General features: G+C 71.0%; 49 protein-coding genes and 1 tRNA gene (1 of these 50 running past the window's edge). 31 read left to right on the forward strand and 19 right to left on the reverse strand.

Annotated features, from left to right (window positions below; all coding sequences use genetic code 11):
- Together NDW01_RS40215 and qcrB are read left to right on the forward strand one after the other, a co-directional pair.
- A partial coding sequence (locus tag NDW01_RS40215) for a hypothetical protein (protein ID WP_252829795.1) occupies positions 1-551 on the forward strand: 551 nt, incomplete at its 5' end.
- Positions 552-1,623: 1,072 nt separating this feature from the next.
- Positions 1,624-3,234, forward strand: coding sequence for a cytochrome bc1 complex cytochrome b subunit (gene qcrB, locus NDW01_RS40220; protein WP_252829796.1), 1,611 nt, complete (start codon positions 1,624-1,626; stop codon positions 3,232-3,234).
- A gap of 12 nt (positions 3,235-3,246) precedes the next feature.
- Here qcrB and ctaD read toward each other — a convergent pair whose 3' ends face one another.
- On the reverse strand, positions 3,247-4,932 hold the full coding sequence (gene ctaD, locus NDW01_RS40225; protein WP_252829797.1) for an aa3-type cytochrome oxidase subunit I: 1,686 nt from the start codon (positions 4,930-4,932) through the stop codon (positions 3,247-3,249).
- Positions 4,933-5,056: 124 nt separating this feature from the next.
- The gene (locus tag NDW01_RS40230; protein WP_252829798.1) at positions 5,057-5,953 is read right to left on the reverse strand and encodes a haloalkane dehalogenase; all 897 of its coding nucleotides are present in this window, start codon (positions 5,951-5,953) and stop codon (positions 5,057-5,059) included.
- Positions 5,954-6,078: 125 nt separating this feature from the next.
- Here NDW01_RS40230 and NDW01_RS40235 point away from each other — a divergent pair, with 125 nt between their 5' ends.
- Positions 6,079-6,432 carry a PRC-barrel domain-containing protein gene (locus NDW01_RS40235; RefSeq protein WP_252829799.1) on the forward strand — a complete coding sequence of 118 codons (354 nt, stop codon included), beginning with the start codon at positions 6,079-6,081 and terminating at the stop codon, positions 6,430-6,432.
- Here the strand turns inward: NDW01_RS40235 and NDW01_RS40240 are convergent.
- On the reverse strand, positions 6,393-6,950 hold the full coding sequence (locus tag NDW01_RS40240; protein WP_252829800.1) for a sigma factor: 558 nt from the start codon (positions 6,948-6,950) through the stop codon (positions 6,393-6,395). The genes NDW01_RS40235 and NDW01_RS40240 overlap by 40 nt on opposite strands.
- On the reverse strand, positions 6,947-7,300 hold the full coding sequence (locus NDW01_RS40245; protein ID WP_252829801.1) for a YciI family protein: 354 nt from the start codon (positions 7,298-7,300) through the stop codon (positions 6,947-6,949). Before NDW01_RS40245 ends, NDW01_RS40240 begins: the two co-directional genes overlap by 4 nt.
- 1,465 nt (positions 7,301-8,765) lie before the next feature.
- Here NDW01_RS40245 and NDW01_RS40250 point away from each other — a divergent pair.
- Positions 8,766-9,125 carry a tyrosine-type recombinase/integrase gene (locus tag NDW01_RS40250; RefSeq protein WP_252829802.1) on the forward strand — a complete coding sequence of 120 codons (360 nt, stop codon included), beginning with the start codon at positions 8,766-8,768 and terminating at the stop codon, positions 9,123-9,125.
- A 192-nt stretch (positions 9,126-9,317) separates the two neighbouring features.
- Positions 9,318-10,790: a hypothetical protein gene (locus NDW01_RS40255; RefSeq protein ID WP_252829803.1), complete on the forward strand. Its 1,473-nt coding sequence runs from the start codon at positions 9,318-9,320 to the stop codon at positions 10,788-10,790.
- Positions 10,791-10,998: 208 nt separating this feature from the next.
- On the opposite strand, the gene NDW01_RS40260 is transcribed toward NDW01_RS40255, so the two are convergent.
- The 5 genes from NDW01_RS40260 to NDW01_RS40280 form a co-directional block, all read right to left on the reverse strand.
- Positions 10,999-11,071, reverse strand: a tRNA-Arg gene (locus NDW01_RS40260).
- Between the two features lie 186 nt (positions 11,072-11,257).
- On the reverse strand, positions 11,258-11,890 hold the full coding sequence (locus tag NDW01_RS40265; protein WP_252829804.1) for a tyrosine-type recombinase/integrase: 633 nt from the start codon (positions 11,888-11,890) through the stop codon (positions 11,258-11,260).
- Positions 11,891-11,996: 106 nt separating this feature from the next.
- Positions 11,997-12,392 carry a RidA family protein gene (locus tag NDW01_RS40270; RefSeq protein WP_252829805.1) on the reverse strand — a complete coding sequence of 132 codons (396 nt, stop codon included), beginning with the start codon at positions 12,390-12,392 and terminating at the stop codon, positions 11,997-11,999.
- 756 nt (positions 12,393-13,148) lie between these two features.
- A complete protein-coding gene (locus NDW01_RS40275; protein WP_252829806.1) occupies positions 13,149-14,687 on the reverse strand; it encodes a GMC family oxidoreductase in 1,539 nt (512 codons plus the stop codon).
- A 46-nt stretch (positions 14,688-14,733) separates the two neighbouring features.
- The gene (locus NDW01_RS40280) at positions 14,734-15,666 is read right to left on the reverse strand and encodes an aldo/keto reductase (protein WP_252829807.1); all 933 of its coding nucleotides are present in this window, start codon (positions 15,664-15,666) and stop codon (positions 14,734-14,736) included.
- Positions 15,667-15,924: 258 nt separating this feature from the next.
- Here NDW01_RS40280 and NDW01_RS40285 point away from each other — a divergent pair, with 258 nt between their 5' ends.
- The 4 genes from NDW01_RS40285 (at position 15,925) to NDW01_RS40300 (ending at position 21,733) form a co-directional block, all read left to right on the forward strand.
- Positions 15,925-17,901 (forward strand): ATP-binding protein, encoded by a 1,977-nt coding sequence (locus NDW01_RS40285; RefSeq protein ID WP_252829845.1) that lies wholly within the window; start codon positions 15,925-15,927, stop codon positions 17,899-17,901.
- Positions 17,902-19,009: 1,108 nt separating this feature from the next.
- Entirely contained in the window at positions 19,010-19,672 is a 663-nt protein-coding gene (locus NDW01_RS40290) for a hypothetical protein (protein WP_252829808.1), read from the forward strand.
- A gap of 340 nt (positions 19,673-20,012) precedes the next feature.
- Positions 20,013-20,996 (forward strand): GNAT family N-acetyltransferase, encoded by a 984-nt coding sequence (locus NDW01_RS40295; RefSeq protein WP_252829809.1) that lies wholly within the window; start codon positions 20,013-20,015, stop codon positions 20,994-20,996.
- A gap of 62 nt (positions 20,997-21,058) precedes the next feature.
- The gene (locus NDW01_RS40300) at positions 21,059-21,733 is read left to right on the forward strand and encodes a lysophospholipid acyltransferase family protein (RefSeq protein ID WP_252829810.1); all 675 of its coding nucleotides are present in this window, start codon (positions 21,059-21,061) and stop codon (positions 21,731-21,733) included.
- 24 nt (positions 21,734-21,757) lie between these two features.
- Here the strand turns inward: NDW01_RS40300 and NDW01_RS40305 are convergent, their stop codons facing one another.
- On the reverse strand, positions 21,758-24,244 hold the full coding sequence (locus tag NDW01_RS40305; protein WP_252829811.1) for an ATP-binding SpoIIE family protein phosphatase: 2,487 nt from the start codon (positions 24,242-24,244) through the stop codon (positions 21,758-21,760).
- 839 nt (positions 24,245-25,083) lie between these two features.
- Between NDW01_RS40305 and NDW01_RS40310 the strand changes: the two genes are divergently transcribed.
- Positions 25,084-25,671, forward strand: a complete 588-nt coding sequence (locus tag NDW01_RS40310) for a sigma-70 family RNA polymerase sigma factor (protein ID WP_305883859.1) — start codon at positions 25,084-25,086, stop codon at positions 25,669-25,671.
- Positions 25,672-25,964: 293 nt separating this feature from the next.
- Here the strand turns inward: NDW01_RS40310 and NDW01_RS40315 are convergent, their stop codons facing one another.
- From NDW01_RS40315 to NDW01_RS44145, 3 genes are all read right to left on the reverse strand, one after another.
- Positions 25,965-26,918: a DUF6177 family protein gene (locus NDW01_RS40315; RefSeq protein ID WP_252829813.1), complete on the reverse strand. Its 954-nt coding sequence runs from the start codon at positions 26,916-26,918 to the stop codon at positions 25,965-25,967.
- Positions 26,919-27,050: 132 nt separating this feature from the next.
- Complete coding sequence (locus NDW01_RS40320) at positions 27,051-27,431, reverse strand: hypothetical protein (protein ID WP_252829814.1); 381 nt, start codon at positions 27,429-27,431, stop codon at positions 27,051-27,053.
- Positions 27,432-27,478: 47 nt separating this feature from the next.
- A complete protein-coding gene (locus NDW01_RS44145; protein ID WP_308211874.1) occupies positions 27,479-29,977 on the reverse strand; it encodes a hypothetical protein in 2,499 nt (832 codons plus the stop codon).
- A gap of 178 nt (positions 29,978-30,155) precedes the next feature.
- Here NDW01_RS44145 and NDW01_RS40330 point away from each other — a divergent pair, with 178 nt between their 5' ends.
- The 6 genes from NDW01_RS40330 (at position 30,156) to NDW01_RS40355 (ending at position 36,398) form a co-directional block, all read left to right on the forward strand.
- Complete coding sequence (locus NDW01_RS40330) at positions 30,156-30,794, forward strand: SSI family serine proteinase inhibitor (RefSeq protein ID WP_252829815.1); 639 nt, start codon at positions 30,156-30,158, stop codon at positions 30,792-30,794.
- A 125-nt stretch (positions 30,795-30,919) separates the two neighbouring features.
- Positions 30,920-31,336, forward strand: coding sequence for a CBS domain-containing protein (locus tag NDW01_RS40335; RefSeq protein WP_252829816.1), 417 nt, complete (start codon positions 30,920-30,922; stop codon positions 31,334-31,336).
- A gap of 20 nt (positions 31,337-31,356) precedes the next feature.
- Positions 31,357-32,112, forward strand: coding sequence for an ANTAR domain-containing protein (locus NDW01_RS40340; protein ID WP_252829817.1), 756 nt, complete (start codon positions 31,357-31,359; stop codon positions 32,110-32,112).
- A gap of 59 nt (positions 32,113-32,171) precedes the next feature.
- Positions 32,172-34,082, forward strand: a complete 1,911-nt coding sequence (locus NDW01_RS40345) for a SpoIIE family protein phosphatase (RefSeq protein ID WP_252829818.1) — start codon at positions 32,172-32,174, stop codon at positions 34,080-34,082.
- Between the two features lie 324 nt (positions 34,083-34,406).
- A complete protein-coding gene (locus NDW01_RS40350; protein WP_252829819.1) occupies positions 34,407-35,645 on the forward strand; it encodes a glycosyltransferase in 1,239 nt (412 codons plus the stop codon).
- Between the two features lie 9 nt (positions 35,646-35,654).
- The gene (locus tag NDW01_RS40355; RefSeq protein WP_252829820.1) at positions 35,655-36,398 is read left to right on the forward strand and encodes a DUF6328 family protein; all 744 of its coding nucleotides are present in this window, start codon (positions 35,655-35,657) and stop codon (positions 36,396-36,398) included.
- A 113-nt stretch (positions 36,399-36,511) separates the two neighbouring features.
- On the opposite strand, the gene proS is transcribed toward NDW01_RS40355, so the two are convergent.
- Positions 36,512-37,948, reverse strand: a complete 1,437-nt coding sequence (gene proS / locus NDW01_RS40360) for a proline--tRNA ligase (protein ID WP_252777963.1) — start codon at positions 37,946-37,948, stop codon at positions 36,512-36,514.
- Positions 37,949-38,210: 262 nt separating this feature from the next.
- Here proS and lepB point away from each other — a divergent pair, with 262 nt between their 5' ends.
- Together lepB and NDW01_RS40370 are read left to right on the forward strand one after the other, a co-directional pair.
- A complete protein-coding gene (lepB, locus tag NDW01_RS40365; RefSeq protein ID WP_252829821.1) occupies positions 38,211-38,900 on the forward strand; it encodes a signal peptidase I in 690 nt (229 codons plus the stop codon).
- 215 nt (positions 38,901-39,115) lie between these two features.
- A complete protein-coding gene (locus tag NDW01_RS40370) occupies positions 39,116-40,723 on the forward strand; it encodes an ABC-F family ATP-binding cassette domain-containing protein (RefSeq protein ID WP_252829822.1) in 1,608 nt (535 codons plus the stop codon).
- Between the two features lie 15 nt (positions 40,724-40,738).
- On the opposite strand, the gene NDW01_RS40375 is transcribed toward NDW01_RS40370, so the two are convergent.
- The 3 genes from NDW01_RS40375 to NDW01_RS40385 form a co-directional block, all read right to left on the reverse strand.
- Positions 40,739-41,293 carry a YceI family protein gene (locus NDW01_RS40375; protein WP_252829823.1) on the reverse strand — a complete coding sequence of 185 codons (555 nt, stop codon included), beginning with the start codon at positions 41,291-41,293 and terminating at the stop codon, positions 40,739-40,741.
- A gap of 167 nt (positions 41,294-41,460) precedes the next feature.
- Positions 41,461-41,826, reverse strand: a complete 366-nt coding sequence (locus NDW01_RS40380; RefSeq protein ID WP_252829824.1) for a DUF2795 domain-containing protein — start codon at positions 41,824-41,826, stop codon at positions 41,461-41,463.
- 317 nt (positions 41,827-42,143) lie between these two features.
- A complete protein-coding gene (locus tag NDW01_RS40385) occupies positions 42,144-43,691 on the reverse strand; it encodes a bifunctional phosphatase PAP2/diacylglycerol kinase family protein (protein WP_252829825.1) in 1,548 nt (515 codons plus the stop codon).
- Positions 43,692-43,800: 109 nt separating this feature from the next.
- On the opposite strand from NDW01_RS40385, the gene NDW01_RS40390 reads away from it, so the two are divergent.
- Both NDW01_RS40390 and NDW01_RS40395 read left to right on the forward strand, forming a co-directional pair.
- Complete coding sequence (locus NDW01_RS40390; RefSeq protein ID WP_252829826.1) at positions 43,801-44,850, forward strand: ABC transporter permease; 1,050 nt, start codon at positions 43,801-43,803, stop codon at positions 44,848-44,850.
- Positions 44,843-45,670, forward strand: coding sequence for an ABC transporter ATP-binding protein (locus NDW01_RS40395; protein WP_406567805.1), 828 nt, complete (start codon positions 44,843-44,845; stop codon positions 45,668-45,670). Before NDW01_RS40390 ends, NDW01_RS40395 begins: the two co-directional genes overlap by 8 nt.
- A gap of 67 nt (positions 45,671-45,737) precedes the next feature.
- Here the strand turns inward: NDW01_RS40395 and NDW01_RS40400 are convergent, their stop codons facing one another.
- A complete protein-coding gene (locus NDW01_RS40400; RefSeq protein ID WP_252829827.1) occupies positions 45,738-47,021 on the reverse strand; it encodes a phospholipase D-like domain-containing protein in 1,284 nt (427 codons plus the stop codon).
- 302 nt (positions 47,022-47,323) lie between these two features.
- Between NDW01_RS40400 and NDW01_RS40405 the strand changes: the two genes are divergently transcribed.
- The 4 genes from NDW01_RS40405 (at position 47,324) to NDW01_RS40420 (ending at position 50,786) form a co-directional block, all read left to right on the forward strand.
- Positions 47,324-48,373: an ABC transporter ATP-binding protein gene (locus NDW01_RS40405; RefSeq protein ID WP_252829828.1), complete on the forward strand. Its 1,050-nt coding sequence runs from the start codon at positions 47,324-47,326 to the stop codon at positions 48,371-48,373.
- Complete coding sequence (locus tag NDW01_RS44150; RefSeq protein ID WP_252829829.1) at positions 48,370-49,278, forward strand: carbohydrate ABC transporter permease; 909 nt, start codon at positions 48,370-48,372, stop codon at positions 49,276-49,278. Before NDW01_RS40405 ends, NDW01_RS44150 begins: the two co-directional genes overlap by 4 nt.
- A gap of 102 nt (positions 49,279-49,380) precedes the next feature.
- Entirely contained in the window at positions 49,381-50,220 is an 840-nt protein-coding gene (locus tag NDW01_RS40415) for an ABC transporter permease subunit (RefSeq protein WP_252829830.1), read from the forward strand.
- A gap of 32 nt (positions 50,221-50,252) precedes the next feature.
- Positions 50,253-50,786 (forward strand): YbhB/YbcL family Raf kinase inhibitor-like protein, encoded by a 534-nt coding sequence (locus tag NDW01_RS40420; protein WP_252829831.1) that lies wholly within the window; start codon positions 50,253-50,255, stop codon positions 50,784-50,786.
- A gap of 101 nt (positions 50,787-50,887) precedes the next feature.
- Here NDW01_RS40420 and NDW01_RS40425 read toward each other — a convergent pair whose 3' ends face one another.
- Entirely contained in the window at positions 50,888-52,264 is a 1,377-nt protein-coding gene (locus tag NDW01_RS40425; RefSeq protein ID WP_252829832.1) for a KamA family radical SAM protein, read from the reverse strand.
- 397 nt (positions 52,265-52,661) lie between these two features.
- On the opposite strand from NDW01_RS40425, the gene NDW01_RS40430 reads away from it, so the two are divergent.
- The 7 genes from NDW01_RS40430 to NDW01_RS40460 form a co-directional block, all read left to right on the forward strand.
- Complete coding sequence (locus NDW01_RS40430; RefSeq protein ID WP_252829833.1) at positions 52,662-53,804, forward strand: glycoside hydrolase family 18 protein; 1,143 nt, start codon at positions 52,662-52,664, stop codon at positions 53,802-53,804.
- A gap of 79 nt (positions 53,805-53,883) precedes the next feature.
- Entirely contained in the window at positions 53,884-54,645 is a 762-nt protein-coding gene (locus tag NDW01_RS40435; RefSeq protein ID WP_252829834.1) for a DUF998 domain-containing protein, read from the forward strand.
- The gene (locus NDW01_RS40440; RefSeq protein WP_252829835.1) at positions 54,642-55,490 is read left to right on the forward strand and encodes an alpha/beta fold hydrolase; all 849 of its coding nucleotides are present in this window, start codon (positions 54,642-54,644) and stop codon (positions 55,488-55,490) included. The genes NDW01_RS40435 and NDW01_RS40440 overlap by 4 nt, the downstream gene beginning before the upstream one ends.
- Positions 55,487-55,849, forward strand: a complete 363-nt coding sequence (locus NDW01_RS40445) for a hypothetical protein (protein ID WP_252829836.1) — start codon at positions 55,487-55,489, stop codon at positions 55,847-55,849. Before NDW01_RS40440 ends, NDW01_RS40445 begins: the two co-directional genes overlap by 4 nt.
- A gap of 89 nt (positions 55,850-55,938) precedes the next feature.
- The gene (gene plsX, locus NDW01_RS40450) at positions 55,939-56,991 is read left to right on the forward strand and encodes a phosphate acyltransferase PlsX (protein ID WP_308211876.1); all 1,053 of its coding nucleotides are present in this window, start codon (positions 55,939-55,941) and stop codon (positions 56,989-56,991) included.
- A gap of 57 nt (positions 56,992-57,048) precedes the next feature.
- On the forward strand, positions 57,049-57,285 hold the full coding sequence (locus NDW01_RS40455; protein WP_252777980.1) for a hypothetical protein: 237 nt from the start codon (positions 57,049-57,051) through the stop codon (positions 57,283-57,285).
- On the forward strand, positions 57,282-57,671 hold the 5' portion of the coding sequence (locus NDW01_RS40460; RefSeq protein WP_252829837.1) for a type II toxin-antitoxin system VapC family toxin. Its footprint extends 3 nt past the window's final position; 390 of the gene's 393 nt are visible here — the first part of the coding sequence; the start codon lies at positions 57,282-57,284; its stop codon lies off the right edge, out of view. The genes NDW01_RS40455 and NDW01_RS40460 overlap by 4 nt, the downstream gene beginning before the upstream one ends.

The raw sequence follows: 57,671 nt of genomic DNA on the forward strand, positions 1-57,671 counted from the left end.
CGATCGATTACCTCTTCCCCAGCCTCCGTGGAGTGGGAGACGACGAGCTCATCGCCCAGCTCGGCCCCGACTACGCAATAGAAAACAGGCACGGGCTTCTGTGGTTCCTCTACCGGCCAACGCGAGCACAGACGCAGCGGCCTCCCGGGGGCACCGGGCCACACGTTTACAGGGCTCTTACCGGTGGCGGGATGGTTACCGGGCTTCGCGAGACGATAGCGGATCGCCAGGCTCAGATCGCTGCTGAGCTGCGCGAGCGATCGGGTGGGGCGGTCGATCCGGTCGCGTTGCGGGCCGCCTACGACCGTGACCCCCAGCTACAGTCGCTGCGAGATGCTTTGGCTTCGTGGACCACCGATCCACACAGCACCGACACCCCGACCATCCTGACTCGCACCGGTACCGAGGACCGCGCCCCGGCTGCGTATATCGACCTCGATCCCAACACCGGCATCTCCTGGGCTTCCAGCACCCTCTGTGCCCTCACGCCTGACGGCGAGCGATCCTGTGTCAGCGTCGCTGTCATCACATCAGGATCGAAATGCCGATAGTCCTTCCGGCCGCCGTGAGCATGACGAACGCGCCACCAGGCGCCATCGGTGGAGTTCGCAGTCTCCACCCCGCGCAGCCGTCCAAAGCGCAACACGACGCGACGCGGTCTGGGCGCGGGTCGACCGGGCCGGCGGCCTGTGCCCGTGCACTGGTCGCCGGGATTCGACCAACCCGACGTGATCATTCTCAGCAGCAACGGCTGCCCGCCGGTACAAAACCGGTCTCCGGAGCGCTCACCCCGCCCTGGTAGCGCTCCAGACCGGCCCCGGACGAGCTACCGGAACAACACATTCACCGTCCGCCGGACCAGCACTCGACCTGTCCACCACGCAGCACTCACTGACCGTCTACCAGCACAAACCCTGGCCACCAGCCGGCACTTTCGCGACCACCCACCGACGCTCGCAGATGTCCGCCAGCAGGCCATATGGGCGGCGGACGCCGAATGTCGGCGTCGTCGCCACAACCGCGACCACTCGTCATGCGGTTTCCAGCCCAGGTGAGGCAGGATGGTCCGGAGAACCACTTGGCGAGGGTGGGGCCGATTCTCGTTCGTCGAACACTCGTCCAAGATCGCGGGCGCTCGTCGCGGAGCGGGAGGCCGGGTAGCCCGGCTGAACGAGCCGAGTGTGATCAACGAGGCGGGAAGACCGTCACGGAGATCAGTCTGGAAGATCTGATCGTTGGCATCGCGGCGTTTACCGTCGCTGTGCGGCGCAGTGACGCCGCTGGCGAGGGCGTGGTTCGGGTGTAGGGCGGCGGCGATCCGGGCCGGATCGCTGCGGCCCGTGAGCACGGCGCGGTCTCGTTGGCCGACGTCGACCACATCGGCGCCGAGCTGACTCGCCTGGATGGAGGCCATGGCCAAAGCGACCCGGCTCGCCAACTCGGCGCTCATACTCACTAAACGCGGCAAGACTCCGTCAATACGCCGGTGACCTGCGTTTTTCCCGACAGTGCCCGGGTACGGGTGACGGCACCTCACCGGCCGGCGCGCCGGTGTACCGGCCGTGGCCCGGGCCGCGGAGGCCCACGGCGGCCGGATCCCTGACGGCGGACGGAGTCGGCGTCGTGGCGGACAAGAGCAATCTGATCTTCCGGGCGGAACGCGCGGTGGACGAACGGGTGGGCAGCGCCTCCTTCCTGCGGCGCAACATCCGGAAGGTCTTCCCCGAGCAGTGGTCCTTCCTGCTCGGCGAGATCGCGCTCTACTCGTTCGTCACGCTCGTTCTGACCGGCGTCTTCCTGACGATGTTCTTCAAGCCGTCGGAGACCGAGGTCGTCTACACCGGGAACTACCCGCAGCTGCGCGGCACCACGATGAGCGAGGCGTACGCCTCGACGGTGCACCTGTCCTTCGACATCCGCGGCGGGCTGCTCGTACGGCAGATCCACCACTGGGCGGCGCTGTTGTTCCTCGCCGCGATCTGCGTCCACCTGATGCGGATCTTCTTCACCGGAGCGTTCCGCAAGCCCCGGGAGATCAACTGGGTGATCGGGACGACCCTGTTCGCGCTGGCCGTCGCGGAGGGGTTCGGCGGCTACTCTCTGCCGGACGACCTGCTGTCCGGGACCGGCCTGCGCATCTTCCAGGGCATCCTGCTGTCCGTGCCGGTGGTGGGGACGTACCTCAGCTTCTTCGTCTTCGGCGGGGAGTTCCCCGGTGATCAGTTCATCCCACGCCTGTTCACGATCCACGTCCTGCTGATCCCCGGCATCCTGATCGCACTCATCGGCGCGCACCTGATGCTCATCTGGCACCAGAAGCACACGCAGTGGCCCGGGCCGAAGAGGACCGAGCACAACGTCGTCGGATCCCCGACCTTCCCGCAGTTCATGTCGCACACGATCGCGTTCTTCCTGTACGTCCTGGGCGCGCTCGCGCTGCTCGGCGGATGGGCGCAGATCAACCCGATCTGGCTGTACGGCCCGTACCGGCCCGACATCGTGTCCACCGGCTCGCAACCGGACTGGTACGTCGGATTCCTCGAGGGGTCCTTGCGGATCATGCCGCGGCTCGCGTTCAGCTTTGCCGGACACAGCGTCGCCCTGAACGTCCTGGTGCCCGCGGTGATCCTCCCCCTGGTGTTCTTCACGCTGATCGGGCTGTACCCGTTCTTCGAGCGCTGGGTGACCGGTGACTCGCGGCCGCACCACCTGTGCGACCGGCCGCGCAACGTCCCCACCCGTACGGCCCTCGGCGTGGCGGCCATCGCCTGGTACGGGAACCTGTGGGCGGCCGGCGGCGACGACGTCATCTCCAAGGTCTTCAAGATCCCGCTGGAGTACACCACGTGGTTCTTCCGCGTGGGCTTCTTCGTCTTCCCCGTGGTCGCGTTCGTCGTCACGCGGCGCATGTGCCTGTGGCTCCAGCGCTCCGACGCCGAAGTGCTCGACGAGGGCGTCGAGAGCGGGACCCTCAAGCGCCTGCCCAGCGGCGCGTACGTCGAGGTCCACGACCGCCCGGAGCCCGAGCAGGCGCTGATCACACGGACCGTTCACCCCGGCGAGCTCGTCAAGCCGATCCCCGACCACCTCATCCCGCTGCCGACGCCGGGCCGCGTCCTCGCGCAACTCCGCGCCCGCCTCAACCACGCGTACGTGGACTACACCGCCGAGATGCCCACCCCGGACGAGCGCCGTGAACTGGAGAGACGGCAGGACGGGGACGGCAGGACCTAGCCCGCCCCGTCGTCAGTGCGGCTGTTCGATGCCCTTGATCTCCTCCTGGCCCTCGTGGCCCAGGAGCGGGTAGTGCAGGTCGACGGCCGGCCGGTCGGAGCGGATCTTGGCGATGGCGCGGAAGTTGTGGCGAGGCGGGGGGCAGGAGGTCGCCCACTCCAGCGAGCCGCCGAAGCCCCAGGGGTCGTCGACGGTGACGCGCGGCGCCGAGCGGTGGGTCAGGTAGACGTTCCACAGGAACGCCAGGGTGGAGGCACCCAGAATGAACGCGCCGATCGAGGAGACCATGTTGAGCGCGGCGAAGCGGTGGGGGTAGTCGGCGTAGCGGCGGGCCATGCCCTCGGCCCCGAGCCAGTGCTGGACGAGGAACGTCATTTGGAAACCGACGAACAACGTCCAGAAGTGGATTTTGCCCCAGGTCTCGTTGAGCATCTTGCCGGTCATCTTCGGCCACCAGAAGTAGAACCCGGCGAAGGTCGCGAACACCACCGTCCCGAACAGGACGTAGTGCATGTGGCCGACGACGAAGTAGGAGTCGGTGAGGTGGAAGTCCAGGGCCGGGGAGGCCAGGATGACCCCGGTCAGCCCGCCGAACAGGAACGTCACTAGGAACCCGATGGCGAACAGCATCGGGGTGTCCAGGTGCAGGTGCCCCTTCCACATGGTCCCGATCCAGTTGAAGAACTTGATGCCGGTCGGAATGGCGATGAGGAAGGACATGAAGGAGAAGAACGGCAGGAGCACCTGGCCGGTGGCGAACATGTGGTGCGCCCAGACCGTCATCGACAGGCCGGTGATCGCGATCGTCGCCCCGACCATCCCGATGTAGCCGAAGACCGGTTTGCGGGAGAAGACGGGGATCACCTCGGTGATGATCCCGAAGAACGGCAACGCGACGATGTAGACCTCCGGATGGCCGAAGAACCAGAACAGGTGCTGCCAGAGCATCGCCCCGTTGTGGGCGGGGTCGTACACGTGCGCGCCCAGGCGGCGGTCGGCCTCGACGGCGAACAGGGCGGCGGTCAGGACGGGGAAGGCCATCAGGACCAGGATGCTGGTGAACAGGCTGTTCCAGGTGAAGATCGGCATCCGGAACATCGTCATGCCCGGTGCCCGCATGCAGATGATCGTGGTGATCAGGTTGACGCTGGTCAGGATCGTGCCCATGCCCGACAGGATCAGCCCCATCGCCCACAGGTCACCGCCGACGCCCGGCGAGCGGACCTGGCCCGCGAGAGGCTGGTAGGCGAACCAGCCGAACGCCGCGGCCCCGTCGGGCGCCAGGAACCCGGCGATCACCATCAGCCCGCCGAACGCGAACAGGTAGTAGCTGAGCGCGTTGAGGCGGGGGAAGGCGACGTCGGGCGCGCCGATCTGCAACGGCACCAGGACGTTGGCGAACCCGGCGAAGGTGGGCGTGGCGAACAGCAGCAGCATCACCGTGCCGTGGATCGTGAACAGCTGGTTGTACATGTGGCGACGCATGATCTGCAGGCCCGGCTGGAGCAGCTCCGCCCGCATCATCATCGCCATCAGCCCGCCGGCCAGGAAGAACGCGAACGACGTCACCAGATAGAGGTAGCCGACCATCTTGTGATCGGTGGTGCCGAGCACGTCCCCGATCCGCCGGCCGAGCGAGTGCCGGGCCAGCACCTCGCCGGTCGGAGTACGGACCTGTGGTTCCTCGACCGTGGCCATGCCACCCTCCCCCTGGGCGTGAACGGCTAAATCGGTCACTGTTGGCCTATCCACCCCAGAGAACCCGAAAACCGTACTGGAACCGGGCATTTCCGCAGGTCGCCCGCCCATGGCTGCCGGGCTGTCAGGTGCGCGCGATGAAGTCGGCGACGACCCGTGCCAGCCCCTCCCCCTTGTCCTCCTGGACGAAGTGGCCGCCGCCCGCGATCGTCACGTGCGGCTGCCCCTCGGTGCCGGGGACCCGGCCGAGGAACTGCCGCTCGGTCCCACGCGTGATCGGGTCGCCGTCGCCGAACGCGCACAGGAACGGCCGGTCGTACCGCAGCAGTGCCTCCCAGGCGCGGGTGTTCGCCTCGTTGGACGGGTCGTCGGGGGACGTCGGCACCAGCGACGGCAGGGTCCGCGCACCGGCCTTGTACGAGTCGTCCGGGAAGGGCGCGTCGTACGCGGCGGTCACCTCGTCGGACAGCCGGTCGACGCAGCCGCCGGAGACGATCCTGCCGATCTGGAAGTCCGGCGCCGTCTGGGAGAACCGCTGCCAGGCCATGAACGCCTCACCGAGCGGCTGGTCGCCCGTCGGCAACCCCGTGTTGGACACGACGACCCGCGCGAATCGCTCGGGTCGCGCCGCCACCAGCCGGAGGCCGACCAGACCACCCCAGTCCTGGCAGAAAAGGGTGATGTCCCGCAGGTCCAACCGATCGAAGACGACCTCGCTCATCCAGTCCACCAGCCGCTGGTAGCTGTAGTCGGCCGGGTCGGCGGGCTTGTCGGAGCGGCCGAACCCCACGAGATCCGGCGCGACGCACCGGTGACCGGCGGCCGTGAGCCCCGGGATCATCTTCCGGTACAGGTAGGACCACGTCGGCTCGCCGTGCAGCAGGAGCACCGGCGCCGTACCGGCCGGCCCCTCGTCGAGATAGTGGACCCGGAGCCCGTCGGACGTCTCCGCGTAGTGCGGCTCGAACGGGAATCCGGGAAGCGAGGCGAACCTCTCGTCCGGAGTGCGCAGGATCTTCATGCCGGACCTCCAGGAGCACGACTTGGCCAAACCATTGCACGGCGCGCGACTGGAACACCACCCAGGGGGCAGGCCCGTCGTAGACGTACCTCCGGTAGATCCGTCCACCAGGGAGGAGCGGCAGGATGCTGGAAGCACAGGACATCCGCGAATGGCGCGGCCACGACGTGGTGGATGCGAACCGCAAGAAGATCGGCAAATTGGAGGCCGTGTACGTCGACACCCGCACCGATCAGCCGTCATTCGCGACGGTTCAGGTGGGCCTGCCCACCCGTCACCGGCTGGTGTTCGTGCCCTTGGCCGATGCCACGGTCGGCCCCGACTATCTCCGTGTCGCCTGCACGCGCGACCGGATCAAGGACGCTCCGTCGATCGGCACCGACGGAGAACTGCTCGCCCAGGACGAAGAGGCCGTCTTCACCCACTACGACCTGCCCTATCAGGCGGAGCCGACCGAGCGATGGCTGGCTCGGCGATAGGCCCGTGACGGAGGCCCATCACCGACCGGTGAGTTCGTCCAGCCTTCGCTCGAACGTCGCGCGCTCCGGCCGGTCGCCGACGAGGTCGAGGGCGGCCCGGTAGGCGGCGGCCGCCTGCGCAGCATCAGCCCGGTCTGCGACTCCAGGGACAGCGCCGGGTGGCAGCAGGTGAAGAACAGTCGCAGCCGCTCGTCGGGGATGTCGTCGAAGCCGGACTCCGCGGGCGCCGCGGCGGCCCGGTCGCTCTCCACCTGCAGTTCGGCCAGGCGTGCCGCGTACGTGCGGTCGCGCCGGATCCGGTCGAGCGCCTTGCGGCGGGCCGTGGTCAGCAGCCACGCCAGTGGCCTGCCGGGCACCCCGTCGACCGGCCACCGCTCCAACGCGACCTCGATCGCCTCGGAGATGACCTCCTCGGCGAGATCGAGGTCCCCGAACCGGGCGGCGAGCAGGGCGAGCAGCCGGCTCCGGTCCTCGCGGAACACCGCCTCCACGGAGTCGGCCGCTCGCTGCTCCTTCACGCCTGATCCGGCTCCCAGACCGTACGGACCTCGACGGTGCCGTGCCGCGCCCCGGGACAGCGAGCCGCCCAGTCCAGCGCGGCGTCGAGGTCGGGGACATCGATCAGGTAGTACCCGCCGACGATCTCCCGCGTCTCGGCGAACGGCCCGTCGGTCACGACGCGCTCGCCGTTCGCCCGCACCCGTACGGTCGTCGCGGTCGAGATGTCCAGGGCCTCGCTGCCGAGCTTGACCCCCGCATCGGTGACGGCCTTCTCGAACGCCAGGTACTCCTCCACGGTCGGCCCCTCGGCCGGCCGTTCCTCGGTCGACTCCGGCGACGGCGTGTTGATCAGCAACAGGTACTTCACTGTGCGCTCCTCGTGAATCGGGTCAGGTCGCGCAGATATGACGAACGACCGTACCGAGAATCGACACCACGCCCAGAGAAAGTTCACCAGGTCGCATGCCCGGTGCAGCGTGCCCGGTGCGGCCAAGCGAGGCAGGCCTGAGCAGCCGGCTGCTTAATTGGGCACGGCCGGAGCGCACCCGACTTGTAGTGTTCGGTCATGGGTTCGGGCCGTCGCAGGAGACCATTGACCGTCGCCCTTCTCGTCTTGTCCGGGCTGCTGGTCGCTGCATCGGCGACTGCGCTCGCCCTGAGCGGCACGAAGCGGTCAAGCGCTTGGCACCAGGGGTACTCGGCTGGACGGAGCGCTGGTGCGCGAATCGGCCGGACAATGCCTCGCGGGAACTCCGGTGACGCTTCGCAAGGAATCACGATGGGTTGCATAATGGCGTCGTCTTCGCTGGGCGCACCGCCTGACCCTGGACCAGACGGCGGCTCCTACCCACCGCTCCCGCACGGCATCAGGAGCAGCACCGCAAAGACCAAGGACTACCGAGCCGGCTGGGCGAAGGGATGCGAGTATTCGCTGCACCATCGTTGACCAGTCCACTGAGCCGTGCGCGTCTTGGCGGCCTGGCCCCTGCCACCCCGGGAGCCGAGATATCCGACGAGACGGGTACTCCCGCACCGTCAGGGCCGTTGCCCCCGAGCTTCAAACGGGTCAGCGACGGGACGGAAATGGTGAGCTCCGTGCTGCCCGGCGACTGGAAGCCCGTGAACAAGGGGGATCTGCCGGGCAAGCTTGTCGCTGCGCCGTCGCCTTCTACGACTTCGGCGTCGAAGCCACGGTCGTCGGCCGGCTTCGTAACGAACGCATCGTTACGTGGGGCCATCCTGGGTAAATCCCGCGTGGTCGATGGCCGCTCGGACGGCGGATCGTAGCTTCGCTCACACACCGGCCTATGCCTACACCGTCCTGAAGCGAGGCGGCGGCTTCCTCATTTCCTCAGAGAAGCGGCCCATCCGGTGAGGGGTACTCGCCGATTTTCTTGGACTACAGCATGATCACCGTGTCCGGTGTAACGCGGCGGCCCGCCGGCGGGGTCCGCCGGACGACGACCCAGTGCCGGTCCCAGATCAGCAGGCGACCCTGACCGTCGCGTCTTCCTCGCGCAGGTTGTAGAGCCCGGCAGCCTGCATCGTGTCCTGCGCGAGCTGATGATTCTTCCCGACGACAGCAGGGATCTTGATGAGCTTGCCGTGTGCCTGCGTTGGCGTGGATGCTGTCGAGGCCTTCGGCGTCGCGGAAGCGGCAGGGGCCGTGACCGTTACCGTCGCCGCCGGCGGGGGGACCGCCGGAGTCGAGGCCGCTTCGCTTCTACGGCGAGGGTGAGGGCAGCTGCGGCGGTGATGAGAGCGCGGATGCGCATGGTGTTGGTTCCCCGTTCATGCGTGGTTGCCTAGGAGGAGACGCGCGCCGGGGTTACGTGGACGCCCAGGGGAGGATCCTCCGCGAACATCTCGAGGAGTTCGGGGCGGCCGAGGATGGCCGGCTGTTCCGTACCTCGACCGGTGGCACGGTGTCCGCATCGATCGTTTGGCGCGTCTGCCAGGATGCCCGAACCATCGGCCTGTCCCCCGAGCAAGTGGTCACGCCGCTGGCCGATCGGCCGTATGACCTTCGGCACGCGTGCGCGACGCTGCTCCTCAACGCCGGCGTCCCGCCCAAGGAGGTCGCCCGGCGGCTGGGCCACAGTGTCGAGGTCCTGTGGAAGGTCTACGCGGGATGCCTCGACGGCGACGAGGAACGGATCAACCGCATGATCGAAAAGGCGCTCGCCGCGTGAGGGGCGCTGCGGTGACAGGGCTCCGGGTCTTCCCGGAGCCCTTGGCTCGCCATCCACTTCAGCCGTATGCATATTGCGATCACCACGGGACGTCTACCGCAGTTCTTCTTAGGGCGGCGGCGGGACTCTGTCCATTGTCGATCGCACTCGAAGCGGGCGAAACTGTCACCGATCCGTGGGACGCTGGCAACTGTGAAGCAGGCTGATCTCCGAGTCGGAGACGAGTACGCACTTCCGACTTACAAGCCGTACGACGCCGCTCCTCTGGCGGCACGCGTTCGCATCCTGTCCATCGACGGCGGCGGCAAGGTGACCGTGCAGGTGGTGAACCCAGGAACGAACCCCCCGAAGAATGCATGGGACGCCCGACCGGTAAAGCGAAACGAACAGCGGCAGGTCGCTACACGCGACATCGTCTGTCCCTGGGCGGAGTGGGCCGACCGAGCTGCGTCCATCGGTGCGGAGCGTGAAGCTAAGGCCGCGGAACGGCGGGCGTGGCACGACGAATACAAACGACGCCGTACCGATCGCTTGTTTGTTGACCCCGAACGCGCTCTGCCAGAGGAGTATGACGAGGAAGACTTCGACGTGGAGAGGGATATCGAGGAGCGCGCCGCGCTTTGTGAGGCGTACATCAAGGCGCGCGGGCTTGGTCCGTATGCAACCGTCGACGAGTTGAAGCCGCTGTTGGTAGATCTCCCTGTCCCGGTTCTGCGAGACATCCTCGCCACTGAGGCGCATCAGCCTGGGGCACCTGGCACTGTCGCTTCCACCTTCGTGCGTGCTGCGAAGCTTCTCGAAGTTGCTCGTATCGCATCGCGGGATCGGCAGGGTCGCCCGCCCCGTGCGCTCCCCCAGCCCGGCGATCTGCTCGGCGAGTCTGATATCGCGTTCGTCAACGCAGTCCGCGACAGCGTCACGGCCTCCGGGGGCGAACTTCTGCTACCACCGGTGCCCGCTCTGCCAGAGTGGGTTGATGAGGAAGACCGAGCCGTGGCTCCCCTGCTCGGCTGGCTCCGCCTGGCCGTGGGCGACACCAGTGGCGAGCGATTGCACTCACCCGGCTGCTATTCCGTGCAATCCCGCCCGGTGTTGCTGACCGAGCACATGCCGTGGTGGCTGGTGATGCTTGAGGGCTGGCGGCGCCTATGCGGCCGATGCGGTGGGCCGAGTGTACGGGACCTTCTTCCCTTGGCGGGATTCGTCGCTGCGGTCGATGTATGGCGGGACCGTGGACGGAACCGGATCGAACGCTGGCAGCAAGCAGCGTTCCAACGCCTGCTCGTCGCGAGCGCCGCAGCCCGGGCGCAGATGATGGAGCCGGACATTACCCTGGCCTGGCGAATCGTCGCAGCCCTGATCGAGAACGCCCCTGCTGAGGAGGGCTGGGCGGCGTACACCGTAGTGACGGCGACGGACTGGAACTACAAACGCAAGGAACTTGAAAAGCTAACGCCACAGCAGCGGGAGGCAGCGCGCGCTCTCGTACGCGACCGGCTGAGCACGCTGGAGAGTGCGCTGCCGCCGTCACAGCGGCCGCTCCCGTTGCCGCAGGCCGTCGACGCCAAGGTCTTGGGCCAGCGCTACAGGCACCTACACAAACTTCTCGAGGACTCGGTGCCGCAACTGGACCGGCTCTTGTTCACCCTGCCGGGCGCGGTCTGACCACCGTCACGGCGACATGGGCTCCGGTTCATCCCGGGGCCCTTCGCTTTTCTGGGGCTGACCTGGGCTGATGCCTCCAGTTTCATCCCGCGTATATCCCGCAACCACCGGCTGAGGGGTGCTTTCGGTGGCATACGGCTGCACACATGCGAAACCCCGGCGACCTGTGTTGGTGCTGGTCAGCCGGGGTTTTCCTTGATCAGGTGGGTGCCCCCGGCAGGATTCGAACCTGCGGCACACGGTTTAGGAAACCGTTGCTCTATCCCCTGAGCTACGAGGGCTTGACCTGCGACGAAGCTTAGTCCTCCGGAGACGCTGACCGCTGCTGGCCCGCGTATGGCCCGCGATCTCCGGTTGGTCCGTGCTGGCCCGCGAGACAGACTAGCGCGCCGGAGGCTCCCGCACCCAACGAGAACGGCCCCTGACTTGATCGTCAGGGGCCGAGACCTACGCGGCGAGCGCATGATTCATCCGTTGGTTGGCTGTTCGCTCGTCGCCGTCGATGCAACTGGCGTAGATCTTGAGCAGGACATCAACGCCGTGGCCAGCCGGTCTGGCGACCTCGGTGGCAGGGCCCCGGCATTGAGCCAGAGTGAAACTCCCGCGTGTCGGAGATCGTACGGGCGGCCGGCGATCGGCGACTCGGCCCGCGACGGTGGCAAGCCGAGCTTGCGCGCCTGCTCCCACACCAGCCAGTACGCCGAGGAGCCGACCGGCCCACCGCTGGAGGTACGGAAGAGACGGCCGCCCGGACCAACGCCGTATGTCTCGATGCGCGCGCGAAGCATGGTGACCGATTCCGGCGGGATCGGCACCACGCGGATCTCATTCCTGGCCCGCCACTTCAAGCCTCGCTCCTGGCGGTAACGCCCGTCATCGGTCCATGCCTTGCCCGCTTGCGGCTCCGACGCAGACAAGATCAGCTTGCCCCATCCGTCCTCAGGCAGTTCGCAGTCCTGCTCACACAGGGCCACCGCCTCAGACGGCCGCAGCGCGGCGAAGTACAGCAGGGCGAAGAAGGCCGCCGGGTGAAGCCCGCGTGTCCGGCCGACGTAGCTGACGGCGGTCAGCAGCTCCCGGACCTGGTCGACGCGGTGCACGGTAGTCAGTGGTTGAGGTGGAAGCCGGGTCATCCCCTCTGCCGACGCCCAGGCGAAGCCAAGCAGACCAGGGGCGAGGGGATGACCCGGCAAGGGAGCCGAACGCTCAGCTCCGCCTCACCGCCACCGCTTCCAACTCAACAAGTTGATCGGGGTAACCGAGCACGGCGACGCCGAGAAGGGTGCTCGGCGCATCGTGTTCGCCGAACGCTGCACTGATCTCTTCCCATGCAGCTACAAGATCGGTGCGTGCGGAGGATGCCACATAGATCGTCGTTTTGAGCACGTCGGTGATGCTGGACCCGCTAGCGGTCAGGGCTTCGCGGAGGTTGAGGATGCATTGCTGCGCCTGAAGCCTGATGTCCCCGACCCCTACGGTCGCCCCGTCCTTATCCAGCGGGCATGCACCAGCGGCGTACACCAGCGAGTCGGGCGAAGCAACGGACGCGTACGCATACGGCGCATCGCAAAGACCGGCGACGCGGATAAGTTCAACACTCATGATCCGAGGATGGCGGGGCCTCAGGCATACCGTCGAGCGGTTATCGAGCCCACGGCGCGCGTCAGTTGATCGCGCAGATCAGCCGCGCCTGAGGAGCACACCGGAACGGTGCATCTGGCCCGCGTATGGCCCGCGAACGGTGGCACACGGCTGCATACGATGATCGCCCATGACACTCGACAGCACAGCGTTGCCGTATCTCCTGAGCTACGAGGGCTTGACGCTGGTCAGAGCCCCGCGGAGCCGCTGGGTCGTCCGCTGCACCGGGCCGCCTTCGATCCCGCATAGAAGGGCTGCACGGAGCCCGGTGGCCTGAGTCGATGCCAGTCGCGGTCGGCGAAGTCAGGCTGCGGTGCGTGGCCCGTCGTCGGCCTGGTCGCGGAGGCTCCGCAGCCGCCATGGCACCACGTATCCCGGACGTCGACGTTGACGACGTCGGAGGCGGGCGATCGAGGGCAGGGCGATATCTGTGTAATGATCGCGGCAGCGGGCCGCGCGCGCCGTCGACTCGGCACCCGGCCTGCGACTCCCGCTGGCGCTTCCGCTCCGGCCGGGCTGGTAAACCGGTCGGCCGGCGCGGATCACAGCGCATCCCCCGGGCCGCCGAGTCGTCAGACGGTCAACAAGGGATGGCGCTGTTCGCGGTGTGACGGCTGAGTCAGGCGGGTGGGCGCCTCCGTCGGGGGCGCTCCCGCTCCGGGATGGCCGCAGCACGGGCTTGGCCAGGTCGGGGTCGGCGCGGCGCTGACCGCTTGTTCACCGCCCGTGCCCGTGAGCCAGCCGTATCAGTTCCGCGGCCCGCTCGGCGATGGCGTAGACCGTGGCGTTGGTGTTGGCCGAGACGATGGACGGCATCACGGACGCGTCGGCGACCCGCAGCCCGCTGACGCCGTGCACCCGCAGTTCGGGATCGACCACCGCCATGTCGTCGGTCCCGATCCGGCAGGTGCCCACCGGGTGATTGCAGGACACGACCGCCGCGGTGGCGTAGGCGCGCAGCGCCGCGTCATCCCCGGCGTCGAGGCCCGGTGCGATTTCCTGCGCGAGCCAGGGCTTCAGGGCTCTGGCCTGCGGGATGTCCCGGGCTATCCGCAGGCCCCTGATGATGGCGTCGAGGTCGCGGGGGTCGGCCAGGTAGCGCGGGGATACCACGGGCGCCGCGTCCGGGCTAGCGCTGGCCAGCCGGACCGTTCCCCGGCTGAACGGCTGCATCAGCGAGGTGAGGAGCACGAGGAGCGCCTGCGGCCCGCTATTGCCGGGCGAAGGCACCGGAACTTCGGAGAATGCGATCTGCAGGTCGGGGTAGCCCACATCCGGACCGCTGCGCAGCAGGCCCAGTACCTCAGCGCGGTTGAACCTTCCCGCCGGCAGCGGCCGGCCAGGGGCGTAGACCATGCTGACGCCCGGATGATCCTGCAGGTTCTCACCGACACCCTGCAGGTCCGCGACCACCTCGATGCCGTGCGGGCGGAGCGCTGCAGCAGGGCCGATCCCCGAGCGCAGCAGCAGCTGAGCCGACCCGATGGCGCCCGCGGCGAGCACCACCTCTCCCGTACACCCGGCCCGGACCAGCTCGCCGCCCGCGCTGTACTCGACGCCGGCACAGCGATCCCGGTTCACCAGGACACGGTGGACGAGCGCCCCGGTCACGACACGGAGGTTGCCGCGACTCGTGGCCGGCGCCAGGTACGCATCGACGGCGCTCTGGCGGCGGCCCGCGACGATGTTCAGGTCCGGCAGGCCGAAGCCCTCCTCCAGCCCGCCGCTGATGTCGTCCGCCCGAGGATGCCCCGCTTCCACGGCCCCTTCGAGCCATGCCTCGAATTCCGGGCCCGGCGGGTCCGCCGGGGCAACGGTCAGCGGTCCGGACGTGCCGCGGACCGCGGGATCACGGTCCGCAGCGGTCTCGGTGCGCCTGAAGTACGGCAGCAGGTCAGCGAAGCCCCACCCCGTGGCGCCCGATTCAGCCCACCGGTCGTAACTGGACCGGTGGCCGCGCACGAAGATCATGGTGTTGATCGCCGACGAGCCGCCCAGCACCCGGCCGCGCCGGATCGGATCGGTGGAGCCGGCGATCGGCTGGCCCGGCGGGACCCCGCCGGTGATGGCCGGGGATCGCCACAGAGACATCCACGCCTGCGGATCGCCCGCGTTCGCGGGGGGCGCGGCCGCTCCTTCCTCCAGCAAGAGCACCGACGCCCGGGGGTCCTCGGAAAGACGGGCTGCCAGTACGCAGCCGGCCGTCCCGCCGCCTACGACCACGAAATCGAAACTGTCCACCTCGGACTCCTCCATCCGCAAATGTGAATACCATACGGAAATGCCGGTAAAAGAGGGCGGATCACGTGCTGGGGACACGGGCGGACACGTCGTCGAGCGCGGAGCGCTGGCCGGCGGCCAGCTCAAAGCGGGTGAAGGCCGTCATCGAAGTGAGCTGGCCGACCGTGCGAGCGCTGGCGATCGGGGCCACCACGCCCGGGCGTCCGCACAGCCAGGCAAGCGCAACGGCCGCCGGGGTCGTGCCGTGCTCGCGGGCGATGTCCTCAAGAACACCGACGACGGTGAGCCCGGCTTCGCTGTAGAAGCCATGCGCCATGTACTGGCGGATGCCGCCGGCCACGTCGGGCTCGGCTCGGTACTTGCCGGTGAGGAAGCCGCCGGCCAGAGCCTGGTAGGGCAGAACCGCGAGATTCTCGGCGGCGACGACCGGGGCGATGTCCCGCTCGTAGGGGTCGCGCTTGACCAGGTTGTACAGCGGCTGCACCGCTACGGGCACCGCGTAGCCCTCCCGGTGGGCAATGGTGATCCATTCCCGGATGCGCTCGCCGCTGTAGTTGGACACGCCGATCGCGCGGACCTTACCGGCCCGGACCAGCGCGTCGAATGCCTCGGCGGTCTCTTGCAGCGGCACATCAGGATCGTCGTAGTGAGCCCAGTACAGGTCGATGTAGTCGGTCCCTAGCCGCTTCAGTGAGGCATCCGCGGCAGCCTCGACATTGGCGGCGGACAGGCCGGCGAACTCCGGGTGCTGGCTGACCTTGGTGCCGATAACGACCCGGCCGCGGTTGCGGCGGGCGGCCATCCACGCACCGATGATGGTTTCGGACTCGCCGCCGGAATTGCCCGGCACGAAGGCCGAATAACTGTCGGAGGTGTCGATGAGGTTGCCGCCGGCATCGAGGAAGCCGTCCAGGACCCGCCGGGAGGTGATCTCGTCACTGGTCCAGCCGAACGTGCTTCCGCCCAGTGCGAGCGGGTACACGTCGATGCCCAATCCTCTGATGGTCACTTTCGCCCTTTCAAGCGGTCAGCGGCGCCGGGATACAGGACCTCGCCGGCTCGGTCACCTACGGCATCACTGTCGTCAAGACGGCCGGCAGCAGACAGCCCATGGGGTGCCCATCCGCTGCCCATCCGATCGGTGGCCGACCCGCCCGCGGCCGGAGCCGTTCCACCGGAGCGCACGAGGCCGCTCACCGTCAGTGCGGCAGGCGCCAGCGTTGATTCCGCTGGATAATGTTGGTCGGTGACCATGCTTGGCGAACGGCTCCAGTGCCTGCGACGGCGCTCATTCGTCGGGCGTGACCGTGAGGTCGCGCTGTTCCGGTCCGCGCTGGCTGATTCCGGCCTGTTGTTCGTGCACGGACCGGGCGGGGTGGGCAAGAGTGCCCTGCTCGACATGTTCGCGGACGTCGCGGCGGACGCCGGCCGTTCCGTGGTTCGCGTGGATGCCCGGCATCTGCGGCTCGGTCCGGACGTCTTGCCGGCGCTCGCCGAAGGCGAGGTCCTGCTCCTCGATACGTACGAGTTGCTGGAGCCGCTCGATGACTGGGTCCGGGAGCAGTATCTGCCGTCATTGCCCGGTGACGCGCTGGTGGTGATCGCCGGGCGCCGGGCGCCAGGCGCACGGTGGTACGCGGACCCCGCGTGGCGGGACCTGATGCACGAGATCGCCCTCGGGAACCTGCCTCCCCACGACGGGCGAACGTACCTGACCGCTCAAGGGGTGCCCGAGAAGCTGCGCGACCGGCTGCTGGCCATCAGCCACGGCCATCCCCTCCTGTTGTCGATGCTGGTCGACGCGGTGAACAAGGGGGCCGAACCGTACCGGATCGGCGATGTTCCCTCCGTCGTCGGCGCGCTGCTCGCGCAGACCATCGACCAGGCGCCGAGCCCGCTGCACAGGGCGGCGCTTGAGCTGTGCGCGCACGCGCCCGTCACCACCGAGGACTTGCTGCGCGCGGTGCTCGGCGAAGAAGCCGGAGAACTGTTCGCGTGGCTGCGCACGCTGCCGTTCGTCGACGACGGCCCGGAGGGGCTGTATCCGCACGACGTGGCCCGTGACGCTCTCGACGCGGATCTGCGCTGGCGCGACGCTGACCGCTATGCCGGACTGCAACGCCAGGTCTCCGCCGCGCTGCGAGCCAGGATCCTTGCCACAGTGGACGAGCGGGAGCAGATCCAGCTGCTGGCAGACATAATCGCGGTGGACGGCGCGCGGTCCAAGGTGGCGACGTGCTCGAATCCGCCGGCGACGATGCAGGCATACGCCGACACCCTGCAGGACGGCGACCGTGCGCTGATCATCGCCATGACCGTCGCGTGGCAGGGGAAAGAGCAGGCCGAGCTGGCTGCCTACTGGCTGGACCGCCGTCCTGAGGCGTTCCGCGTCTTCCGCACCGCGTCAGGCGAGCCGCGCGGCTACGTCGCGTGCCTGGAACTGGCCGAAACGGACCTGGGCGCGGATCCAGGAGCGGACGCGATGTGGCGATACGCGCATGCACACGGCGCGCCCCGGGCCGGGGAGCGGGTACGAGCCTGGCGTTTCTTCCTTGACCGTGACTACGGCCAGCTCGCGTCGCCCTCGGTGACCCTCTTCGCCGCCTGCCAGGTCCTCGACGCCCTGATCCGCCACGACACGGCATGGACGCTGGTGGGTGCGTACGCCGACCCCACACTGTGGGCACCTACCATGCACAACCTCGGCTTTGAACCCGCCGAGGGCGCCGAATACACAATCGGCGGCACACGGTTCCCGGTCTTCGCGCACGACTGGCGCCGTACCGATGTCGAGGAATGGCTGGAGATCCTCCACGCCCGTCATGCGGGCGCGCCGGCCTCAGCAGCCGACGGCGCCGACAATACGGTGCTCTCGGAGCCGCAATTCGCCGGGGCGGTCCGGTCCGCCCTGCGGGACCTGCACACGCCGGACCTGCTACACGAGAACCCCCTGCTGCGCTCGCGCGTCGTGCGGCAGAGCCGGCGTGACGGGATGACTCCCGCCGAAACCTTGGGAGAACTGCTCCAGACGGCGGTCAGCGTGCTGCCGGCCGACTTGAGGGCCCTGGCGGATCGTACGTTCCTGCACCCGGTCACCACCCAGGAACGCATCGCCCAGGATCTGTACCTGTCATTCAACACCTACCGGCGTCATCGGGACCGGGCGGTCACGAAGATAACCGAGTGGCTGTGGGCGGGAGAGACCGGGCATCGCACGAGCACACGATGACCTTCCCAGGCCCAGCGTCCGTTCTCGGCGAACAGGTCGCTTGCATCTAGAAGCCATCACCGAAGCCGTCCAGATCCGCCGGCGACTCGCCAAAGCCCACCCCGACGCCTATCAAAAGCAGCTAGAACGATCTGAGCGGGTGCAGGAACGGCCAGTGCCGCGTGGTGCTGGACACCTACTCCCGCCGCGTGGTCGGCTGGCCGATCGAGTCCGCGCCGCCACAGCGCTCTGGGGAAGCTCACCCCGATCGAATACGAGATGCTCTACCTGAACACCCACCCGGTATGAAAGCCAACCAACACGGCTCTACAAAATCCGGGGCACATCAGGAACACCTGGCGGTCACCGGGCCGGCCGGAAAAGGGGCCTGATCTCGGGCGGGGTGATCGCGTGCGGTCGCATCAGATAGGTGGTTGCCATCGCTCCCCGGGCGTTCTCTCGTCGACCTGAGGGGTTCGGTCAGCGGTCTCGGTGGATGGCTCAGCCGACCTGGTTGCCGATGGGTCGGGCTTCTTGCGGTCGTCCGCTCTCGTCCTGCGGATGCGTCGCCATAGGGTGAGCACAAGACCGCCGATCGCGCTGGCGCCGATCAGTGTGGTGGAAGCCTTCACCCAGTCTGCGACACGATTGAGCTGGTATGACGGCGTTGCGGTATCGAGTACGCCGTTCGTCAGTGCGCCACGATCGGCGGCGAGCCGAACCCGGTACCTCTCCTGAGAGCTTCCAGGTTCGGTTCCGCCGCAGGATGCCAGTAACAGAAGACCTGCGAGAAGCACGCCGGATAGCGCTGACGCTCGCCGCTTGCCTGCCCTTGTCATGCTGCGCCCCGATCGACCGGCCGGTTCGGGATTACCAAGTTCCCGCCGCGACTTCAGATATACGCCGGATCGCCGGTGCTCTACCAGGCGGCCGGCGTGGACCGGCCTGACCGGTTGGGCCTGGGCACTCCGGCGCAGGACGTGCGGTTTTGTTCGATTGATCGGGCTTTGATCGGCAGCCCTGACCGTCCCTGGGAATGACGTGGACGCGGTCTGAGAATCGAGCCGACGGCCGGCCGCCGCGCGGCGGCGCACCGCCCACGCTCGTTCTCTCTCCGGAAGAAGATCCGATGACGCACGCCCTTGTTTGTCCACGATGCGCCCAGCTCGACCAGGTGCAGAACGCTCAGAGCGTCTATGCCGCGCAGAGCGGTGTGACCCACTCCACCGGTGTCGCCGCCGGCGGGGTGATCGGAGCCGGGCCGATGGCCATGGCGGTGACCTCGCACGGAACACAGACCAGCCAGCTGGCGATGCGGCTGGCCCCTCCCCCGCCGCCACGCCGCCGGTCCTCGTGGAACTGCGGGGTCGTCCTGCTCTTCGCCATCTTCACCGGTATCGGCCTGATCGCCGTGTCCCAACTCTCGGTGAGCGGCCGTACGGAGCAGGCGGGCGACCACTGGGGCTATTTGGTGACCTCGGTCATCGGCTTCGGCCTGGCGATGGCCGTGTACGTCATGGCCTTCGTTCAGGGACGCAGGCTCAAGCGGGGATATGAGGCGTATGCCGCCGTGTGGCCGGCGATGATGCACACCTGGCAGAACGCCATGGTCTGCCTTCGCTGCCACGGAGCCTTCTTCCCACCCGGCGTCCTGCACTCCTCCCTCGGCCCGAGTCGGCTGATCCCCATCGACGCCTTCCATGCCGCCGTGACCGACATCGGGGCGCACATGGCCGTGGCTCCGCCCGTCGCTCCGGACCGGAGTATCCCGTCGGCGCCGGAAGCCGACTGATCGGCGACGGCTGCGACACCGGCCCTAAGCAGCCTCGTCCGGGACCGCCGACACTTCGAAGTTCCACTCTGCCGCAGTCGTACGGCCGCGGCGGTACAAATTCCGGCCCGCGAATCGGTGAAGCCCGGGGGCGGGCGGCCGTGCGTGGGAATGCCTCGGGTGGTGCGACATTCTCGACATCACGCCCATACTGGGCGGAGGTAGAACGCCAGGTCAGGGGGGTGGGGAGTCCCGGCCGGTACCGGTTCCGGGCGGCTGTTCGGAATCAGAGACGCGGTCGGGCCGGGGCGCGTACGGTCCTTTGTTTGGGAAGAAGCGAGCCAACGATCGAGGAGCGTCCTTGGACAAGGTTCAGCGACTGCGCGACGTCTCCGACGCCGACGTCGCCGCGTGGCACGAGGTGGTCGCGGCTGCGGTCGCGCACGATTTCCCCGGTGAGCCGGCGCCGACGCTCGACCAGGTGCACGGCCATCTGGCCACACCCGGCCTGGGCAGCCGCCACCTGCTGTGGGTCGCCAGGACGGAGGGCACCGTGACCGGTGTGGCCCGGCTGCGGCTGTTCGAGGGGGCGGGCCGGCGTCATCTCGGGGAGCTCACGCTGCACGTCCATCCCGCGCACCGCCGCCGTGGCGTCGGGACGGCGCTGCTGCGCACGGTGGCGCGGGCGGCGCGGGACGAGCAGCGCCGCACGCTGGTCGTCGAGGCGTCCTCGCAGACGCCGGGCACGTCCTTCCTCGAGGCGAACGGCTTCATCTGCGCGCTGTCCCTCAGTCTGCTGCTGCTCGACGTCGCGGCGGCTCCCGGCGTCGAGGAGATCGTCGGGACCGAGCACCCGGGGTACCGCCTGACCCGCTGGCTCGGGGTCGTGCCGGACGAGCTGGCGGAGGCGTTCGCCGAGGCCAAGAACGCGATGGGCGACATGCCGACGGGGAAGAGGGACTTCGGCACGACGACCTGGGACACCGACCGCGTACGGGACATGGCCGAGGTCGTCGAGAAGCGCGGTGACACGCTGCTGACGGTGGCCGCGCTGAACGGGGACAGGGTCGCGGGGTTCACGGAGCTGGTGATCCCGGTCGGTGACGGCACCCGGGCGATCCAGTACGACACCGCCGTCGTGTCGGCGCATCGCGGCCGGGGGCTGGGGTTGTGGGTGAAGGCGGCCATGCTCGAATGGCTGCGCGCCGAGTGGCCCGCGGTACGAGAGATCGAGACCGACAACGCCGAGGACAACGCGCACATGCTCGCGGTCAACGAACGGCTGGGGTTCCGGCCGCTGCGACAGACCAGGCAGTACCAGTGCGACCCGAGGATGATCCACTAGGCGCGTCCGTCGGCCTCCCGGTTCCGGCGGGTCTACAGTGACGGAGAGTCGAGGAGGCACAGTTGCTCTACTGGTTCATGTACCGGGTGGTCCGCCCGCTGCTCCGGATCGTGTTCCGGCCGGTGGTCGTGGGGCTGGAGAACGTCCCGGAGGATGGCGCGGTCATCCTCGCCAGCAACCACCTGTCGTTCGTGGACAGCGTGCTGATCCCCCTCGTCGTGCCGCGCCGGGTCACGTTCATCGCCAAGGCCGAGTACTTCGAGGGCAAGGGCGTGGCGCGGATCCTGGGCTCGTTCCTGAGCGCGATGGGCCACATCCCCGTGCCGCGTACGGAGCAGCGCGCCGCCGTGGCCGCGCTGGACATCGCGCTCGGCGTCCTGAACAACGGCAACGCCTTCGCGATCTACCCGGAGGGCACGCGGTCCGAGGACGGCCGGCTGTACCGCGGTCACACGGGCGTGGGCTGGCTCGCGCTGAACGCCGGCGCGAGCGTGGTGCCGGTGGCGGTGAAGGGCACCGAGAAGATCATGCCGGTCGGGGCGAAGGTCCCGATTCCGCGCCTGCACCGGCCCGGGGTGAAGTTCGGCAAGCCGATCGACTACACGGCGTTCGCGGACATGCCGCCGGCCAAGGGCCGCCGGGCGATGGTGGACGAGATCATGAAGGAGATCCAGAAGCTGTCGCGCCAGGAGTACGCCGGCGTGTACAACGAGCGGTCCAAGCAGACGCAGGCCTGACCGCCGGGATGCCCCGAGCCGCCCTCACAGCGGGTGCTCGAACCACACGACCTTGCCCGTCGGGGTGCGCTGGGTGCCCCAGTGCTCGGCGAGCGCGCTGACGAGCTGCAGGCCCCGGCCGTTCTCGTCGGTGGTCTCGGCGCGGCGCAGGTGCGGCAGGTCGTAGCCGTCGTCGCGGACCTCGCAGAGGAGGGCGTTCGCGCGGATCAGACGGAGCCCGAGGTCACCCGCGCCGTGGACGACGGCGTTGGTGACCAGCTCACTGACCAGCAGCTCGACGGTGGGCACGAGGGCGTGCAGGCCCCACGTCTCCAGGGCCCGGCGGGCGAGGCGGCGGGTCTCGCGGACGACCGCCGGCTCCGCCCTGAGGGTGCAGGCGAAGACGTCCGCCTTGGGGATTCCCTCGAACCGTACGGCCAGCAGCGCGATGTCGTCGTCGTGCCGGCCCGCCGTGCTGAACCCCTCGATGAGGGTCTCGCAGACGTCCTCCAGCGGCCGGGGCGGACCGGAGAGGAACTCCCGCATCGCGGTGAGCCCGACGTCGAGGGGCCGCCCGCGGCGTTCGACCAGGCCGTCGGTGCACAGGACGAACTGGCTGCCGTCCTCGACGTCGAAGCTCACCGTCTCGAACGCGACGCCGCCCACGCCGATCGGGGCGCCGGGCGGGACCTCCAGCAGCCAGGACTCCCCGGACGGTGAGACCAGAACGGGAGGCAGGTGCCCGGCGTTGGCGATCTCGCAGCGCCGGGCCACCGGGTCGTACACGGCGTAGATGCAGGTCGCGAGGCACTCGTCGCCGAGGCGACGAGCGAGGTCGTCGAGCTGGCGGAGCAGTTGGTCGGGCGGCAGATCCTGCGGGGCGAGGGTGCGTACGGCGGTGCGGAGCTGGCCCATGATGGCGGCGGACGTCAGGCCGTGGCCCATGACGTCGCCGACGACGAGGGCGAGTCTGCTGCCGGGCAGCGGGATCGCGTCGAACCAGTCGCCGCCGACCCGTACGGCCTCGTCGGCGGGGACGTAGCGGTAGCAGATCCGCGCGCCGGCGACGACAGGTGGGGCGTCGGGCAGCATGCTGTGCTGCAACTGCGCCGCGACGCGCGCCTCGCGGCGGTACAGGCGCCCGTTGTCGACGCACACCGCGGCCCGGCGGCCCAGCTCCTCCGCCACGGCGACCTCCGGTTCGCCGAACGGCGGCCGGTCGCGCCGGCGGAGCAGGAAGATCGTGCCTAAGACCTTGCCGCGCGCGATGAGCGGGGTGACCAGCAGCGCCCGGCCGCGCAGCAGGGGCCGCAGGTCGCGCCCGCCGACGTGGGAGGAGATGCGGCGGCTGACGCGGTCGCTGATCCGGGCGACGTTGATGCTCTGCCCCGTGGTCAGGTCGCCGGCGAGCGATGTCCGGGAGGGCATCCGGATCAGCTCGCCGAGCGGGACGAGGTCGTCCCAGTGGCCGTCCTCCTCGTCGTAGCGCATGGCGACGCGGACGAGGCTGGGCGAGGCGTCCGCCTCGGCCGGGGGCAGCTCCTGGTCGGAGACGATCGACTCCAGCAGCTGAACGCCCGCGAAGTCGGCGAACGAGGGCACCAGCGCGTCGCACAGGACCTGGGCGGTCTGCACCGGATCGAGGGTGTCGGCGAGGCGGGCGCCGACGTGGTTGAGGAAGTCCAGGCGCTCCTGGGCCGCCAGGTGCTCCAGGGCCTCGGCGGGCGACGGATCGTACGGCGCGTACGGCGCGTACGGCGCGACACCGGCGTCCGCCGGGCTGGTCGGCGCCGGAACGATCTGCGCGGGGGCGATCGGCGACGGCGCGGTCGACCGGACGCGTCTCGCCCTCGGCGCGGTGCCGCGGTGACCGGCGAACGGCAGGCGCACGGTGACGCTGACGTTCACGGCCGGATAGCCGCGGGCGAGGACCTGGTCGGCGATCTGCGGGCGGTCGAGGTCCGGCGGCAGCAGTTCCGCGAGGCGGCGCCGGAGCAGCGCGGAGTCGACGGTCGACGACTGTACGAGGGTGGGCTCGACGCGCAGGATGCGGACGCCGCTCGTGGCGGTGAGCGGGGTGGGCGGCGGGGGCGTGACGACGACGTCGCCGAGCGCGAGGCCGTGGCCGTTCTCCCTGATGCGCTGGGCGTCGGCGGCCACGGCCAGTCCGCGGGCGTCGCCCTGGCCGGTCAGCGGGTAGACCCACCAGGCGATCTCCCGTAGGGCGCCGTCGTCCAGGCGCGAGACAAGGCACACCCCGGTCCAGACGTGGCGCAGTTGCCGATCGCCGAACTCGAACGCGGACCGGTGCTCCTGCGGCAGGTGCAGCAGCGTGCGCAGCGGGCGGCCGGCCACCGCGTCGTACGGGGCGCCGAAGACGTCCTCGGCCGCCGGGTTCCAGCGGAGCACCCGGCCGAGCCCGTCGAGCAGCACGACGGCCATCGGGGCGATCCCGAGCAGGTGCCGGTCCAGCAGCCGGGGCGGCAGCCCGGCGGCCGCGAGGCGCGTGGCGGGGCGTTGCCGAGTGACCACGGATGACCCCCTCGTCAGCGAGGATGCAAGACGCACGGCCCCCCGACCCGCGATGCGATCGACGTTACAACCGCCCGCGCGAACGCGCTGCGTTTCCCCCCGATTACGTCGCTCAGCGAGGTCGCCGACACGTCAGGTGACCACATGAGGCCGTCCGGCGGCGCCGTTCACGACGGAGCGCGGCACGATCGGCCACCGCCACGGGCGTGGTCGCCCCGCCGCGGGGCACGCGGTCATGAGTCCCGTGGCCACGCGTCGCGCGGCCACAGGACTCGCGGACACGGGACCCGCGGACACGGGACCCGCGGACACGGGACCCGCGGACACGGGACCCGCGGACACGGGACTCGCCGACACGGGACTCGCCGACACGGGACTCGCCGACACGGGACTCGCCGACATGGGACTCGCGGCCACGCCCTGTGGTTTCGCGCACGCCGCGCACGCCGCACGTTGTGTCCGCCGAAAAAGGGGTAACGACCCTATTCGACCAGCCAAGGACCCGTCGGCACCGTCGGCGAGCGACGAAGGGAAGCACCCCATGCGGACACGGAGTGTGACGAAGCTCATTTCGCAGCGTGTCGAACTTGCGTTAGACTGACGACTCCGGTAGGCGCCCGCGTGAGAGGCGCCGAGCCTTCTCGCCGGTCGGGCCGACACAGACGTCGGTGGCGCATCGGCGATCAGGTCCGTCACTCCCCTGACGGGCACACATAGCCGACAAGCTGCACGGGAATCTCCGTGTCCGGCGCCTCGAAACCGGCCCCGCACCGTAGCGGGGAGCTCCCCCCGACCAGAGACGGTGATCCGTCCGGGTCAGTACCCCTATGGAGCAGCAAATGACGACTGTGGCGAGCGATGCACGCCGCCAGGACGTCGAGCGATATGAGCGCGACGTCACGCCGCTCATCGACCCGTTGTACGCCAGCGCGGTGCGGATGACGCGCAACCCGGCCGACGCCGAAGATCTCGTCCAGGAGACCCTCGCGAAAGCCTACGTGAACTTCCACCAGTTCAAAGAGGGCACGAACCTCAAGGCGTGGATGCACCGCATCCTCACCAACAACTTCATCAACACGTACCGCAAGAAGCAGCGCGAGCCGCAGCGCGCCGCGACCGAGGAGATCGAGGACTGGCAGCTCGCCCGCGCCGAGTCGCACACGTCCAGCGGCCTGCGCTCGGCCGAGCACGAGGCGCTCGACCATCTGCCCGACTCCGACGTGATCAAGGCGCTGCGCGACCTGCCCGTCGAGTTCCGTACGGCGGTGTACCTCGCCGACGTCGAGGGTTACCCCTACAAGGAGATCGCCGAGATGATGGGCACCCCCATCGGCACGGTGATGTCCCGCCTGCACCGCGGCCGCCGTCAGCTCCGCGAACAGCTCAAGGAGTACGCGCCGCGCGTCGCCGTGGTCCGCGCCGCCTGAACGCGCCGCCCGGAGCTGCCACCGGGCACCCGGCACCCGTCATCCGGAGCGGGCGCGTCCGAGCGGCGGACGCGCTCGCGACCAGGCCGCGTCCGGACCTCGTCGGAGCCGTGACGGGGTCGCATCAGGGCCGCGTCACGGTCACACCGGGCCGCGACGAGATCGCATCGAGGCCGCGCCCTGGTCGCAGCGGAGCCCCCACGAGGTCCCATCGGGCCGCATCGCGGCCGCATCGCGGTCGCATCGCGGTCGCATCGCGGTCGCATCGAACCGCGGTCGCGCGGGCCCGTCGCTCAGAAGCCGCCCTGCAGATGCCGGGTCAGCTGCTCGTACCGCTGCCAGCCCTCCTGCTGCCGGCCGTCCCCCAGCATGTACCAGACCGCCGGCGACCGGGCGTCCCCGATCCGTTGCGCCGGGATGCCCGGCGCCTCCGAGACCGCTCCGCCCACGGCCATGCCGATCGGCCCGGGCGGCCCGAGCCAGCGCGGAACCGTCGTCAGGTCCGCGCGCCCGTTGCCCAGCTGCGTGAACAGCGAGATCAGGTGCCGCCCGGCGGCGATGCCTCCGAGGAGGCCGGGCAGTTCGGCGACCGGCACGTCCCGTGGATCGGCGTACCCGACGACGATCGTCACCGCCTCCTCCACCACCTCACCCGTCTTCGAGACGAGCAGCGTGCCGACGGCCGGCGTCGCGCCCGCGCCGACGATCGTCAGCCACGTCGCCTCCGCGCCCCGTGACCAGAACAGCTCGCTGAGCCGCTCACGCCGCCACACGTCGGTGGCGGGCTCCGCCGTTCCCCAGCCGGCGGGCGGGCCGCCGGTCAGCGCGGTGCAGATCTCCTCGGTGGCGGTGCCGATCCCGGTCTCCGAGGTGTACCGCACCCGGAACGTCACCGTCAGCTGCGCGCCGACCGGCTCCGACGGGGCGGTCGTGTACGCGGGCGCGTACGTCCGGGCCTGCGGATCCGTGACGAAGCCCGCGCCGTCCCACACGAGCGGCACCCCGGACAGGCCGTCGTAGTAGCCGCCGTCCGCGCGGACCACCCAGTGGCTGTTCGGGCTGGTGAGCACCAGCCGCAGCGGCACCGTGATCCGGGAGTCCGGCCCGGTGACGATCTGCAGTCCGCGCCGCGTCTCGCTGCAGAGCCGCAGCCCGTCGGCCAGCCACTTCGTGAATCCCACGACCGGACGGTCCTGCAGGACCACCATGGCGCTCGGAGTCAGCGCGTCCGCCGCCGGCCCGGTCACGGGCCCTCCTTCGTCGGGGGAGCGACCGGACGCACTGCGCTCATGGCTCGCTCGCTCCGCTCACTCACGGGCCCTCCTTCGCCGGAAGAGCGACCGGACGCACCGCGCCCACGGGTCGCTCGCTCCGCTCACTCATGGGCTCTCCTTCACCGGAGGAGTGGCGCTCTCCGGCCACACGGTGCCGCCCTGCCAGTGGACCAGGTCGTCCGCGAACCTCCGGGCGATCCGCATCGCCTCCGGAACGCCCGCCGCCGCGCGCACCTCGACCCACCAGACCGGCACCCGTACGCGGCCCGCCAACTCCGGGCCCAGCAGCCGCTCGACCTCACCGCGGACCTCGACGAGCTGCGGGCTCTCGATGGAGACGGCCAGCCGCCCGCCGGCGTCGTAGAGATGGAAGGCCCCGTCACCGGCGTCGTACGGCTCCAGCGACTCGCCGAACGCGATCAGGCCGTCGATGACGGTCGAGATCTCGGGCCGGTGCCGGACCAACGCGACGAAGTCGCTGGTCAAGAACCTCACCTCCTATCGGGCAGTGTCGCGACTGTCAGGGGTCGTCGTCACGCGGCGATCGCCCGCGCGAACGCCTCGACCGCGATCCGGATGACCGCAGCCCGGGTCTCGTGGCCGATCCGGGCGGACTCGACCGCCGTTCCGGCGGCCAGATGCCGGTCGTACGGGATGTGCACCACCGGCAGCCCGCCCGAGCTGAGCATCTGCGCGGCCCGCGTCAGGTCGGCGTCCACGTGCGGGGTGTGCGTCACGAACGCGATCACGGTATGGGGCAGGAGGTGCTCGTAGCCGTTGTTCGCCTGCCACTCCAGGGCGCCGTGCGCGCTGAGCGCCCCGTCGACCGTGCCGGGCGTCACCATGACCTGGGCGTGGGCCTCGGCCATGATGCCGCGCTGCAGCTCCGCCAGCAGCCCGGCGCCGCAGTCGATCACCGACGCGGCGAAGTAACGGCTCATCGCGCCCGCGGCCGTACGGAAGGTGGCGAGGTCGAGCTCTCCGGCGATCCGCCCTCCGGCCGTCGCGGACAGCACCCACAGACCGTCCGTGGTCTGGGCGAGGTACCGGGACGCCTCCTCGAACGACCTCGGCTGCGGCGACGACGTCAGGTCGTGCAGCGACAGCCGCGGGCCCACGCCCATCCGCAACGGGAGCGAGCCGAGCCCGGAGTCGGCGTCCACGGCCAGCACACGGTCCTGCCGGTACTGCGCGATCACGGTCGCGGTCAGCCCCGCCACGGTCGTCTTGCCCGCGCCGCCCCGGATGCTGGTGACCACGATCTGCCGGCAGGACGGGACGGGACGGCTCAGCACGGCCGCCACGTCCGTGGCCTTGCGGACGTCGTTCGCGGCGGCTGCCCCCATGGCCCGGCGCACCCCACGGGACATCCGGCGCACCAGAGGATCGCCGTACGCGGAGCGGCGCACGAGATCCCGAGGGGCGATCGGCCCGCCGGTCACGGGCGGCCCGAGCTGCGCGGGACCGGACGCGGGCGGTGGACCGGACGCGGGTGAGCCCTGCGCCGATCGCCCCGGCGCGGCGCCGGGGTCCTGCTGCCAGGCGTCGGAGCCGGCCGGCCAGGCCTCCTGCGACGCCGACGGCTGAGCCCCCCAGGACGAGTGGACGGCCTGGTCCCATCCCGCCTGCTGCTGTGGCGAGTCCCACGGCGACGGGCCCGGCCCGCCCTCCGCCGGGAGATCGGGCCATGCCGCGGCGGGGGCGTCCTGGTCCCCCTGCCGTCCGGTGTTCCGCACCCACGCGGGTGGCTGCTCCCGTTCCGCCTGCGGCGGTGTCTCCGGGTCCCCCCACTGTGGCTGCGCGGGCCGGTCCCACGCCGACGGCTGCTCCGGCGGCGTCTGCCCCCACTGCGCCGGCGGCGCCTGCTCCGTCCGCGGAGGGAACTGCGCCCACTGCGCGGGCGGTGCCTGCGGCACCCCCGGGTCCGGGTCCGGCGGCGCCTGCTCGGCCGGCGGAGGGAACTGCGCCAACGGCACCGGCGGGGCCTGCTCCGCCTGCGGCGATCCTTGGTCCCATTGCGCCGGCGGGGCCTGCTCCGCCTGCGGTGCCCCCTGGCTCCATTGCGCCGGCGGGGCCGGTTCGACCGGCGGTGCGCCCTGACTCCACTGCGGCGATGAGGCCTGCTCCGCCCGCGGCGCTCCCTGACCCCACTCCGGCGGCGAGGCCTGCTCCGCCCGCGGCGCTCCCTGACCCCACTCCGGCGGCGAGGCCTGCTCCGCCCGCGGCGCTCCCTGACCCCACTCCGGCGGCGAGGCCTGCTCCGCCCGCGGCGCTCCCTGCGCCCACTCCGGCGGCGGGGGCTGTTCGGGCTGCGGAGGGAACTGCGCCCACTGCGCGGGCGGCGCCTGCTCCCCCGGTGACGGCGACCGCCCCCACTGCGCGGGTGGTTCCGGTTCCGCCTGCGGCGGCGTCTGCTCCCATTGGGGCGGGGCCACCTGACCCCACGCGGGCTCTGGCCCCAGGTCCGCCTGCGGGCCTCGCTCCGCCTGCGTCTCCGGCTCGGGCCGCGGCTCCCGTTCCCGCTGCGGTGAGACGACCGGTGCCGTCGAGTCGCCGGTCGATTCACCGGTGGAGCCGCCGAACGAGACGGCCCGGTCGTCGTCGACGGTTCCGCCGATCACCACCGGGCCCGCGGGGTGGGGCCGGTCACCGGCCGGGAGCTCGCCCTCGTCCGGGTCGGCGACGGTGCGCTCGACCGGCGCCACCGGCGCCTCCTGCACCACCGGCGCTTCCGGCGATCCGGCCACCGGTGCTCCGCCGGCCGGAACTTCGACGGCCAGGGCTTCGACGGCCGGGGCTTCGACGGCCGGGGCTTCGACGGCCGGGGGGACGTCCTCGGGCGGGCGCGGATCGTCCTGCCGGGCGGCCGCGGCGGACCGCGGCGCGGGCGGGGCCTCGGAGACGCCGCCGGCCGCGGCCTGGCCGTCGGCCGCATGGGGGACGGGACGGCCGCTCGGGTCGGAGACCATGAGCCCGGACAGGGGGATACCGAGCTCGGCGAGCACGGTGACCTGCCAGGCATGCTCGGACACCGGTCTCCTCTCGGCGTGAACCGGGCGTATGGGTGCGGAAACGCTATTGATCCTATCGGCGCGGACCCCTTACGGGCGTCGGCTACGGACATGCGGCCCGATTACGGAATGGGATCAGTGCGCTACAGTGAGCGATTGAGCTCCGCTGATCAGGCGGACTTTTCGGGGGGAAAGACAAATGCGAATCATTCTGGCGTTTTCCATCGCCGCCGCCATTCCGGTCGTGTTCTCGGTCTCGGCCGCCGGAGCGCAGGCGAGACCGGCGCCTCCGACCGCTGGAAGCGGGACGGGGGCCGCCCGGCCCCATGCGGGAAGGCATGTCCGGCCCGCACCGCCCGGCGCGGTCGTCCGTGACCTGGACACCTCCGCGAGCGGCCGGTCGCCGTTCAACGAGCGGATGCCGCCCGCGGCGGGCATCGGGGCTCCGGGATCCGCCGCGACGCAGCCGCAGGGCGGTGCGGCCGACCCGGCGGCACCGTCGGCGGACCCGGCCACCGGGCAGTCCGTGGCGGGCCCGACGCTGCTCACGCTGCGGAGCGCGATGGGCTCGGGCACCCCGCGCACCGTGACGCTGCAGTGCGACCCGGTCGGGGGCACCCACCCGAAGGCCGCCCAGGCGTGCGCGGACCTCGACAAGGCGGGGAACGACCTCACGATCGCCCCCGACCGTAAGAATCCTCGGGCCTGCTTCATGATCTATTCGCCGGTCACGGTGAGCGCGGAAGGGCAGTGGCGCGGCCGGCCCGTCAAGCTCACCGGGCAGTACCCCAACACGTGCGTGCTGCGTGACAAGACCGCCTCGATCTTCGACTTCTGACGATCGAAATAGGGCGAACACCCTCGAACTTCCTTCAGCGCTCATCTTCCGCACCGCGCCCCGGTCCGGAATAAGACCCGCCTCTGGGGGTAGTCGGCGCATGACGGGCGAAGGGAGTGTTCGCAATGGCGCAGAAGGTACGCGACGTGATGACGCCCGAGCCGGTCGCCCTTCCTCTCGACGCGCCGCTCACCGAGGCGGCCCGGCTGATGCGCGACCAAGGCGTCGGCGGGGTGCTCGTCACGCAGGCGGGCCGGTTGTGCGGACTGCTCACCGACCGCGACATCGTCGTACGCGCCGTAGCGGAGGGACGCGACCTGTACGGCACCCGGCTCGATCAGATCTGCAGCGCCGGTGTGGTGACGATCGGGCCCGACGACGAGACCGAGGTCGCCGTGCGCCTCATGCGCGAGCGAGGCGTACGGCGGCTTCCCGTCGTCGAGGAGGGCAGGGCGGTGGGCATCGTCTCACTCCGGGACGTCGTGACCGGCGACGATCCGGGCGCCCCTGCCGCCCATGGCGGCGAACACCGGGTCGGCTAGGGGGAGCTACCGTGGACGGCGTGGGACCGCAGATCAGCAGTGAACTGGCCGTCGAGATCGCCCGTCTGGGCCTCATCCACGAGGCCTCGGAGACGGCGGCGCTGCGGCGCGTGACCGAGCTCGCGGTCCGTACGGTCCGGGGATGCGCGGGGGCGACCGGGATCCGGTGGGCCGCGGGAGAGGACCCCGAGCCCCGCGACGTCACCAGCACGCACCCCGACCTGGCCTACCTCGTCGACGTTCAGAGCACTCGCCGGGACGGCCCGATCTTCGACGTGGCGCGCACCGAGACCTCGATCTTCTGCGCCGACACGCTCGTCGAGACCCGTTGGCCCGCCTTCACCCCCATCGCGCTGCAACGGGGGGTCCGGTGCTTCGCCACGACCGTGCACCGCACCGGCCCGATCCTCATGACGCTGATGATGTACGGCGTGGTGCCCGGCGCGCTCGACCGGCGGGAGCTGGGGATCGGCGCCCTGCTGGCCGCGCAGGGCGGCGCGGCCGTGTCCAACACGCGGCACTACGAGGACGCCCACCGTACGGCGGTGCAGTTGCAGCAGGCCGTGGAGGCGCGGGCCGTCGTGGACCAGGCGAAGGGTGTGCTCATGCACGCGATGGGCTGTGACGCCGAGACCGCGTTCAACGAGCTCAAGCGCATCTCCCAGACCCGGCACGTCAAGCTGACGGCGCTGGCGCGGCGTATCGTCGAAGGCAATGGCCCCGATGGCGGCGGCACCGGGCGGTCCGGCCTCGCTGGGGCCACGGGCGGCCGTTAGAGTAACGAGCAGCCGTCCGATTTGGTCGCGGGCAGCGATCACGCCACGCTGGGAGGGACATGTCCGACCAGCAAGAGACCCAGTCCCTCATCCAGGACACCGCCAAGCTCAAGATCCGGCTGAGCGAGCTCCGCAGTGCCGCGGCCCTGCCCGACGCCGACTCGGGCCCCCTCCTGGAGGCGGCCCTCGTCGAGCTCGAGCTCGCCGTGGCGGCGCTCGGTGCCACCGGTGACGGCCGGGCGTCGGCGGAGGCGCGCTCCGAGGCCGCCGAGAGCGAGCGCCGGATGCTGCGCACGGTGTTCCAGGACGCCCCCGTCCCGCTCTTCCTGCTCGAACGCGATGGCACGGTCCGCCGGGTGAACCGCCAGGCGGGCGCGCTGCTCGGCTCGTCCGCCGGCTACCTCACCGGCAAGCCGTTCCCGGTGTTCTGCGACATGGCGACCCGGGCGGCGGTGGGCTCGCACATCGCCGGGGTGTTCCACTCGGGGCAGCGGCGGCGCACGCGGGTGCGCTTCCTGTCCAAGCACGGCCCCGTGTTCGCCGACGTGACGCTCGCCCGGATCTGGGTGAGCGGGGAGCCCGAGCCGCTGGTCGTCGCCGCGACCGCCCCGGCGACGAAGGAACCGGACGCACAGGAGGCCGCGCCCGAGGTGTCGGCCACGGACGACGCCGTCGCCACGGTCGTCCACCGGATGGACGTCCTCGCCACCGCGACCGGGATGCTGCTGGAGGACGACTCGCTGACCGAGTCGGTGGCCGTACGCCGCTCGGCGCGGCTGCTCGCCGCCGAGCTCGCCGACTGGGTCATCGTCGACGTGGAGCGGAACGGCACGCTGCGGCGCCAGGTCGTCATGGGCCCGGATGACGAGCGCCGCACCCAGATCGCCCGCATGCTGGAGAACGTCCATCCGGGCCCCGGCTCGCTGCCCTCCCTGGTCTACGACAGCGGCCAGTCGGTCCTGCAGGCCCACATCGACGATCTGCGGACGCTCGGCACCACGGAGGGCGACCTGCCCGTGTGCGGGCTCATGGAGGCGTCCTCGCTGATCTGCGTGCCGCTGGACGACGGCGAGCGCACCCTCGGCACTCTCACGCTGACCGTCTCGGGCGAACAGGGACCGTTCGACCTGATGGACCTCGGGCTGGTCGAGCGGCTGGCCCGCAACCTCGCGCTGGTGATCCGGACGGGGCGGCGCTACCGGCGCCGTACGGAGGTCACCGAACGGCTGCGCGCCGGCCTGCTGCCCCGCGAGCTGCCGGCCATCCCCGGCACCGAGGTGTCCGCGCGGTACGTCGTGGCGACGCGGGACGGCGGGTTCGGCGGCGACTTCTACGACGTGTTCCCGACCGCGGCGGGCTGGGGCGTGGCCCTCGGCGACGTCTGCGGCAAGGGCGAGGACGCCACGGCGGTGAACGCCGGCGCGCGGCACGGCATCCGGATCCTCGGCCGGTGGAACGCCAAGCCCGACGAGGTCCTGTCGATGGTCAACGAGACGCTGCTCGACCACGAGGGCCGGTTCGTCACCGCCGTGATGGCCTGCGTCGAACCACGCGACGACGGCCTCTCCGTCATGATCGGCAGTGCCGGGCACCCGCCCGCGGTGCTGATCCGGCGCGACGGCCTGATCCGTACGCTGAGCGGCGGCGGGATCCCGCTCGGCCTGTTCCCCGCCGACGACTTCGAGGTCGGCGTCGAGTCGCTCGACCTGGAGCCCGGGGACACGCTGTTCCTGTACTCCGACGGCGTCGTGGAGAGCTCCGACGCGATGCGGAACCGCTTCGGGCACGAGCGCCTGGTCGAGATCCTCGCCGCGCACGCCGACGGTCCGGTCGCCGACATGCCGCTGGCGGTCGAGCACGCTTTGATCGAGTTCTGCGGCGGTGAGCTGCGCGATGACGTGTCGATGTTGGCCCTGCGCGTCACCGCGGACACCGGCGGCCGGATCGCGGTTTCCGGGTCGGCTGTTTAATCGCCGCGACATGAGGTAATAATTGGGTCCAGGAACTCGTGCCTAAGACGCAGGCACACCACCGGAGGGCGGCATACCCGCCCTCGATCTCCGGAGGGTGTGCATGCGTACATACAGTTCAGGCCCGCTCGGCGGCCTGACGTCGGCGGTTTCCTCTCTTTCCCCCACGGTCCCAGGCAACGTCCCTGGCCGTGAGTGCACGCGCGCAAACCCCACCCCCGATCACTCCCTCGGTTCCCGTCCCGTACTCCCGGGAGCCGTACGGGCCGAGATCGTCGCGGACACCGACGCGCCCGGTCGCTTGAACTTCCTGGAGGTTGCTCGATGATGAACATCGCCATGGTCTCGGTCCAGGACAGCCCCCTCGGCGCCGCCAAAGGCCTTGACGAAGGACTGGGCGTCCACGTCGCCGAACTCGCCCGTGAGCTCGGGCGGCAGGGCCACCGTGTGACCGTCTTCACCCGGCAGGACGGCGGGGACCCGCGGGAGAAGGTGCGGTTCGCTCCCGGGGTCACCGTGGAGCAGCTGGCCGTTGGGCCCGTCCGCCCGCTGGCCGAGGACGAGCTGCTGCCCTACCTCGCCGACTTCGGCGCGGAGCTCGCGCGGCGGTGGCACGGCAAGCGCCCGGACGTCGTCCACGCCCACCACTGGGTGAGCGGCCTGGCCGCGATCGCCGGCGCGAACGGCCTCGACATCCCGGTCGTCCAGTCCTTCCACACCCTGGGGGCGGCGCTGAGCCGGTCCGGGCAGCCCTGCTCGCCGACGCGAGTCCGCCTGGAGAAGGCCATCGGCCGCAGTGTCCGCTCGGTCGTCGCCATGACCGAGAGCGAGCGCACCGAGCTCGTACGGCTGGGCATCTCGCGCCGCCAGATCACGCTGGTGCCCTCCGGCATCGACGTCGAGAAGTTCTCCCCGAGCGGTCCGTCCATGCCGCGCGGTGACGCGCCGCGCCTCGTCACGATGATGAAGGTCGGCCGGCACCAGGGCGTCGTCTCCGTCATCCAGGCGCTGGCCCGGATCCCGGACGCCGAGCTCGTGGTGGCCGGCGGCCCCGCGCGCGAGGACCTGGAGACCGACGAGACCGTCCACCAGCTGCGGATCAAGGCGAAGGAGGCCGGGGTCGCCGACCGCGTCACGTTCATCGGCCGCGTCTCGGCGAACGACGCTCCGAAGCTGCTGCGCTCCGCCGACCTGACGATCAGCGTCCCCGCGTACGAGACCGTCGGGCGGGTGCCGCTGGAGTCGATGGCCTGCGGTACCCCCGTCGTCGCCTCTCCCGTCGGCGGCCACCTCGACTCGGTGATCGAGAACGTCACGGGCATCCACGTCCCGGCCGACCGGCCGATGGAGATCGCCCGGCGCGTCCGCACGCTGCTGGCCGACCCGACGATGCGCACGGCCCTCAGCATCGGCGCCGTCGACCGGGTCCGGTCGCGGTTCGCCTGGGAGCGCGTCGCGCACGAGACCGTCAAGGTGTACGAGTCCCTGCAGCCGGTGCCCGAGCCCGAGCCCGTTCTCGCGGGGGTCGGGGCCGGCGCCGCCGACGAGGACGAGGACTTCTGACGGCGTTCGATGGGCACGAGCGACACGAGGGACACGAGCAAGACCGGGGAACCGGATCCGCGTCGGGACGAGACACCACGGGAGCGGTTCGACCGCGAACTCGTGGAGATGCTGCAGGGCCTGCGGGTCATCGTGGCCGGGGTGCAGTTCCTGTTCGCGTTCCTGCTCACCCTGCCGTTCTCGAACGGGTTCAAGCGGGTCGGGCACACCGGGCAGTGGGTGTTCTACCTGTCGCTGATCACGGCGGCGTGCGCGTCCATCTGCCTGATGGCCCCCGCCGCCCAGCACCGGATGCTGTTCCGGTCCGGCCGTAAGGACCTGCTGGTCAACCGGTCGAACCGGTACGGCATCGCCGGGACGCTGGCGCTCACCGTGTCCATGGCCAGCGCCGTGGCCGTCGCCGCGAAGGGGTTCTTCTCCTCCGGGCTGGCGGCCGGGACGGCGGCGGGATTCGTCCTGATCGCGGGGTGGGCCTGGTTCGTGCAGCCGATGGTGACCCGCCGCCGGATCTACGCCGCGCGCGAGGCCGACGCCGAGAAGTACGACGCCGAGCGCACGGAGGCCGACCGCCGCGAACTTCGGCGCGAGGAGGCGGAGCGGCACCGCGCCGAACGCGACCGGAGCGAGCGGGACCGGAGCGGACGGGACCGCGGGGACCGGGGCGCCGAGGACGAGGGCCGTGACGCTGCGGGCGAGGGCCGTGAGGCGCCCCCGCGCGACGGTTCACCCGCCGGGCGTACGGTCATCGACTGATGACGACGAGCAACGGCCCCTGTGTGAGACACGGGGGCCGTTGCTCGTGCGTTCACGGTCAGCCTGCGCGGACGCGGTCAGCCCGGCTGTTCGCGGTCAGCCTGCGCGTTCGGTCAGTACGAGCGGCCGAAGATGACCCGCTTGCCGTACGCCGACGGCTGCCCGCAGCGGAAGCAGACGCCCGTCTCCTCCGGCGCCTGCGCCGGGATCACACGCGGCGTCGCGGCCGTGTCCGCCTTGATCTCGTCCTCGCACTCCGTACGGCCGCAGTGCAGGACGCGCGCCCAGCCGCCGCTCACCTGCGACCGGAAGGACTCCCAGTCGTCGATCTCGGCGGTGTGCTCGTCGCGGAAGCGCTCCGCGCGGTCGTACAGGAACGCCTGGAAGTCGTCCAGGATGCCGGGCAGCACCTCGGGCACGCGGTCGAGCGGGATCTGCTCCTTGCCCTGGTCGCCGAGGCGGCGGGCCAGCGTCACGACCCCGGCGTCGAGGTCGCGGGGGCCGAGCTCCAGCCGGATCGGGACGCCGCGCATCTCCCAGTCGTTGTACTTGAAGCCCGGACGCAGCTGGGTGCGCTCGTCGACGTGCACGCGCACGCCGGCCTGCTTCAGCCGGGCCGCGAGCTCGCTCGCCGCCGCGAGCGTGCGCTCGGCCAGCTCGTCCCGGCCGATCGGCACGATCACGACCTGGTACGTCGCCATGCGCGGCGGCAGCACGAGCCCCTTGTCGTCGCCGTGCGTCATGATCACGCCGCCGAGCATGCGGGTGCTCATGCCCCAGGACGTGGTGTGGGCGTGGACCAGCTCGCCCTGGGCGTCCTGGTACTGAATGTCGAAGACCTTGGCGAAGTTGGTGCCGAGGTAGTGCGAGGTGCCGGCCTGCAGGGCCCGCCCGTCGCGCATCATGCCCTCGATCGAGTAGGTCCGTACCGCTCCGGCGAACCGCTCGCTCGGCGTCTTCTCGCCCTCGACGACCGGCATCGCGGCGAGCTCGCGGGCGACGCCCGCGTAGGCGTCCAGCGCCCACATGGTCTCGCGCATCGCGTCGTCCTCGTCCGCGTGCGCCGTGTGACCCTCCTGCCACAGGAACTCCGTGGTGCGCAGGAACATGCGCGGACGCAGCTCCCAGCGCACGACGTTGGCCCATTGGTTCAGGAGGAGCGGCAGGTCGCGGTGGGAGTCGATCCACTTGGCCATGTACTCGCCGATGACGGTCTCGGAGGTGGGCCGCACGACCAGCGGCTCCTCCAGCTCCTTGCCACCGGCGACCGTGACCACGGCCAGCTCGGGCGAGAAACCCTCGACGTGCTCGGCCTCGCGCTTGAAGTACGACTCCGGGATGAACATCGGGAAGCAGGCGTTGCCGTGCCCGGCCTCCTTGATGCGGCCGTCGAGGTCCGCCTGCAGCAGCTCCCACATGCGGTAGCCGTACGGCCGGATGACCATCGTGCCGCGGACCGGGCCGCGGTCGACCAGCTCGGCCTGGACGACGACCTCGTTGTACCAGGCGGAGAAGTCTTCGGACTGAGGAGTGACACCTTCCCGACTCACGCAGCCGAGCGTACCGGCCCCCGAACGCTCGCGTGGACAACCAGGGGGTACGGCCGGGACAAGACGGTCCCGGCGCTCCCGTTCCCGGGGGCGGCCGCGTCCAGCGGTGGCCATCACGAGATTCGCGCCAGAGCCCTCGTACGCCCGCGGGGCCCGGTGCACTGCGCCCGGGGCACGGTGCGCGTGCGCTGGCGGGGCCGGGTGGGCGTGCGTCGGTGGGGCCTTACGCTGATCACATCGCCGCTCGGTTTACCGTACAGGCGTGTCTGACGAGACTCCGCCCGAGGCGGACCAGAAGAAACCCGCCAAAAAACGGTCGTTCCTCCGCGAGCTACCCATCCTGATCGGCATCGCGCTCGTACTCTCGCTGCTGATCAAGACGTTCCTGGTGCAGGCGTTCTTCATTCCCTCCGAGTCGATGGAACGGACCCTGCACGGCTGCGCGGGCTGCACGGGCGACCGGATCCTCGTCTACAAGGCCGGATACCGGTTCCACGATCCGAGGCAGAAGGACATCGTGGTCTTCCGCGCGCCCGCCGCCTGGGAGCCGGAGACGCAGATCGCCAAGCCGAGCAACCCGTTCCAGCGCGGGCTGAGCTGGGTGGGCGGCCTGTTCGGCATGCCGCAGGCGAACGAGAAGGACCTCGTCAAACGCGTCATCGCGGTCGGCGGTCAGACGGTCCAGTGCTGTGACGCGCAGGGCCGGGTGCTGGTCGACGGCAAGCCGCTGGACGAACCGTACGTCTACCAGGACGACCACAAGAGCTTCGGCCCGATCAAGGTGCCGGCCGGCCGCCTCTGGGTGATGGGCGACCACCGGTCCGACTCCGCCGACTCCCGCTTCCACATCGAGGACGGTTACCAGGGGACCATCCCGGTGAGCAGTGTCATCGGCCGCGCCTTCGTGATCGTCTGGCCGCCCTCCCGCTGGAACACCCTCGGTAAGGGCTGACCGCGCCGGCATCAACGCCGAGGGTTCTTGCTCCTCCAGGCTCGAGGATCCTCGGCGCTGATGCCGGCAGCGGCCCGGCACTCCCGGTGAAGGAAGCCCGGAGGTCGGTCGGGGGCGGTTCGTCCCCGCCGCCGTGCCCGTTCGCCGGGCGTTCCGCACGGCCGCGGCGGAAAATCCGTTGGCGTCCCCGGTGGGATGGCGGAGACTGGCCGATCGTGGGTCACGTCGAAGTCGCGCATCTCGGCCATGTCCTGCCCGACGGGCGCGTCCTGCTGGACGACGCGTCGTTCCGGGTCGCGGACGGCGCGGTCGCCGCGCTGGTCGGGCCGAACGGCGCGGGCAAGACCACGCTGCTGCGGCTCGTCGCCGGCGACCTCGAACCGCAGAGCGGCACGATCACCCGCAGCGGCGGGCTCGGCGTGATGCGGCAGTTCATCGGCAACATCCGCGACGAGTCGACCGTCCACGACCTGCTCGTGACCACGGCCGTGCCGCGCGTGCGCGACGCCGCGCAGGCCCTCGAACAGGCCGAGCTCGCCATGATGGAGCGCGACGACGAGCCCACCCAGATGCGCTACGCACGGGCGCTCGCCGAGTGGGGCGACGCGGGCGGCTATGAGGCCGAGGTGCTGTGGGACGCCTGTTGCGTCGCCGCGCTCGGGGTCCCGTACGACCGGGCTCGATGGCGGGACGTGAAGACGCTGTCCGGCGGCGAGCAGAAGCGCCTCGTCCTTGAGGCGCTGTTCCGCGGGCCCGACGAGGTACTCCTGCTGGACGAGCCCGACAACTACCTCGACGTGCCCGGCAAGCTGTGGCTGGAGGACCGGCTGCGCGAGACGTCCAAGACGGTGCTGCTGGTGTCGCACGACCGCGAGCTGCTGGCCCGCGCCGCCCGGCAGATCATCACGGTCGAGGCCGGGAACGTCTGGGTCCACGGCGGCGGCTTCGGCACGTACGCGCAGGCGCGCCGCGACCGCAACGAACGCCTGGAGGAGCTGCGCCGCCGCTGGGACGAGGAGCACGCCAAGCTGAAGGCGCTCGTGCGCATGTTCAAGCAGAAGGCGGCGTACAACTCCGACATGGCCTCGCGGTACCAGGCCGCGCAGACGCGGCTGCGGCGGTTCGAGGAGGCCGGACCGCCGGAGATCCCGCCCCGCGACCAGAACATCAAGGTCCGCCTGCGCGGCGGCCGGACCGGCAAGCGCGCCGTGATCTGCGAGGGCCTGGAGCTGACCGGCCTGATGCGGCCGTTCGACCTGGAGGTCTGGTACGGCGAGCGCGTCGCGGTGCTCGGGTCGAACGGCTCGGGTAAAAGCCACTTCCTGCGGCTGCTGGCCGGGGAGGACGTCGCCCACACGGGTGACGAGCGTCTCGGCGCACGGGTGGTCCCCGGCCTGTTCGCCCAGACCCACGCCCGGCCCGACCTGCGCGGCCGTACGCCGGCCGAGATCCTGATGACCGAGCACGCGCGGCTGCGCGACGAGGCGATGGCCGCGCTCGCCCGGTACGAGCTGCAGTACTGCGGAGACCAGCCGTTCGAGACGCTGTCGGGCGGCCAGCAGGCCCGCCTGCAGATCCTGCTCCTGGAACTGAGCGGCTGCACGCTGCTGCTGCTCGACGAGCCCACCGACAACCTCGACCTGGCCAGCGCCGAGGCGCTGCAGGAGGGCCTTGAGGCGTACGCCGGAACGGTCCTGGCCGTCACCCACGACCGCTGGTTCGCCCGGTCGTTCGACCGGTTCGTGGTCTTCGGGGCCGACGGATCGGTGTACGAGGCCGCCGAGCCCGTATGGGACGAGACGCGGGTGGCCCGCCCCCGCTGACCGGCGGGGCGCGGGTCAGTCGGCCGTGGTGAGGGCCAGGTCGAACTCGACCTCGACCTCGTCGGCGAGCTTGAGGGCGCCGAGCAGCGCGGAGTACGGCTTGATCCCCCACTGGGTCTGGACGACGGTCGCCCGGCCGCGTACCCGGTCGTCCTCCATGCCTCCGCTCACGGTGAGGGGATGCGTCCGGCCCATGATGGTCAGTTCGCCGGTGAGCGTGAACGACTCCGGGGTGCCCTGAGCCCCGGTCGAACGAAAGCTGATCAGAGGGTGGTCGCCGGCGCGGAGGATCTTCTGGCGGGCGTTCTTCTCGATCTCCGCCCGGTCGGAGTCGGTCAGCGGCTTGACCCCTCCGACGCCCTCCCGCACGCGCAGGGAGTCGGCCTGCGCGTCGACGTTCACGGACAGGCTCGCGGGGTCGGCCGGGTCGACCACCGCCTCACCGGACCAACGGGTCACCTCGATCGTCAGGTCATGCCCCACCTTGCGCCCGACACCGCTGCGGGACGTCCGGAGCAGGAGCCGTCCCGATTCGGGTCCCAGCGCGTAGGTGCCCGTCCTCAGCGCCATGTCTCCAGGGTACGCCCGGCCGCCCGCCTCGCCGGGCCGCCGACGCCCCGGCCGCCAGGGGCGCCGACGCTCCGCCCGCCGGGGACGCCGAGGCTCTGGCCGTCAGGGAGGAGGCGCCCGGCCGGGCGCCTCCGGTTCGACATGCTCGGGTTCACCGATCGGGCATCTCAGTGGCGCGCGGGCAGGCCGATCTCACGGACGATGTCCCCGATCGTGTGGAATTCCTTGTCCTCGGGCAATCCCGAGATGGCCTCGACCAGCGAGTCGGGCGCGCCCTTGCTCCTCAGGTGGGCGAGTAGACGCCGCCGGTCGGCGGGGAACTCGCTGGGCGGCAGGTGTCGGCTGAGCTCGGCCCGGCGGGCGACCTCCGCGGGCGACATGCCCCGGGCCGGTCGTGCGGGGCGTGCCGTGGCGTCTCCGCCTGCGTCACCGTGGTCGGCCCGTGTCGTCCCGCTCCCCTTGATGAGGTTCTTCGTCTCCTTCCGGAGGTGCTCGTCCTGGGCCGTACCCTGCTTGTCGCTCTCGCGCTGCATGGATGACCTCACCTTTCGCGTAGCCCCCTCTCGGACGCTCCCCCGGGCATACAGGCGTTCCGGTCCGACCCCCCGGCAGGGGAACGCCCGAGATCCTCGACTGGAATCAGGCGGTCGCTCTGCGTGACCACCCTCCAGCCGCCCTACCCGACCAGAGCCGTCGTGAACCCTGACCGAGCCCCGGCGGGACGCCGGAGGGAGCCACCGGCGCGGGCCTCGGCGCAGGTCGGCGGGGTGTCGGCGATCGGCCGGCCGTCGCCTCCGCCGGAACCGGCGCGCCGAGGGGAGGCCGGCGTCGCTCTCCTGGAGGACGGCGGTCAGTGGAGGCGGCCGGTCGTCGTCTGGGCGGATGCGGCCGCCGTCGCGGAGGGCACGAAGACGGCGAGCGCGGCGGGGGCCTTGGTCACGGTCACCGTGCCCTCCTCCGCGTCCCCGACCTCTCCGTCCCGGGTCAGCCGCAGCGCGCCGTGGGCGCCCTCCAGTTCGAGCTTGCCCGCCGACCAGGTGCTGTAGTCCGGCACCAGCCGCAGGTGCCCGATCAGCAGGGCGGCGACCGCGCGGGTCCGGCTGATGTGGCGTTTGGCGCCGATGAGCCGGACGTCGAGCACTCCGTCGTCCAGCCGTCCGCGCCAGGTCGGGGTCACTCCTCGCGCGCCGTACCGGCAGTTGCCGATGAACGCGAACCACACGCGCCGCCGGCGGCCGTCGACGTAGACGTCCGCCGGTTCGGAGTGCCGGAGCACGCGGACGGCGGCCACGGCGAGGGCCGGCCACTTGCCCAGCCGGCCCTCCAGCCGCTCCCGCCGCTGGACGAGTTCGGTGTAGGCGCCGAAGCTCGCGGTGTTGAGAAAGATCTCGTCACCGGCCCGGCCGACGTCGACCCGTGCGATGCAGCCCGAGCGGTACGCGGCGATCGCCTGCGCGGCCGTCTCGATGCCCAGCGCGCGGGCGAAGTGGTTGAGCGTGCCGCCGGGGATCACCAGCAGGGGGACGCGCTGGTCGAGGGCCGCGGCCGCCGCCGCCCGGATCGTGCCGTCGCCGCCGCAGGCACCGAGCACCGCCGCGCGGCCGGCGGCGTCCTTCAGCGTCGTCTCGAGGTCGCCGTCCGCCTCGATGATCTCCGCGGCCGGGAGGCGTTCCTTGAGGACGCGGGTCACGTCCCTGCCACCGGAGTTCGCGCCGGCGCCCGGGTTCACGACCACGACGACGCCCTCGCCGTCCTCCGAGAGCCCGCGGACCGCCTCCACCGGCTTGGTCCAGCGGGAGCTCGCGGGGCCGGGCATGGTGGGCCACAGCAGGCGCGTGCCGAGGCCGGCCACGGTGCCCAGCGCGATCCCGGCGAGCACGTCGCCCGGGTAGTGCGCGCCGGTGTAGATCCGGGAGAAGGCCACCGTGGCGGCGGTGACCCCGACGGGGACCGCCACGGCCGCCGGGGCCTCCATCGCGACCGCCGTGGCGAACGCCGCGGCCGACGCCGAGTGGCCCGACGGGAAGGACGGGGACGTCGGCAGTCGCCACGGCGAGCGGATCGAGGGGATCAGGGTGACTCCCGTCCGGGTGACGCGCGGACGGGCCGAGGGCGTGAACAGCTCGATGAGCGGGCGGGGACGCCGGAACGCCTGTTTGCCCACGAGGTTGGCCAGGGGGCTGGCCAGGCCGAGGGCGATGGCTCCGCGCAGCGCCGCCCGGCGCATCCGCGGCTGCCTGGTGAGGGCGAGGGATCCGGCCACGCCGCCCCACAGCACCGAATGATTCGCGATTCTGGAGAGGCGCGGCAAGACGTATTCGAGGCCGGGCAGCTTTGCCGCCGCGACCGCGTCGAAAGCGCGCTGGTCCAGCTCTCTCGCTCGATTCAACAGGGACATGAAGCGGTGTATCCCCGTTGCGCACCGGATCACGCAGACGATCACATTGTCGGCATCGCATCCGGCGGTTGGTCGTTCCCGGACGCCGGTCTGCAATAGGCTGCTCCGCATGAGTCACCCGGAACGGCTCGGAGCCTCGGGTGGCGGGCAGGTCAGCACGATCGCGGAGCCCCCTCACATGAACGGGAACCCCCCGCTGGCCGAGTTCGCCGCGCGCCATGGGCTCAAACAGAGCGCCGCTCGTCCCCCTCTCGGTGCGTACATCCGCCAGCTCTGGCAGCGACGTCACTTCATCTGGGCGTTCGCGTCGGCCAAGAGCGTCGCGATGTACACCGAGTCACGTCTCGGCCAGCTTTGGCAGGTCCTCACCCCCCTGCTGAACGCACTGGTCTATTACCTGATCTTCGGCCTGCTGCTGGGCCGGAGCGGGGACGTGAGCAAGTACATCCCGTACTTGGTCACCGGCATCTTCTTCTTCCACTTCACCCAGCGGTCGGTGACCTCCGGTGCGAAGTCGGTTCAGAGCAGCATGTCGCTGATCAGGGCGCTGCACTTCCCGCGGGCCACGCTGCCGTTCTCGTACACGATCGTCGAGCTCCAGCAGCTGTTCGCGGCGATGGGCGTGCTGCTGGTGATCATGCTCGGCTTCCAGGAGTGGCCCACCTGGGAGTGGGTGCTGATCATTCCGATCCTCCTGCTGCAGCTGATGTTCAACATCGGCGTCAGCCTGGTGGTCGCGCGGATCGGCGCGTTCGTCCCGGACCTCAGCCAGCTCCTGCCGTTCATCCTCCGGACCTGGCTCTACTTCTCCGGGATCATGTTCTCGATGTACACCCTGAGCTCCAAGGTCCCGACGTGGGCCATGCGGCTCATGGAGGCCAACCCCGGGTCGGTGTACGTCGAGCTCGCCCGCCGCTCGCTGATGGGCTCCTACCGCCACGACCTGCACAAGATGACGGCGAAGTACGCCGAGCAGTGCGCGGCCGGCGGCACGACGCACAAGCAGCTCGTCAAGGCGGCGAACGCCTGCAAGCAGCACGCCGAGCTCATCTCGACCGACCACATGATCTGGATCTACGCCGTGGGCTGGGCCGTGGTCGCCTTCGCGGTGGGCTTCTGGTACTTCCACCGCGCCGAGGAGAGGTACGGCCGTGGCTGACGCCCTCAAGGAGAAGGTCAAGGTGTCCGCAACCCCCGACGGGTCGGCCCCTCCGGTGGTGATCGACCCGAACCGCGAGCCGATCGTCGTCGTCGACGACCTGCACATCATCTACCGCGTGTACGGCGCGGGCGGGAAGGGCAACGCCAACAACGCGCTCATGCGCGTCGTGCGCCGGCAGAACCGCCCCTCGATGAAGGAGGTCCACGCGATCCGCGGGATGTCCTTCGTCGCCTACAAGGGCGACGCGGTCGGCGTCATCGGCACCAACGGGTCGGGCAAGTCCACGCTGCTGAAGGCCATCGCCGGGCTGCTGCCGCCGCAGAAGGGCGGCGTCTACACCGCCGGCCAGCCGTCGCTGCTCGGCGTCAACGCCGCGCTGATGAACGACCTGACCGGTGAGCGCAACATCGTGCTCGGCTGCCTGGCGATGGGCATGGGGCCGGACGAGGTCAAGGCGAAGTACGACGAGATCGTGAAGTTCGCCGGGCTCAAGGAGGGCTTCATCCAGCTGCCGATGCGGGCGTACTCCTCCGGCATGGGCTCGCGGCTGCGGTTCGCGATCGCCGCGTCCAAGTCCCACGACGTGCTGCTGATCGACGAGGCGCTGGCCACCGGCGACGCGAAGTTCCGGCGCAAGAGCGCCGCGAAGATCGACGAGCTGCGCGAGGAGGCCGGTGCGGTCTTCCTGGTCGCCCACCAGCTCGACTCGATCCGGGAGATGTGCAACCGGGTGCTGTGGGTGGACGAGGGCCGGCTGGTCATGGACGGTGACACGGACACGGTCGTCGACGCCTACGTCGAGGCCACCGGGAAGTGATCGAGCCCGCTTCGGAGGTCGGACGACGTTCCGGGGAAGCGACCTCCGAAGCGGGCTCTCGCCCGGATCATCCGGGGTCCGGCACGCTGCCCTTCAGCTGGTAGTGAGACTGGGCGGCGTCCCAGAGCCGGGTGAAGTTGTTCTGGTAGGCGCCGTAGACGCCGGCCCCCTCGATACTGATCATCGTCTCGTCGTTGTGCCGCAGCGCCGGCTCGGTGTAGTTCGGGCTGCCGGTGATGACGACCTTCCGGGACCGCCCGGCGTACGTCCCGTCGATCAGGACGTACTTGGAGTGGGCGAAGGCGTCGACCTCGTCGCCGGTCTCCGCGTCGAAGTACATGTAGTGGCTGCTCAGCAGCTCCGGCCCGTCCTCCTGTTCGAGGATCTCGCGGGCCCGGTCGCTCAGGTTCGTGTAGATGACCCGGACGTCACAGCCCTGGTGGGACAGCGACCAGAGCCGCTCGGCGACGTCCGTACGGCTCAGGTTGAACGTCGTCACGTGGACGGACGTGCCGCCTCCGCAGCCGACCTTCCCGAGCAACCGGTACAGGGTGTCGGTCGTGGCCGAGTCGCCCGCGCGGGGGAAGGTGTACGCGGTGACGGGCCCGCTTCGGGTCACGCGGTAGTGGTCCCGCTCGTGATGCCGGGCGGCCAGCGCGGAGAAGTAGCGGCCGTACGCCCGGTAGAGGCGCGCGTCGCTGATCGTGAACGCGTTGTTCCAGGCGTTGACCCGGTTGCGGGTGGTCAGGTTGGCCGAGGACTGCACGACGACGTTCCGCGCCCGTCCGGTGCGCGAGAACAGGAAGAACTTGTTATGCATGATCGTGTCGCCGACACAGCCCTTGTGGCAGGCCACCACCCACGATGACCTCTTGCGGCTGGTGCCCAGCGCCCGCTCGACGCGGCGGTACGCGTCGTTGTCCCGGGTGCTCGCGTCGACGACCAGCTGAACGTGCGCGCCCCGTCGCTTGGCGTCGGTCAGGGTCCGGGCGAACGCCTGCGACGTGAACATGAACACCGCGATCCGAATCAGCGCGCCCCGGGGAGCGCCGGCCGTCAGCTGGTTCACGTGGTGGGCGATGGCGTTCTGCTCCGCCGCCGACCCGGAGGGGACGTTGAACACGGCGGAGGGCCGCAGGGCGGCCGCCGGGCGGATGCCGGAGGCGGTTCCGAGCCCTCCCGGCACGACGGTCCCCCGCACCGCGGACGCCGCGGACGCCGGCGAGACCGACGAGGCCAGTGCGGCCGGCGGGCCTGACCGGACCGATCGGGCCCACGAGGCCGGGGCCGGCGAGGAGGCACCGGCGACGGCGACGGCCGTGCCGACCGCCGCGATGGCGAGTCCACGCATGTCCTGATTTCTCCTCTTTTTGGGACGGGCGGGCGGACGGCCGGTCCGCGCGCACCCGGAGTTCGAGCGATGTAGATCACGCACTGTAGCGCTTCGGTCACACAGGACACACGACTTACCCAAGAAAAGCCCCGGATGCGGGCCTGTGCGGCAACTGCCGCTGGAAGCCAGGCCAAGAGCGATCTACTTTCGAGGGAGGAACCTCTGTACGGGGAAGGCCCAATGCCGGTTGCGCGTCCTCTGTCCCGACACGACTTCCTCCATCCCTTCCGCTCCGTCACTCCGTCCGCGCCCACCCGCCGGTGAGGGTCCTCGAGACGCGGGGCCTGGTGAAGGTGTACGAAGGCCGCCGCAAGCAGCACGTGCGCGCGCTCGACGGCGTCGACCTGACCACCGAGCAGGGTGAGTGCCTGGCCCTCCTCGGACCGGCGGGCGCGGGCAAGACCACGCTCCTGCGCACCATCGCCGGCCTGGAGTCCCCGACGCTGGGCGAGGTCCACCTCGGCGGGCACCTCATGAACGGCCTGCCGCCGCGGGCCCGCCGGGTCGGCCTGGTCGTCCCCTCGCACGCCCTGTATCCGCACAAGAGCGTGCGCGGCAACATCGAGTTCCCGCTCAAGGCCGAGCACGTGCCCCGCGCGATGCGCGAGCGCAAGGCCCGCTGGGCCGCCGACCTGCTCGGCATCCCCGACCTGCTGGGCCGCCGCCCCGGCCGGCTGTCGGCGGACGAACGCCGCCGGGTGGCCCTCGCCCGCGCCCTCGTCCGCGAACCGGCCGTCCTGCTGCTCGACGAGCCCCTGGCGGGCGTCGACCCGCGGTCCCGCGCCGCCGCCCGCGACGAACTGCGGTCGCTGCAGCGGCGGCTCGGCACCGCGATGATCTGTGTGACCCACGACCAGGCCGAGGCGACGGGGCTCGGCGACCGCGTCGCGGTCCTGGACGCCGGCCGGCTCCGCCAGGTCGGCACGCCACAGGACCTGTACGACGAGCCGGTCGACACCTTCGTCGCGACCCTCATCGGCACGCCGCCGATGAACCTCGTGCCGCGTGGCGACCGGCTCATCGGCTTCCGCCCCGAACACCTGCTGCCCGCCGAGGAGGTCCCCCCGGACGGGCGGGTCACGATGCCGCTGCGCGTCGACCGGATCGAGCACCTGTCGGGCGACCGGCACGTGTACGGCCGCGTGACGCGCATCGGCCGCGAGACGCGGGTGATCGCGCGGTTGCCCGCCACCGTGACCACTCCGCTCGCCGGCGGGGAGACGCGCGAGTTCGCCGTGCCGGGCGACCGTGTGCGCTTCTTCGACGCCGAGTACGGCAACCGCACGGCGCCCGTACGGATCGGCGGGTGAGCCGCGTGGCGGCGAACACCGCGTCTCGTCGCCGGGGCGGGCTCGCGGACCGGGAGGGCCTGCTCACCTGGCTGTTCCTGCTGCCGTCGGTCGTCTACCTGGCGGCGCTGGTCCTCGTGCCGCTCGCGCTGGCGATCGCGCTGGCGCTGTCCGGGGTGACGGCGGCCGCCCCGGCGTACCGGTTCACCGGCGTGCGGCGGTTCGGCTCCGTGCTGAGCGACGGCGCGTTCTGGCGGGCGCTGACCGGAACGCTGGTGGTCGCGGGCGTCTCGACGGTCCTCGTGGTCCTCTGCGGGCAGGTCCTGGCCCACGTTCTCCTGGCCCGGTTCCGCGGCCGGTGGCTCGTCCGGCCGCTCGTGCTCCTGCCGTGGACGACGCCGGCCGCGCTGTCGGCGACCTCCTGGCGGTGGCTGCTGGACTCCGCGCACTCCCCCGCCGGACGGCTGCTGCGGGCCGCCGGCGTGGCGTCCTGGCACGAACGGCCCGCCATGGTCCTGGGCACGATCGTCGCCGTCCAGGTCTGGCGGCTGACGCCCCTGGCCGCCGTGGTCATGGCCGCCGGGCTCACCGCGATCCCCCGCGACGTACGGGACGCCGCACGCGTCGACGGGGCGGGCGCCGTACGGCGGGCGGTGGAGGTCGTGATCCCGCTCGCCCTGCCGTCGATCGCGGTCGCCGCACTCCTGACCGCGATCCTGACCTGCGCCGATGCGGCGGTCGCGGCCGTACTGACCGGACCGGGAGGGTCGCCGTGGACGCTCGCCGCGCTCGCCTACGCGCGGGGGATCGAGGGCGGCGCGCTCGGGCGCGGCGCGGCGATCGCCGTCCTCCTGCTGCCCCTGCCCCTGGCCGGGGCTGCCGTCCTCCTGCGAGCCGGACGTTCCCCGGCGGAGGAGGCCGCGTGAGCACCTTGGTCGCTCCTCCGGCGAAGGAGGTCGCGTGAGGGAGCGGAGCGAGCGAGCCATCGGCACGGCATCTTTGACCGCTCCTGCGACGAAGGAGGCCCCGTGATCGGGGGGCTGGCCGCCCGGACGGCGGCGCGGGAACTCGCCCGGCAGCGGCGGCGCCAGGCCGTACGCCGGGTCGTGGAGCGCGCGGCGCTCTACGCGCTGGCGGCCGTCGCCTCGGTGCTCTGCGCGGCGCCGTTCCTGTGGAGCCTGTGGGCGGCCGTCCACGAGGTCCCGGCCGGGGAGAGCGTGCGCCTGCTGCGGTCGACGCCGTTCGGGGCGTGGGTGGGCCGTACGGTGCTCGTCGGCGGGCCGGTCACGGCGGTGACGGTGCTGCTCGCGCTGCCGGCCGCGTACGCGCTGCGCCGGAGGCGGTGGGGCGGCACGGCGGGCCGGATCATCGCCGTCCTCGCCCTCGTGCCGTCCGTGCTGCTCGCGGTGCCGCTGTCGTGGGCGGCGGACGGGCTCGGGCTCGGCGGCTCCCTGGGAACGCTGGTGCTCGTCGAGCCGGCGGTCACCGTTCCGGTGGGGGTGCTGCTGTTCGGCGGTTTCCTGCGGGCGGTTCCGGTGGACGTCGAGGAGCAGGCGCTCGTGGACGGGCACAGCCGCCTCGCGGCCTTCGTGCGGGTCGTCGTGCCGCTGCTGCGGCCCGCGATCGCCGCCGTCGCCGTCCTGGCGTTCACGCTGGCGGCCGGTGACCTGGTGTACGCGCGTGCGCTCGCCGGAGCGCGTTCGACGGTGGCGGCCGGGATCCCCGCCCACCTCGAACACGGGGCGGCTCCGCTCTGGCGGACGCTGCACCTGGGCGTCGCCGCCGTCGCGGTTCCGCTGGCGGCGGCGACCGACCTCGTACTGGGAAGGATCATCGCGGCGTCGGCGGGCACGGCTGATAGGACTTAGGCGTATCCGTCGAACCGACCGAGGAGGTTGCCATGGCAGGCCGGCCACCGCTGCCGCACGAATTCCTGCCCGAGGTTCCGTCGTTCACCGTGACCAGCGACGACGTCGCGCACGGCGAGCGGCTGTCGAACGCGCACGTGTTCAACGACTGGGGGTTCAGCGGCGAGAACCTCTCTCCGCACCTGCGCTGGGAGGGCGCCCCGGCGGAGACCAAGAGCTTCGCCGTCACCTGCTACGACCCCGACGCGCCGACCGGTAGCGGCTTCTGGCACTGGGTCCTGTACGACATCCCCGCCTCCGTGACCGAGCTGCCGACGGGCGCGGGCGGCGGTGACTTCAAGGGCCTGCCCGAGGGCGCCAAGCACGCCCGCAACGACTACGGGAACAAGGAGTTCGACGGGGCCGCTCCGCCTCCCGGGGCGCCGCACCGCTACGCCTTCACCGTGCACGCGCTGGACGTCGAGAACCTCGGCGTCCCCGAGGACGCCTCGCCCGCGGTCGTCGGCTTCAACATCACCGGCCACACCCTGGGCCGCGCGCAGATCGTCCCCGAGTTCGAGAGCTGACGTCTCCGCGCCGCCGCGCGTTCGTTCGTGGGGCCGTACCAGGGGTACGGCCCCACGATCACTGTCGGCGGGCTAGCGGGAGGGCCATGCGATCGGGCCGGTCACAGGGACGGACCCGCGGCGACGATGTCGTGCGCCGTCACGTCCCCGCCCGGCACGACCCCCTCGAACGGGAACCGGTCGCCGAAGGCCGGCCGCAGGTCGGTCAGCCACACGGCCTCCGGGTCGTACTTGGCGAAGAACGGCCGGTTCACCAGCTCCGGGTCGCGGCACTGGATGAAGTGGAGGGCGAACAGCTTCTCCCCGCCGATCTCGACCACCCCGTCGACGCACACCTTGCCGGGCGTCGCGGACATGGACGGCCCGCGGACGGTGCGGCAGAGCCCCGAGGTGTTCTTGTAGGCGTCGCGGAAGATCTCATACGCCCGGGCGAGGGGCACGGCGAAGTAGTCCTGTGGCCCGGTGTCACGTTCCACGAACATGTAGTAGGGGACCATGCCCATCCGCAGCTGTCGCCGCCACATGGTCTCCCAGGTCAGCGGCGTGTCGTTGATCGTGCGGATGAGCGGGGCCTGGGTGCGGATGACCGCGCCGGTGCCGCGGATGCGGCGGGTCGCCTCCGACACCAGGTGCGGTTCGAGCTCGCGCGGGTGCGTGAAGTGGGCCATGAACGCGAGGTTCTTTCCCGAGTTGACGACCTTCTCGAACAGACGGAGCGTGTCGTCGGCGTCGGGGTCGGTGACCCAGCGCTGCGGCCAGTAGGCCAGGGCCTTGCTGCCGATCCGGATCGACTCGAGCTGCTCGAGGTCCAGCAGCGGCTCGATGTAGCGGCGAAGGACGGTCTCGCCCATGATCATCGGGTCGCCGCCCGTGAACAGGACGCTGGTGACCTCCGGGTGGGCGAGCAGGTAGCGCTTGAGCCGGTCGACGTCGTCGCCCGCCATCTTCAGGTCGGGCTCGCCGACGAACTGCGCCCACCGGAAGCAGTAGGTGCAGTAGGCGTGGCACGTCTGGCCCTGCTTGGGGAAGAACAGCACGGTCTCGGGGTACTTGTGCTGCACCCCGGGCATCGGCTCCTCTTCGAGGGTCGGGATGTTGAGCTGCAGCTGTCCCGCCGGATGCGGGTTGAGCTTGAGCCGGACCTCGTGGGCGGCGGCGTTCACCTCGGCGCGAGGCGCTCCCCGACGCAGCAGGTCGGAGATGCGAGCGACGTCCTCCGCGGGGAGCATGTCCTCCTGCGGGAAGACGAGCCGGTAGATCGGGTCGTCCGGGGCGGCGGACCAGTCGATCAGCTCGTCGACGACGTAGCTGTTGGTGCGGAACGGCAGCACCGTAGCGACCGCCTGGATCGCCAGGCGTTGCTCGGCGGTCAGCCCGGCGCGAGCTGTGAGCTCGTCCAGATGCTTCGCCGTGAAGGCGCGGAACCTGCGGCCGGTGGTGTTCACCGCGGCCGGCGCCGCGTCATTGACCAAGGTCACGTTGACGTTACTCCTCCGAGTCGACGGGAAACGCGCAGGCGGCCGCGCGGACCGGGCTCTCAGGGGCCCCTCCGCAGGCGGCTCGCCGTCCGGGATCTCCTCCTTAACCGTCGGACCACGACGTCATCGCGTCGCAGCGATGCCACGCTCCCCAGCGCTATTGAACCTGTTGAGCCCCGTTTCTTACGAATTGGATACCCGCAGACAGGCTTATCGATACGCAGGCGCGGGGCCCTAAATGATCAACGATCGACGGTCCGCGGAAGTGTCGGACCGACACGCGGGCCCGGATCGTGATCTTGTCCGAGGGCTGCGCCATACTTCCGGTTGACGGATCCCAGACGCGACAGTGGTCACCGCGGTCAGCGATGTCCCTGCCGCCCCACGAGGAGAGGCCGTGGGCAGACACCGCAAGCGCCGCGCGGCACCCCGGCTGAGCCGCAGGATCGCGCTGCTCTCGGCCGGTCTGCTCATTCCCTGTACGGGCGGTGCCGCCGTCCTGGCGGCGACGACCCACCTGGACGAGCACGCGGCCCCGTCGGCCCGCTCGCGCACCGCCTCCCGGCCCGACGCCGCCATCACGGAAATGCCCGGGACCCGCTCGCGCCCGGCCGGCACCCACCCGGCGCCCACCGTCTCCAGCACCACCGCGGCCCCGGAGCCGAGCGCCTCGGCGGCCCCGGCCGCCGACGTTCCCTTCGCGCCGTACGCCGACGTGCTGACCTGGCCGCCGCTGGACTTCGCCAAGACCGCGGCGCGGACGGGAGTGAAGACCTACACGCTCGGGTTCGTCGCGGCCGGCGACGGGTGCACGGCGACCTGGGGCGGCCTGACGCCGCTCGGCGACGCGGTCGTCCGCAAGCAGATCAAGAAGGTCCCCGGCGACACCATCGTCTCCCTCGGCGGCCCGCGCGCCACCGAGCTCGCCCACGCCTGCACGGACGTCGACGAGCTGACCACGGCCTACCGCTCCGTCCTGACCACCACCGGAACCGAGCAGATCGACGTCTACCTCACCGACACGGCGCTGGCCGACGACGCGGCGGCCGGCCGCCGCGCCGAGGCACTGGCCCGGCTGAGCCACGACCGGCCCGGCCTGCGCGTGTCGTTCACCCTTCCGCTGCACCGGACCGGCCTCACCGCCGACGCGCTCGGGACGCTACGGACGGCGACGGCGGCGGGCGTCGACGTCTCGATCGTCGATCTCCTTCCCTCGGAGACGACCGGATCGGGTGTGCAGGCCGCCGCGACCGCCGCCCACGGCCAGCTCCAGCGGCTGTACCACCAGGACGCGGACACGGTGTGGCGGCGGATGGGCGTCGCACCCGTCATCGGCGTCACGGGCACCGGCGCCGGATTCCAGCCCGACGACGCCCGGCAGATCCGCACCTGGGCCGTCACCCGTCACCTGGGCCGGCTGTCGATGTGGTCGATCACCCGGGACACGCCGTGCACCGCCGACACCACCGCGCAGAACGACACGTGCAGCGGGCTCGACGAGGACGCCGGGGTCTTCTCCAGAATCCTGCAAGGATCGTAAGAATCCGCAGGTTAGCCGCTTAGGTCCGCCGCCGCGGGGTAGTCCCAGGGACCCGCATCGGGCACCTAGATTGGAACCTGTGACTTCGGCGAGACCTGCACGAGATCCGGCGACGCTTCCCGCGTGCCTGCCGGTCCTCGCCGCCATCGCGGGCGTCGTCTACAGCTCCTGGGTCCTGCAGTTCGTGATCAACCCGAAGCTGGACCCGGTCAACGGCTACGTCAGCGAGCTGTCCGCCACCGACCAGCCGTACCACGGCTTCTTCTCCGGCTGCGACTTCTTCTCGGGCACCCTGTCGATCGTCGTCGCGGCCATCGTGCTGCGCCGGCTCCGTCCCGGCGGCTGGGCGCTCGTCGGCTGGCTCTCCCTGCTGCTGTTCGGCGTCTTCTCGATCGGCGACTCGCTGTTCGCCATGGACTGCGCGCCCAACTCCGACCCGACCTGTGCGCTGCGCGAGCGGGCCGGGACGGTGTCGTTCGCCCATGAATTCCACTCGGTGACCAGCACGCTCGTCGTCACCAGCGGCATCGTCAGCCTCATCGCCCTGACGATCGCCGCACGCCGGTACGGCCGCTGGCCGGTTCTCGCGCGCTGGAGCTGGCCCGTCATGGTCGTGGAGACGAGCACGACGCTGGGCACGCTGCCCCTGATGTACTTCGGCCTGATGCTGGGCGTCATGGAGCGCGTGCAGGTGACGGTGATCTCGGTCTGGCTGATCGTCATCGCCGTCGAGCTGTACACCGGCCGGCGGCGCGCCCTCGCCGCCGGACCTCCCGCCCTCCACCCGGACGCGCGGCCCGACGGCCGGAGCACGGAGCGGGAGAAGGCCACGACCCCGTGAACGACCGCCTGCCCGGCGACCTCATGACCATCGGCGGAGACCGCCTGCACGTCGTCACGGAGGGCACGGGATCGCCTCCGGTGCTGCTCAGCGCGGGTCTGGGCGGTGCCTGGTTCGACTGGATCCCGGTCGTCTCCCGGCTGCGCGACGAGCACCGGGTGGTCGTCTTCGACCGGCCCGGCCTCGGCGGCAGTCCGCCCGTACGCGGCGCGGCGACCCTGCGCGCGGAGGCCGACCGGCTGGCCGCACTGGCCCGGTGGGCCGGAGCCCCGGTGATCCTCGTCGCGCACTCGTTCGCCGGTTTCCACGCCGAGGCGTTCGCCCGGCTCCACCCGGAACTGGCCGGCGGCATGGTGCTGGTCGACCCCAGCGCGGAGCCGCGCACGCCGCGGTACTCCCGTCCGCTCACCCGCCTCGTGCCCCTCGCGCGCCTCGCCGGCACGGTCGCCGGCACGACCGGCTTCACCCGGCTGGCCGGCCCGGCCGCGTACGGCCTGGCGATGCGGCTGATGACCGCGCGCGGCAACGTCGCGCCGCCGGAGTACGTCCGGGAGGTCTGCACGCGCGGGCACGTCCTCGGCACCCTTCTCGCCGAGGACGCCGTGTACCGCCAGATGGCCGCGGACCTGCTCACGCTGCGCCGCCACCGGCCCTTCCCCGGCATCCCGCTGCGGGTGATCACCGCCCTGGGCGACGTGCGCGGCGACGGGGAGGCGTGGCGGCGCGCGCACGCCGGCCTCGCGGCGCTCAGCCCGCGCGGACGGCAGGTGGTCCTGCCCGACGTCGGGCACCTCGTCCAGATCGACCGGCCCGAGGCCGTGGCGCGGGCGGTGCGCGAGCTGTGAAGGCCGTCGTCCTCGCCCTCATCCTGCTGCTCCTGGTCGCGGCGTGCGAGAACCCCGTCCGCAAGGTCTCGGAGAGCTCGCTGCGCAACGCGACCGCCTATGGCGCGCGCGACGAGCTGCGCGACCTCGGGTACACGATCCGCGCGGGAATGCGCTGCCGTACGCTGTCGGCGGACACGCTGTCGGTCGTCCGGGTGCAGTGCGTCGGCCGGACCGACCGCGACGAGCCCGTCCGGGTCGACGCCGTCGCCTACCGGGCGAACTCCCCGCATCCCCTCCAGGAGTACGTGATCACGGTGAGCGGCCGCGAGGTCGTACGCAGGCCCTGCCTCGGCCAGGGCTGCCAGGACTCAGAGTGACCGGCCCGGTCGAGGGCCACGCCGTTAGGCGGCCGGACGCGCGCGGCGGGCGGCGGCCCGACGAGCGCGCCGAGGGCCCGCGGGTCGCGGTGGACGCGATGGGCGGCGACGAGGCCCCCGAGCAGGTGGTGGCCGGCGCCGTGGCCGCGGCCCGCGAGCACGGCGTCCGCGTCGTCCTGGTCGGCCACGCCCGCCGCGTCCGTGACCTGCTCCGCGAGCACGACGCGCTCGGCGAGATCCCGCTCGTGCACGCCGAGGACGCCCTCGCCATGGACGAGGGCGCGCTGGCCGGGTGGCGGCGGCCGCGCTCGTCCGTCGCGATCGCCTGCCACCTGATCCGGCGCGGGCACGCGGCGGCGCTCGTGTCGGCCGGATCGACCGGCGGCGTGGTGGCGACCTCCCGGCTCCGCCTGCGCGGCCAGCCGGGGGTGATGCGGCCCGCGCTCGCCGTCGTCCTGCCCACCCGCCCGCGCCCGACGGTGCTCCTCGACGCCGGCGCGACCGCCGACGCCAAGCCCGAGATGCTCGTCCAGTTCGCCACGCTCGGCACCGCGTACGCCCGCATCCGGCTCGGCATCGCCTCGCCGCGGGTGGGGCTGCTGACGATCGGCGAGGAGGCCGGCAAGGGCAACAAGCTGACCCGGCGCGCCCACGAGCTGCTGTCCGGGGACCTGCCGGGCGTCGACTTCATCGGCAACATCGAGGGCGGCGACCTGCTGGCCGGCGCGGTCGACGTGGTCGTCACGGACGGGTTCACCGGCAACGTCGCGCTCAAGACCGTCGAGGGCGCCGTACGGCTGGCGGTCACGGAGATGCGCGCCGCGATCGGCTCCGGCCTGCTCGCCCGCGCCGCCACGCTGCTGCAGCGCCGGCAACTGCGCCGTCTGCGGGACCGGCTGGACCCGGAGACGCACGGCGGCGGCGTCCTCCTCGGCCTGAACGGCACCGTCGTCATCGCCCACGGCGCCTCCCGCGCCCCCGCGATCGCCTCGGCCTGCGTCCTCGCCCGCGACCTGGCGGCCGGCCGCATCGTCGAGCAGATCGGCGAGGGCCTCGCCGCCACCCGCCAGAACCGCTTCTCCCGCCGCAATCACGGCGAACCGGACACAGCGGCGCCGCCTCCGGATCATCCCGAACCCTGACGCGATCATTAAGCAGATACCACGCGAACGTAAGACGTAATGTCTTACACTCGTCTTGTGGCAGACACGATCACCATCCGTACCGACTCGGAGACTGAGCACGCCCTCGAGGTTCTCACCAGGGACGGCGGCTCACGCTCGGCCGCGATTCGCCATGCGGTACTTGAGACCGCCATGCGGAAGGAACGCGCAGCAGAGATGCGCCGCGCCGTTCTCCGGATGCCTCTGGGCGAACCGGACGGTGTCGACATCGCGGCAGAACTCGCCGCCGCTCGCGACGAAGAGCGCGGATGATCTACCTCGACTCCGCAGCGGTCGTAAAACTCGTTCATGCGGAGGCGGAGTCCCAGGCACTTCGCGATTGGCTGGACGCCCGCGCCGACACCGGCTGGATCAGCTCCGCGCTGCTGGAAATCGAATCGTTCCGCGCTCTGGCGCGGTACGCACCGGAGGCGGCGGCGCGTCTGCATCCGGTACTCGACCTCATCGAGGTGGTCGAACTCCAGCCGAGTATCCGCATCCTCGCGCAGACGATCCGACCTGTCACCGTTCGAAGCGTTGACGCCATCCACCTCGCCACCGCCCTGCGAATCCGAACACAACTGACCTCGTTCGTCACGTACGACAAGCGATTGGCGGAAGCCGCCGCAGGTGTCGGGCTCGTCGTCGACATGCCCGCT

The organism is Actinoallomurus soli (assembly GCF_024055715.1).
GTDB lineage: Bacteria > Actinomycetota > Actinomycetes > Streptosporangiales > Streptosporangiaceae > Actinoallomurus > Actinoallomurus soli.

Bases quoted from the DNA above. Each gene is read 5' to 3' on its own strand.
- NDW01_RS40400 (WP_252829827.1), bottom strand. From the start codon at position 47,021: ATGCGTGGACTCGCCATCGCGGCGGTCGGCACGGCCGTCGCCGTCGCC.
- ctaD (WP_252829797.1), bottom strand. From the start codon at position 4,932: ATGGCCACGGTCGAGGAACCACAGGTCCGTACTCCGACCGGCGAGGTG.
- NDW01_RS40345 (WP_252829818.1), top strand. From the start codon at position 32,172: ATGTCCGACCAGCAAGAGACCCAGTCCCTCATCCAGGACACCGCCAAG.
- NDW01_RS40230 (WP_252829798.1), bottom strand. From the start codon at position 5,953: ATGAAGATCCTGCGCACTCCGGACGAGAGGTTCGCCTCGCTTCCCGGA.
- NDW01_RS40420 (WP_252829831.1), top strand. From the start codon at position 50,253: ATGGCAGGCCGGCCACCGCTGCCGCACGAATTCCTGCCCGAGGTTCCG.
- NDW01_RS40270 (WP_252829805.1), bottom strand. From the start codon at position 12,392: ATGAGTGTTGAACTTATCCGCGTCGCCGGTCTTTGCGATGCGCCGTAT.
- NDW01_RS40290 (WP_252829808.1), top strand. From the start codon at position 19,010: ATGACGCACGCCCTTGTTTGTCCACGATGCGCCCAGCTCGACCAGGTG.
- NDW01_RS40380 (WP_252829824.1), bottom strand. From the start codon at position 41,826: ATGCAGCGCGAGAGCGACAAGCAGGGTACGGCCCAGGACGAGCACCTC.
- NDW01_RS40350 (WP_252829819.1), top strand. From the start codon at position 34,407: ATGATGAACATCGCCATGGTCTCGGTCCAGGACAGCCCCCTCGGCGCC.
- NDW01_RS40285 (WP_252829845.1), top strand. From the start codon at position 15,925: ATGCTTGGCGAACGGCTCCAGTGCCTGCGACGGCGCTCATTCGTCGGG.
- NDW01_RS40335 (WP_252829816.1), top strand. From the start codon at position 30,920: ATGGCGCAGAAGGTACGCGACGTGATGACGCCCGAGCCGGTCGCCCTT.
- NDW01_RS40355 (WP_252829820.1), top strand. From the start codon at position 35,655: ATGGGCACGAGCGACACGAGGGACACGAGCAAGACCGGGGAACCGGAT.
- NDW01_RS40385 (WP_252829825.1), bottom strand. From the start codon at position 43,691: ATGTCCCTGTTGAATCGAGCGAGAGAGCTGGACCAGCGCGCTTTCGAC.
- NDW01_RS40310 (WP_305883859.1), top strand. From the start codon at position 25,084: ATGACGACTGTGGCGAGCGATGCACGCCGCCAGGACGTCGAGCGATAT.
- NDW01_RS40375 (WP_252829823.1), bottom strand. From the start codon at position 41,293: ATGGCGCTGAGGACGGGCACCTACGCGCTGGGACCCGAATCGGGACGG.
- NDW01_RS40235 (WP_252829799.1), top strand. From the start codon at position 6,079: ATGCTGGAAGCACAGGACATCCGCGAATGGCGCGGCCACGACGTGGTG.
- NDW01_RS40390 (WP_252829826.1), top strand. From the start codon at position 43,801: ATGAGTCACCCGGAACGGCTCGGAGCCTCGGGTGGCGGGCAGGTCAGC.
- NDW01_RS40330 (WP_252829815.1), top strand. From the start codon at position 30,156: ATGCGAATCATTCTGGCGTTTTCCATCGCCGCCGCCATTCCGGTCGTG.
- NDW01_RS40275 (WP_252829806.1), bottom strand. From the start codon at position 14,687: ATGGAGGAGTCCGAGGTGGACAGTTTCGATTTCGTGGTCGTAGGCGGC.